The organism is Paenibacillus mesophilus (genome assembly GCF_005938385.1).
GTDB classification, from domain to species: domain Bacteria; phylum Bacillota; class Bacilli; order Paenibacillales; family NBRC-103111; genus Paenibacillus_AB; species Paenibacillus_AB mesophilus.
Genome location: NZ_VCRA01000014.1, coordinates 57,672 through 115,342 on the forward strand (window position 1 = coordinate 57,672; position 57,671 = coordinate 115,342).

The following is a 57,671-nucleotide window of genomic DNA, read 5'->3' on the forward strand; positions in this document are numbered from 1 at the left end:
CAAGCTCCTGCCTTCGAAGACCTGTCCGTTCAAGCGGAAGTTCTCGAAACCGGTATTAAAGTCGTTGACTTGCTTGCGCCTTATGCTAAGGGCGGTAAGATCGGTCTGTTCGGCGGCGCCGGCGTAGGCAAAACGGTATTGATTCAGGAATTGATCAACAACATCGCGCAGGAGCACGGCGGTATTTCCGTATTCGCCGGCGTCGGCGAAAGAACGCGCGAAGGAAATGACTTGTACCACGAGATGAAAGACTCGGGCGTTATTTCCAAAACGGCGATGGTATTCGGACAGATGAACGAACCGCCAGGGGCGCGCTTGCGCGTTGCTTTGACCGGTTTGACAATGGCTGAATATTTCCGCGATAACGAAGGCAAAGACGTTCTTCTGTTCGTCGACAACATTTTCCGCTTTACCCAAGCGGGTTCCGAAGTTTCCGCCCTTCTCGGCCGTATGCCTTCCGCGGTTGGTTACCAACCTACGCTGGCAACCGAAATGGGTCAATTGCAGGAACGGATTACGTCCACGAAAAAAGGTTCCGTTACATCGATCCAAGCGATTTACGTTCCGGCGGACGATTACACCGACCCGGCTCCGGCAACGACATTCGCGCATTTGGACGCTACGACGAACCTCGAGCGTAAAATTTCGGAGATGGGTATTTACCCGGCGGTTGACCCGCTTGCCTCCAGCTCGCGGATCCTGAATCCGGATATCGTAGGAGAAGAGCATTACAACGTCGCTCAAGGCGTGAAGAAAATTCTTCAGCGCTATAAAGAGCTTCAAGATATTATCGCGATTCTCGGGATGGACGAGTTGTCCGATGACGATAAAGTCATCGTATTGCGCGCGCGCAAAATCCAACGTTTCTTGTCCCAAGCGTTCCACGTCGCCGAGCAGTTCAATGGCTTCCCGGGCCAATATGTGCCGGTTAAAGAAACCGTCCGCAGCTTCAAAGAAATTTTGGAAGGCAAGCACGACGACCTTCCGGAAGCGGCGTTCCTGTTCGTAGGCACCATCGAGGAAGCTGTCGAAAAAGCGAAATCGATGCAATAAGCCGGTTGACCGTGTCATGCTGATGCCTGCTTTATCGTGGGCATCAGCATTGGCATACGATGAAGCTTTCGGGCTTGAAAGCTCTCAGGAGGTATTTGCGTGAGTACTTTTCTATTGGAAGTTGTTACGCCCGAGCGGAAAGTATACGCTCAGGAAGTAAATATGATCGTCGTAAAAGGCGTCTCCGGGGAACTCGGGATTTTACCGAATCACATTCCGATGGTGACACCGCTCAAAATCGCTCCTGTCACGATCAAGAAAGGCAAGGAGACGGAATACCTTGCGGTCAACGGCGGATTTATGGAAGTGCGCAAAGATAAGGTCGTTATTTTGGCCGAATCCGCCGAGCTTCCTGCCGACATCAATGTTGATCGTGCTCGCGCGGCCAAGGAACGGGCCGAAAGCCGTCTGAACGCGGCGAAAAAGGACGAGATCGATTTTCGTCGGGCCGAGCTTGCTCTGCAGCGCGCGATGAACCGTCTGGAAACCGCATTGAAAAAGTAATACTGATAAGCAGAGGAGCTGGTTCCTTTGCTTTTTTTGTTATCGGTTCAGAAGCTTTTCTTACCGGTAAGGTATGGAAATGAGTTGAATACAAATAATATATGATGGTTCGGGAACGGTGCCGGCTCACGTAATTGAGACGGATTAATGTCATAGACGCGAAACTTCGCTTTTGTTACCATGTACATTGGTCGAGCGTTTGGTACTACCGCTAACCCGTGGCATTGCATACTGGATAGACTGTGGTCGAGCATCTTGGATAGACTACAATTACCGTTTTTGTTAACGATAAGCAAAATAGAGGATCGAAACGGAACAGCTACGAAGGAAATGCATCAGGATTCGATCAGAGATTTTGCTTACCAACAAAAACTACCTCTATACGTGGCGCTGCATCTTGGATAGACTACAATTACCGTTTTTGTTATAATTGTGTGGGCAATATTAGAAAAAATGTGTGGTTTCATTAGAAAAACTCATAATTCCATGAAGAGGCGGGAGGCGATGGAATGGCAGTGTACAGCAACAATTATGTGCTCGTAGCCATCTTTATTGCGCTAGGCATTTTGTTGCCGATAGTCGCTTTGACGTTAGGAAGATTTTTGCGACCTAACAAACCGACGGAAGAGAAGCAAACGACTTATGAAAGCGGTAACGACCCTGTAGGCGAAAGCCACGTCCGGTTTAACATCCGTTATTATTTGTTTGCTTTGATGTTTGTCATTTTTGACGTGGAGACCGTCTTTCTTTATCCATGGGCCGTCGCTTATGATTTCTTGGGTCTGTTCGCTTTAATCGAAATGCTGATTTTCGTCGCCCTGCTCGTGGTGGGGTTACTTTACGCCTGGAAGAAGAAGGTGCTGCAATGGAGCTCAATCTAGAAGCGATCTCGCCGGAAGAGAGTCAGGAACTCGAACGGAACGTATTTACGACTTCTTTGGATCAAATCAAAGCGTGGGCGCGAAGCAGCTCGCTGTGGCCTTTAACGTTCGGGCTGGCCTGTTGCGGCATCGAGATGATGGCAACGGGCGGGGCGCACTATGATTTCGACCGTTTCGGCGTTATTTTCCGCACGTCACCGCGGCAGTCCGATGTCATGATCGTGGCCGGAACGGTAACGAAGAAGATGGCACCGCTGCTTCGCCGCCTGTACGAGCAAATGCCGGAGCCGAAATGGGTAGTAGCGATGGGCTCTTGCGCAACTGCCGGAGGGCCGTATATCAAATCATATGCTGTCGTCAAAGGCGTGGATCAAATCGTGCCCGTCGATATATACATTCCCGGATGCCCGCCGAACCCGGCCGCACTCATATACGGGATCAACAAGCTGCAGGAAAAAATTCGCTATGAGGCCAAGACCGGGAAGAGGGTGACAAACTCATGAGCGAAGAAAAAGACGATAAGTCGACTCAAGAAAGCGCAACCAATTCCACATCCGCAAAGCCCGAAAGAGTAGAGCGGCAAGATGCCGAAGCTGGGGAAGCCCTTTCCTCTGACAAAGCCGAAGCCAAAATTTCGGCATCCGGTTCATCGGATACGCCGGCAGCGGAAGCGAAAAGCGCCTCCGATGCCGAGAAGGAAGCGAAGATCAAAGCGGCTGCAGAAGCACGCGCGGCAAGAGCCGCAGCACGCGCCCAGAAGACGGAAGGGGAACAACCGGCCGCCGATATTTCGGCATCCTCTCCATCGGATACACCGGCAGCGGAAGCGAAAAGCGCCCCTGATGAAGAGAAGGAAGCGAAGGCCAAAGCGGCCGCGGAAGCACGCGCGGCAAGAGCCGCAGCACGCGCCCAGAAGACTGAAGGAGAACCGGCCGCTGACGCCGCTCCCAAGGAGCCGTCGCCGAATCAACCGCGGCTTGACCGCATCGTGCAATTGATCAAAGAACATGTAGCGGACAATGCCGTAGCGGAAGCAGTTATCAATGAAGGAGACCGTCACCTTCCTACGCTTACGATACAGAACGAACATTGGGCATCGGTCGCCAGTTTCGTCAAAAACAACGAAGAACTGCAGTTGAACTATTTGAGCAACTTGAGCGGAGTCGATTATGAGACCTACATGGAGACGGTATATTACGTCGGATCGCTCAAGACGAAGCATGATTATTGCTTTAAAGTAAAAACGAACCGGGAAGCGCCATCGATCCCTTCCGTGACGCCTGTATGGTCGACAGCCAACTGGAATGAGCGGGAATCGTTCGATTTGCTTGGCATTGATTATCCGGGCCACCCGGATTTGCGACGGATCATGATGCCGGACGACTGGGTCGGTCACCCGCTGCGCAAAGACTACGAACCGATTGATCCGGAGGTGTGACCTTTGATTCGGACCGAAGAACTACTGCTTAACGTCGGCCCTCAACATCCAAGTACGCATGGCGTATTCCGCGTCGTCCTCAAGCTCGACGGAGAAATCATTACGGAAGCCCAGCCCGTAATCGGATATTTGCACCGGGGGACGGAAAAGCTTGCGGAGGATTTAAGCTACACGCAAATCATTCCTTATACGGACCGGATGGACTATGTATCCGCCATGACGAATAACTATGTGCTGTGCCATGCCGTGGAGACTATGTTGAAGCTGGAAATTCCCGAGCGGGCACAGTATTTGCGCCTGATCGTGATGGAATTGCAGCGGGTTGCCAGCCATCTCTTGTGGTGGGGGACGTATTTGCTCGATATTGGCGCGATCAGCCCGTTCTTGTTCGCTTTTAAAGACAGGGAATTGATAATTAATCTGTTCAACGAATTATGCGGAGCGAGGCTTACTTACAATTATATGCGGGTCGGCGGAGTGAAGTGGGATGCGCCAGAGGGTTGGATCCAAAAGGTGAGTGACTTGGTTCCGTATATGCGTGAGCAGTTAAAAGTGTATGATGAACTAGTGAGCGGCAACGAAATATTCCTTGCCCGGATTAAAGGAGTCGGCAAATATACGGCTCAGGAAGCTATCGATTACGGATTGAGTGGAGCCAATCTGCGCTGCACCGGAGTCAAATGGGATTTGCGGAAAGATAAGCCGTACGGGATATACGACCGTTTCGAATTCGACGTGCCGGTCGGCCAAAACGGCGATTGCTATGACCGTTATCTGGTACGTCTCGATGAGATTCGCCAGTCGCTGCGCATTTTGGAGCAAGCGGTGGAGCAGTTCCCGGCCGAAGGCGAAATCATGGGGAAAGCCCCGAGAGTCGTCCGTCCACCAGAGGGTGAAGCTTATGTCCGGATCGAATCGCCGCGCGGAGAAATAGGCTGTCATATCGTGTCCAAAGGCAAAGACAAGCCTTACCGGCTAAAGTTCCGCCGCCCGTCGTTCGTCAATCTTCAAATATTGCCCAAGCTGCTGGTAGGTGAGCCGATGGCAAACATGATCATGATATTGGGAGGCGTCGATATCGTACTCGGGGAGGTGGACTGCTGATGCTCGAAATGCTGCATGAACGGCTGACATGGGCCAACTTTGGCATCATGTTCGCCATCGCGGTATTGTTTTTGCTGCTTATACTCGGCTATGTGACATACGCGATTTACTTCGAGCGGAAAGTGATCGGGTGGATGCAGTTCCGCCATGGGCCGACCCGGACGGGACCGTTCGGCTTGCTGCAGACGGTAGCCGACGTTCTGAAGCTGCTGCTCAAGGAGGATACGATTCCAAAGAAGGCCGATCGGGAGTTGTTTATTCTCGCGCCGGTACTTACCTTCGTACCGGCATTTGCCGTACTCGCCACCTTTCCATTTACGAAGACGTGGCAGTTTGCCGATTTGAACGTCGGACTGCTTTATTATGCGGCCTTGTCGGGCATATCCACAATCGGGATCGTGCTTGGCGGCTGGGCATCCAACAATAAATATTCATTGCTGGGCGGCATGCGCTCCGCCGCTCAAATGATCAGTTACGAAATTCCGCTTGTCATGTCGATGGTAGGCGTTATTTTAATGACCGGAAGCTTAAATTTGCGCAAGATTGTTGAGGCGCAGGGCAACTGGTTCTGGGAATGGAATTTCCTGCCGCAAATTATCGGTTTCGTCGTTTTCGTCATTGCAGCCATATCGGAACTGAACCGGACGCCGTTCGACTTGCCGGAAGCGGAATCGGAACTGGTCGCCGGGTACCACGTCGAATACAGCGGCTTCCGCTTCGCGTTCTTCATGCTGGCGGAATATGTATACACGTTCGCCATTGCCTCTTTGACTACTGTGTTGTTTCTGGGCGGCTGGCATGCGCCGGTTCCGTTCCTTGATTTTATTCCGGGCATCCTCTGGTTTTTGATCAAGATGTCGCTCTGTGTCTTCTTTATGTTCTGGCTGCGCGCCACGCTTCCGCGCGTACGCGTCGACCAACTGATGGGCATGGGCTGGAAAGTGCTGCTGCCGCTTGCTCTCGTAAACATTTTCCTGACGGCTATCGTAAAAGAAATATTGCGCTAATAACGAATATTCAGGACAGATCGGAGGGAATGCGAGATGAAAGGGATTGTCAAAGGACTCGGGCTGACGTTCAAAACGATGATGCAAAAAAAGGTCACTTATGCCTATCCGGACGTACCGCTGGAGCTGCCGGACCGCTTCCGCGGGATTCAGCATTTCGATCCGGAGAAGTGTATCGTATGCAATCAATGCGCCAGGATATGCCCAACCGACTGCATAACGTTGACAGGGAAAAAAAATCCTGATCCGGAAAGCAAAATGAAGCTGGTGATCGATACGTACGACATCAACTTCGAAATATGCATCCTGTGCGATCTCTGTACGGAGGTTTGCCCGACGGAAGCGATTGTCATGACGAACAATTTCGAGCTCAGCACTTACAGCCGGGACGATTTGTTCAAAAACATGGAATGGCTCCACGAAAACAACAAGAATATCCGCAAAGAAAACAATTCGGCGGCGCCCAAGGGAGGAGCCAAAAAAGATGCTGGCTAATATCGCGGACTTTTTCTCCAGCGGCGCCAATCTGATGTTCTTCCTGTTCGCCTTGCTCGCCATCGGCGGTGCGATCTTCATGATCAGCTTTACGAAGGTCGTCTCCATGGTCGTGTCGGTGGCCGTTACGTTTTTAAGCTTGGCGGGCCTCTATATCCTGCTGGAGGCGGAGTTTCTCGCTATGGCGCAAGTGCTCATCTACGCAGGCGGCATCTCCATTCTGATGATATTCGGGATTATGATGACCCGCCATCAGGGCGGGGAGGAGCAGGAAACGAAGCGCACGCTGCACAGTACGCTGCTTTGGATCGGAATACTGGGGTTGTTCGGCATATTGTTCTACGCGTTTCAAAAATCGACATTTCCCCAAGGGGAGTTCAACGCTCCCGAAGACAATACGCTCGAAATCGGCAAGCTGTTGTTTACCGAGCAGGTTATCCCGTTCGAGCTGATGTCGCTCCTGCTTACAGTGGCATTTATCGGAGCTATCGTGCTGGCGAAAAGGGAGGAAGAATAGGATGAGCAATACGATTCTGCCTTACTTGACGCTCGGAGCGATTTTGTTTTGTGTCGGCCTGTACGGTGCGCTTACTAAGAAGAATGCGGTCATCGTCCTGCTTTCCATTGAGCTGATGCTGAATGCCGCGAACTTGAATCTGGTCGCCTTCTCCAAGTTTGGAGTGACCCCGTCGTTGCAAGGCCAACTGTTCTCCTTGTTCAATATGGCGGTGGCCGCCGCGGAGGTGGCGATCGGAATCGCGATCCTTATCGCGCTGTATCGGAACAAAGGAACATCGAACGTAGATGACATGAACGAATTGAGGAAGTAACGGAGGGAAAAAGATGGAATCGTACGCACAAATCGCTTGGCTCGTTCCACTGTTTCCGCTGCTCGCCTTCCTCATTCTGCTCGCCGCAGGCCGCGGATGGAAGGGCGCCGGAGCATACGTGGGCATTCTCGCGACGCTCGCGTCCTTCATCGTGTCGGTGCTCGTATTCGTCGAGCGTCTCGGGAAAGGCGCGGAAGATTTCACGTGGAACAGTCTGGCATGGATCAAGCTTGGCGATTATTCGCTATCGATGGGATACGAAATCAACAATCTGAATGCGCTGATGCTCATCATCGTATCGTTGGTCAGCTTGCTGGTCAATCTGTATTCCAAAGGGTATATGCAGGGTGACGAAAGGATCTCGGTCTTTTACAGCTACGTCGCGCTGTTTACGTTCGCCATGCTCGGCGTAGTCATGTCCGAAAACATTTTGCAGCTGTACATATTCTGGGAATTGGTGGGGCTCGGATCGTTTCTGCTGATCGGCTTCTGGTATTTCAAGCCGGAGGCGAAGGCGGCCGCCAAAAAAGCTTTTATCATTACGCGGATCGGTGATGTCGGACTGTTTCTGGCTATTTTGCTGCTGTTCTGGCATATGCCGGGCCATTCGCTCGATTTCACAAGCATTCATAACGCCTTTGCGGAGGGCAAAATATCCGGAGGGACGGCGACGTTGATCGCCCTGCTTATTTTCGTGGGAGCGGTCGGGAAATCGGGTCAATTTCCTCTGCATACATGGCTGCCCGACGCGATGGAAGGCCCAACTCCGATCAGCGCCTTGATCCACGCCGCTACCATGGTTGCGGCCGGTGTGTATTTGGTGGCGCGGACGTTCGATATTTTCCAGGCTTCGCCGGTGGCTCTCGATACAGTTGCTTATGTAGGCGGGTTTACGGCCATATTCGCGGCGACAATCGGGACGGCCCAGAACGATATCAAACGGATTTTGGCTTACTCGACCGTCAGCCAGCTCGGGTATATGATGATGGCGCTCGGTGTCAGCGCAACCGTCTCGGCGGGCATGTTTCATCTGTTTACTCATGCCTTTTTCAAAGCGCTGTTGTTCCTCGCGGCCGGCAGTGTCATTCATGCCGTACATACGCAAAACATTCATGAAATGGGCGGTTTGTCCGCCAAAATGAAAATAACGACGTGGACATTCGGAATCGGAGCGCTCGCTTTATCCGGAGTTCCACCGTTCTCGGGCTTCTGGTCGAAGGACGCGATATTGGCGGAAGCCTACGCCGGCGGTCATTGGGTTTTGTTCGCGGTAGGCTTGGTAGCCGCTTTCTTCACGGCATTCTATATGTCCCGCTTGTTCTTCCTCGTCTTTACGGGCAAGCCCAGAGGAGAACACCACGCACATGCGCACGAGTCTCCGGCCGTAATGACGGTACCGCTCATCGTTTTGGCGGTATTGGCGGTAGTTTCCGGCTTTGTCATGACCCCGTTCAACGGCTGGTTCGGCGAATGGCTTACCGGTCATGCCGCTGAAGAGCATAATGCGGGATTAGTTATGGCGTTGTCTACAATAGTCGGTCTTCTCGGAATCGGGCTAGGGTATATGATGTATGTCAAAAACAGCGTGTCCCGGACGATCGTTACGGGCGGTGCGCCTTGGCTGTATCAGGTTGTGAACCGGAAATATTATATCGACGAGCTGTATGGACTTGTCATCGTTAAGCCTTTGAAGGCGCTGGGCTCCGTACTGATGCTGTTCGACCGATATGTCGTGGATGGCGCCGTTCGGCTGTGTGCGTCTGCGGTGACCGGACTGGGCAAAGTCGGCTCCCGCATGCAGAACGGGCAAGTTCAAACTTACGGTCTCGTTATGCTGCTTGGACTCGTGGCGCTTACTCTGGTGTTTGTCGGAAGGAGGTTATGGAATGTTTGGTAGTTGGCCTATTCTTTCGACAATCGCGTTCTCGCCGCTGCTCGGTATATTGGCGCTGCTGTTTATTCCGAAACATAACGGCCGCGCCCTGAAAACGACGGCTATTATCGCGACGTTGATTCCGCTCGTTCTCGCGGCGCTGCTGTACGCGAATTTTCAGCACGATACCGCGGACATGCAGTACAAGGAAGACGTCAACTGGATTAAGGTTCCGCTCAATAAAGAGATCAGCGATATCAAAGACGTGAAGGAATTTTATTATGAGTTCAACTATACGCTGGCGATAGACGGACTTTCCCTTCCGCTAGTCTTCCTGACCGCGCTCGTAACGGCAATGGCCGCACTTGCGTCCGTGCACGTGAAAAAAAGGTGGAAAGCGTTCTACATCTGGTTTCTGCTGCTTGAAGTCGGCATGTTCGGCGTATTTATGGCGCGGGATTTGTTCCTGTTCTTCCTGTTCTTCGAGCTGACGCTCATCCCGATGTTTTTCCTCATTGGAATTTGGGGGTATATCGAGAGGGAGAAGGCAGCCAACAAGTTCTTGATCTACAACGGGATCGGCTCGGCGATCATGCTGCTTGCTTTCTTCATCATTGTGAATACGGCGGGCTTTACGACGCAGACGATCGGAGACGCAACTTCCTTCTTCTATAGCGGAAGCTTGGAAGTCATTACGAAAAACTTGTTCCAGGATTCGGCGGCATTCGTTCACGCGGGTCCCGAGGTGTTTCCGGACAACCCGTTCTATATGAGCGAAGCGATGAAATGGACGCTGTTCATCATGCTGCTTGTAGCGTTCGGTATCAAGCTGCCGATATTCCCGTTCCATACGTGGATGCTTAAGGTGCATACGGAAGCGCATCCGTCGGTCGTCATGATTCACTCCGGCATACTGCTCAAAATGGGGGCATACGGACTTCTCAGCTTCGGCATCATGCTCTTCCCCGGACAGGCGAAGGCCGCTGCGCTTGCTTTGGCGGTATTGGGTGTCGTCAATATTTTGTACGGAGCGATACTCGCCTTCAGACAAACCGATTTCAAACTGATACTGGCCTATTCGAGTATAAGCCATATGGGAGTTGTACTGGTCGGACTGGCCGCGTTCAATGAAATCGGATTGAAGGGCGCGATCTTCCAGCTCGTTTCCCACGGTCTGATCTCGGCTCTAATGTTTCTGCTCGTCGGAAGCTTGTACGAGCGGACGGAAACGACCGAAGTCGGCAAGCTGGGCGGACTTGCTTCCTCGCTGCCGTTTCTGTGCGGCTTCCTGATGCTGGCGGGGATGGCTTCGTTAGGTATGCCGCTTCTCTCCGGATTTATAAGCGAGTTTCTGGCATTCCTCGGTCTGTTCGACAGTATGCCGATTGTAACCGTGATCGGAGCGCTGGGCATCATTTTCACGGCGGTCTATGTTTTGCGCGGGGTTCTGAAAGTAAGCTACGGTCCGATGTCGGGCTCGTTCAAGGATCTTCGCGACGCCAGATTGATCGAGGCCGTTCCGATGATTACGCTGGCGGCATTTATCGTGCTGATCGGAGTTTATCCTGCGGTGCTCAGCGAACCTATGCAGCAGACGGTCAGCGGCATCGACCAGTGGATTCATAACATCGGGAAGATGGGAGGGTAGGCCATGGATCAACTTCAACGTTTGACGGCGGGAGATATCGTCCATCTGGCGCCAGAGCTCTCCTTGGTCATCACCGCGGTCGTCTTGTCGCTTCTCGATCTGCTATTGGGGCGTTCGTTCAGCCGGACTGTGCTAGGTTGGTTGGCGCTTCTCGGAGTGGCTGTTTCTGCCGCATTCGTCATCGGGGATATTTCCACGCTAAACCCTGCGGGTGCAGCCACGCCGGTGCAGCCTATCACGCTGCTCGGGGGCAGCTGGCGAGTGGACGATTACGCCAATTTGTTCAAACTGCTGTTCCTTGCGGGCACGGCGTTAATCCTATTCATGAGCATCGGCAACGTGAAAGAGGACGAAATTCCCCACAAGGGCGAGTTTTTCTACTTATTGCTTCCGGCTACGATCGGCGCGATGGTAATGGCTTCGTCCGGGGATTTGATTACATTGTTCGTCGGGTTGGAGCTGCTCAGCATTACTTCGTATATACTGGTCGGTATGCGCAAGAAGCAGTATGCTTCCAATGAAGGAGCTTTCAAATATGTCGTAACGGGGGGAATTTCCTCCGCGATCATTTTGTACGGGATGTCGTTTCTGTACGGGATGTCCGGGTCGACGAATTTGGCCAAAATCAATCAGGCGTTAGGCGAGAATTATTCATCGTTCGAGCCTTTGATCTACGTAGCATTTTTCCTGTTGCTGGCGGGCTTCGGATTCAAAATCGCTGCGGCGCCGTTCCACATGTGGGCTCCCGACGTATACCAAGGCGCACCCGCCCCGGTTACCGCTTATTTGGCGGTCGTTTCCAAGGCGGCGGGGTTTGCCCTCACGTTTCGCGTCTTGTACAGCGTCTTTGGGCTGGGGCCGCTCGTGCAAACGAACCTCCACGCGGATTTCCTGACCGCTACAGCGGTACTGGCGGCTGTGGCAATGATCGTCGGCAATTTCGTCGCACTGCGTCAAAAAAATATGAAGCGGCTGCTCGCATACTCGGGGATTGCCAATGCCGGTTATTTGCTGGTGCCGATCAGCACACATTACGGCATGGTCCATTTCTCCAATTTCTCCGAGCTGTTCTTCTATTTGATTGCGTACGTGTTCATGAACATAGGCGCGATCGCGGTCTTTATGCTTGTAAGCGGTCCGTCGCAAAACGAAAATATTTCGGCTTTTGCCGGCTTGTACTACCGGGCTCCGGCTACGGCCGTCGCAATGGTGATCCTGCTGCTCTCTTTGGCGGGGCTGCCGGTTACCGGGGGATTTTTCGGAAAGCTGTACATTATGCTCGGCACCCTGCAAATGCATAAGTATTGGCTCGCCGCCGTCATCATCGGCACGAGTGTAGTCTCGTTCTATTATTACTTTGGCGTAATCCGTCAAATGTTCCTGCGCTCGGGCTCGGAGGAGACGGGGATCCAGTCATCCGTGACCGGTCAAATTACGATCTGGATATGCGCGGCGGTCACTTTGTTGACCGGGTTTTTCCCGCATGTGGTGCTCCGGTATATCGAAACGGTATTTAGCGTGCCGTTTGACTTTTTCATTCAATAGTGTACGATAATCTGCGAGAGCCTTTCCGACTATGGAAAGGCTTTTTTTTGTTGTGAAGGGGATATAAATTGTTCCAATATTCGTCGGTGGGCCGAAGGACCCGATTTTGATAAAATGGAAAGGAATGATGAAACGTGTGACGAAATCTATAAGTTCGGGTATAGAAAGGTATGACACAAAAAAAGAGGAATTTGCAATGCGAAACCAACGGAAGCGGTATGCGTGGATCCTGATCATCGCAATGATGTTGACCGCGCTCGACATAGAGTCATGGAATACAACGGCTGAAGCAAAAGGTGCGGCTGCGGATAAACTATCATATGGCGTGCCGGCTGCGGCGGACGCGACCTGGATCGTCAAGTGGAAGGGAACTCCCGATCCGGAATTTATCGTTACAAGCATCATTGAACGGGAGTACGACGCATCGAATACGGCAGTCGCTCGTCCGATGCCTGGTAGAAATTCCGCCGAATGGCTGGCTCAGTGGGAGAACTCTCCGCATGTGCAGTACATCGTTCCGAATAAAGAAGTAAGGATTTCCGCAGCGGCAAACGATCCGTTTCTTGATAAACAATCTTACTTGGCGCAAACCCATACGATCGAAGCGTGGAATCAAGTGAACAGGAATGAATCTATCGTGATCGCCGTTGTCGATACCGGGGTGGATCTGGATCACCCGGATTTGAAAGGAAACCTCGTTCCGGGAATCAATCTCATCCAGCCGAAACTGACGCCGAGAGACGACAACGGACATGGCACCAACGTAGCCGGAGTTATCGCCGCGATCGGCAACAACAACAAGGGAGTCGCCGGGATGCTCTGGAAAGCGGGGATCATGCCCATCAAGGCATTGGAGCCTAGCGGTCGGGGAGATGAAGACAAGCTCGGTGCGGGAATCCAATATGCCGTCGACAATGGAGCGAAAATCGTCGTACTGTCGGTTGGGTTGCTTCGTAACGATGCTTATTTGCAGGAAATTGTACAGTATGCGGAAGATCATAACGTACTTCTCATAGCCGCGACCGGAAACGACGAAGGACGCATTATCCGCTACCCCGCCGCTTATCCGAGCGTACTCGCCGTCGGAGGGATCAGGGAAGATAATACGGTCGAGGAGAGGGCCAATTACGGACCCGATCTCGATTTGGTCGCTCCTTGGTCGGTGTTTACGACAGCGGTCGGAGGGCAGTATGAGTACCGGGACGGAACGTCGATGGCCGCTCCCCAAGTGGCAGCCGCCGCAGCGATGGTTTGGGCCAAATACCCCGATATGAAAGTGCACGAGGTGCGAAATTTGCTGCGTCAGACGGCCGACGATATCGCGAAGCCGGGATGGGACGAGTATACGGGGTACGGGCTGCTGAGAGTCGATCGGGCTTTGAATGAGCCGTATAAAGCGGATATGTACGAGCCGAATGACAGTAGAGCCGACGCGAAGCCCTACTCGAACGGCCGGATGATTTCCGCGGAATTGACAGGCGGCGCTGATGTAGATTGGTTCCATGTCGATGTGCCCTATGACGGAATGATGACCCTGCAGCTGATGTCGGATTGGGCGGCGCCTTCCGCCGTGAAGCTAACGCACGCCGGCGGAGAGGGTGTTTTCGCCCATACGATTACGCCGGGTGTCCCGCTTGAAATCAGGGTGACCCAAGGAGTCAATCAAATCGCACTGCAGTTTGAAGACGGCAAGGAAGCTACGGCTTGGACGTACCGGCTGTCCAGCTCCTTCTCCATTTACCGCGATCCGTTCGAGGATAACGACCGGCAGTACAAAGCATACAAGCTGCCTCCCCGCAATCAAATCATTGTAGGAACTTTCGACCATGAAGGCGATGAAGACTGGTACTCGATGACATTCGAGCAGTCGGGAATCGTTTCAATCAAAGTAACTCCCGATACGAAGCGGATGGATCCCGTACTGACCGTTCAGAAGAAAGGCGAGCGAGCGATTACGGTAGATGACAATGACGACGGGGAGCCGGAACTGTATTCGCTCGAAGTGTTTCCGGGTACGTACTATTATAAAGTAGGAAAAATCATTTCCAATCCGGCAGTAGGGGAGTACGCTCTGGAAATCCGCTACGAGGCCAAGTATATCGATCCTAACGAACCGAATGACCGTTCTTATCAGGCAACCGTTATAAGTCCCGATACCGTTTACGAGGGCGTGTTCGACCGGTCGGCGGATGTGGACTACTACAAATTTACATTGACGGAACGCAGCCTGGTCTATATGTCACTCACGGATATACCCGGGAACCGGGCAATCAACCTCTCTCTGCAAAACAGTGCGCTCGGTCCGATAACCAAGCAGACGAACGCAGCGGGCAGCGAACGGATCGACCTGTCCGCTCCGCTGGATCCCGGCACGTATTATATTCGCTTGGGGACAGACGATGCCGTTCCGAACCATATGTATAAGCTGCTGATCCATACGGACGTTCTGATCGGTGAGTACGTGGATATAGCCGGACATTGGGCGCAAGCTGCGATAGTCGATCTGGCCGGGATGAAGATCGTGGAAGGCTATGGTACCTATTTATTTCACCCGGATCGTACCCTTTCACGTTCCGAAGCGGTTACGTTGATTGTGAAAGCGTTCGGCTACGTTAAAAAAAGGGATGTGGCGTTTCCCGATGTTCCCCCGACTCATTGGGCCTACGAACATGTAGCGAAAGCGATGCAAGCCGGTATCGTGCAAGGATATCCGGACGGCCGTTTCAATCCGGAAGGGTCCTTGAGCCGTGTCGAGATGGCGGTTCTATTCGCCAAGGCAATCGGGCTCGGCGGCAAATTACGCGGAGAAATCCCGTTCGCGGATATCGATTCCACCTACTGGGCGCTGCCCATATTGAAACAAATGAAAGCGGAAGGCTGGATTACCGGGTATGACGATGATACGTTTCGTCCCGATTTGCCTACGACGCGTGCGGAATTTGCCGCAATGCTAAGCCGTATCGTCCACCGGTAGCCGCCATTGCCAATATGAATAGGGTGAATTTACAAAAAGTTGGTCTATAAAATCACCCCAAGGAAAGGAAGACGGAAGATGGACGTCTCTGACGTACTGGACTATTCGATGGGCATGACGAGCCTCGTCTCGATCACGGTCGCGCTTGTATGCATCGGGTTTTCTTGGTGGGCTTTGCAGCAGTTCCGATTCGATTTGTTCCTGAAGCAGCCGAAGAGTGCGCCGGCCAAAATGCTGCAAGTGCTGTTGTCGATAGCGCTCGGCTACGAGATAGCCCGGTTCGTGCTCGATTATTTTAATTGGTCGCGTTTGTTGACAGGGATGTTTTAGGGTGAATTTACAGCGAAAAAGGTTGTAAAATCACCCCAAGGGTGAATTTACAGCGAGATAGGTTGTAAATTCACCCCTACGGTCAATTTAGTCGCCTTATGGAATAACATTGTCGGATGTTGTCAACAATGGTAATACACATGATTCATGCAGAAGAACTTTTGGAAACCGGATGTGCCACGGCTCCAAAATGGATCGTGGCTACGAAACCTTTAGCTGATGTGTATCGGCGACCACCATTTAACAGTTGTTAGGCCGATAGTCCGGATGCTAAACTGGACGTTGGGGCTTTCCCATGCTCCCAATGTCGGATACCGCTCAACAAACGCGGAGGGGGAACAAGATGAGCAAAATAATCGTCCGCGGTGGCAAACGATTGTCGGGAAGGGTCAAAATCAGCGGAGCCAAAAACGCAGTGCTGCCTATCATAGCAGCGTCGCTCTTGGCTGCGGAAGGGGAAAGCGTCATCCATGACGCGCCTCCTTTGGACGATGTGATGACCATCAGTCACGTATTGAAATCATTGGGCGTGCGCGTCCATTATCATAACGAGACGATTCGAGTCAATGCCGAACATATCTCGACCTGCGAAGCCCCGTATGAATGGGTGCGAAAAATGAGAGCTTCCTTTCTCGTCATGGGGCCTCTGCTCGCCCGCCAAGGTTATTCCCGTATCTCGCTGCCGGGAGGCTGCGCGATCGGTACTCGTCCGATCGACCAGCATTTGAAAGGATTCGAGGCGCTGGGAGCGGAAATCGACCTCGGACAAGGATATATCGAAGCCCGGGTCAAGGGAAGATTGCAGGGTGCCAAAATTTATTTGGACGTTGCGAGTGTCGGGGCTACCGAAAACATTATGATGGCCGCGACATTGGCAGACGGAACTACGATTATCGAGAATGCCGCGCGTGAGCCGGAAATCGTCGATTTGGCCAACTATTTGAATGCAATGGGAGCGCGAATCCGCGGTGCGGGAACGGGCGTCATCCGGATCGACGGGGTCGAGAGGCTGCGAGGTACAGTACATACGGTTATACCGGACCGGATCGAAGCGGGAACGTTCATGATCGCAGCGGCCATCTCCGGCAGTACGTTGTATATAGAAGGCGCGATTGCGGACCATCTGAGACCGGTCATATCCAAATTGCAAGAGATGGGCGTCTCGATCGGGGAAGATGAGAACGGACTGCTAGTCTCGATCGATAAGCCGCTGCGGGCGGTTGACGTGAAGACATTGCCTTACCCTGGATTTCCGACCGACATGCAGTCCCAAATGATGGCATTGCTAACGGTATCCGACGGGACCGGCATCGTAACGGAAACGGTATTTGAAAACCGCTTCATGCACGTGGAGCAGTTCGGCAATATGCAGGCGCAAATCAAGGTTGACGGGCGTACCGCTATCGTAAGCGGCAACTCCAAGCTGCGGGGCGCCAAAGTATGTGCAACCGATTTGCGTGCCGGTGCGGCGCTCATCTTGGCCGCGCTCGTCGCTGAAGGTGAGACGGAAATTACCGGCACCCATCATATTGACCGGGGCTATGTAAACATTGAACGGAAGCTTCGGGATTTGGGAGCCGACATTCGTCGTGTCGAACCGGCTGACGAAATCGAACCGGTAACGAGCCACGAAATGAAAATTTTTACCGTACAGCCTACATGGGCATAGACGATTGTTGTCGATGAGAAGAACCGGAATCACTCCAAGAGTGAAACCGGTTCTTTATTTGTTTATGGCCGCGGAGGGCTTCGGCAAAGTTCTATCCTCTCTAGTTCTCTCATAAGATTAAGGTAAGATTCGCTAGATACGCAGCAAACGACCCTTACTGAGATGGAGGAACCGATGAGAAACCGTATCTCCGCACAAGCCTGGATGCCCGCCGCCACCCTTATCGCCGCTTTGCTGATCGTTACACTGCTCATTCCCGGTATTCTAGTAAAGCGGATGTCCGGGAGCGACTCGGGCGGAAATGCCGTGCCGGCCGGGAGCGAGCTGCAGCAGCAACCCAAACAGCTGCTCGTTCCTATTTATTTGACCCGCGAGCAGAGAGTCGATCAAGTGCCGCTCGAAACGTACGTACGTAACGTGCTGGCCGCGGAAATGCCGGCGTTGTTCGAGCTCGAAGCGTTGAAAGCGCAAGCGATCGCCTCGCGGACTTATATCGTAAAGCGATGGCTGGACGGCGATTCGTCGCAGGTTCCGGTTCAAGGCGCCATAGTTACCGATACGGTGGCGCATCAAGCTTATCTCACGGAAGAGCAAATGAAGCGCAATTGGGAGGGGCCTGATTACGCGTCGCGTCTGGACAGGTTGAACCGGGCGGTCAATGAAACCAGAGGCATCGTCATTACGTACGGGCATAAACCGATTCAAGCCTCCTTCTTCTCGACAAGCAACGGATATACGGAAAATTCCGAGGAGTATTGGCGCGACCCTATCCCTTATTTGCGGAGTGTGCCTAGCCCGTGGGACAAGGCACTCTCTCCGAAATATACGGCGACGACGACGATTAGTTTGCAGGAATTCGCCAAACGTCTCGGCATCGACTCGGTACCCGCTATCGCGAGGAGCGGGAGTATCAAGGTGTTGTCGACTACGGCGGGCCATCGCATCAAGACGATAACGATAGGAGGAAAGACGTTTACCGGGCGCGAGGTAAGAGAGAAGCTGGAGCTCAATTCCTCGCAATTTACTTGGAAGATAACCGGATCGTCTATCGAAATTACGACATTCGGATACGGACACGGAGTAGGAATGAGCCAGTGGGGCGCGAACGGCATGGCGAAGGAAGGAAGAAGCGCGGAGGCGATTCTTAAATACTATTATCAAGGAGTGGAGCTGGAAAACGTATCGTCGTTAATCCAGCCGGGGGCTTGAATCTTTCCGAATGAATTAATTCTATCACCTCACGTATAAAACCTATTGAACTGGCAACAATGGTGACTGAGGTGATATAACATGAGTGATCAAAACAAAGAAAAAGAGTTGCAAACCGAAAGTGCTCCAAAATCGACCGATGGAGCCGCAAAATCTTCCGGATGGAAAAGACTGATGGCCAAAAAATGGGTATTCCCGGCGACTTACATGGCAGCAGCGGCAATTATCTTAACGTTAATGTGGGTCTACACGGATTCGGGCGTGAAGAACTTGTCCGAAAACGAGCTGGGCCTCGACGTTGCCAACACGCAATCCGTTACTGACGCCACGAACAAGCCGGGTGCGCTTGCGGTAGCAGCCAATGCCGAAACGATGCAATGGCCGGTGAAGGACCGTAACGAAGTCGAAGTGCTGATGCAGTTCTTTGACAGCAAGTCTTCCAATGAAGTTCGTCAAGCCGCTATGATCGAGTATGGCGACACGCTGACCCCGCACGTAGGAGTCGACTTCGCCCGTCAGGACGACAAACCGTTCGATGTGGTGGCGGCCATGAGCGGAAAAGTGACGAGAGTGGAGAAAGACCCGATTGTCGGTCAACTGGTGGAGATTACGCATAACGACGGAACCGTAACGATTTATCAAAGCTTGTCCGACGTGAAGGTAGCCAAAGACGTACAAGTCAAGAAGGGCGACGTCATCGCCGTCTCCGGGCGCAACGAGCTGGAAAAGGATATGGGCATGCACGTTCACTTCGAGGTTCGGCAAAATGGAGCCCCTGTCAATCCGGAGTCGCTTATCGGCGAGAAATAAGGTACATAACAGGACTGAAGCAGAAGGTGCGCCTTCTGCTTTTTTTGTCGTTTCCATGGATAAACGGGCGAATGGATCGCTTTACCGCAAAAATAATTGAACAGGCAAGCTTGTCAGGCTTGGAAACAAAGAATATATGGTCCTGCCCCTCATATAATGTACCAAACCAACTCGAGTAGGGAGGCGAGGGGCGTGCACGATTACATCAAAGAACGTACAATCAAAATCGGTCGCAGTCTTGTGGAGACCAGGCAAACGGTGCGCACGATTGCCAAGGAGTTCGGCGTTTCGAAAAGTACGGTCCATAAAGATTTGACGGAAAGGCTGCCCGAGATTAATCCGGAATTGGCGAATCAAGTGAAGCTGATTTTGGAATATCACAAGTCGATCCGGCATTTAAGAGGAGGAGAAGCTACGAAGGTGAAATACAAGCGTACCCGCCAAAAGCCGGCCGACCATCTGGTCACGGTCCGATAACCGGGCGCCCTGCAAGAAAGTAGTCCCGTCCCTCTCTGTGAGGTGTTGCCGCGTTGTTCAATTCGGATTAAACTTTGCGGGAAACAACGAATGGAAAAGAGGAGTTTTGAAAAAACTGTCGAATTAAGTATACTTATGTGTATGTAGGTATCGTACGGAATGCTCGCCAGCGGTGGAAATATCGCGTGGCCGCTATGGTTCCGTAATGTTCTCGGGAGGATGCAGGATGTTTAGCAAAGATATCGGAATCGATTTGGGTACGGCCAATGTGTTGATTCATGTCAAAGGGCGCGGCGTCGTATTGGATGAACCATCCGTCGTGGCGATCGAAAGCGAGACGAAACGGTTGCTCGCCGTCGGCGAGGAGGCCCATCGGATGGTCGGCCGTACGCCCGGCAATATTGTGGCGATTCGCCCCTTGAAGGACGGAGTCATTGCCGATTTTGAAATTACCGAACTCATGTTGAAGCATTTTATTTTGAAAATCGGCGGAAAGCGTTGGTTCAGTCATCCTAGAATTCTGATCTGTGCTCCAGCCAACATCACTTCCGTAGAGCAGAAGGCGATTCGCGAGGCTGCCGAACGCAGCGGAGCGAGGGAAGTATATTTGGAAGAGGAACCAAAGGCCGCCGCGATCGGGGCTGGAATGGACATATTCCAGCCCAGCGGCAATATGGTTGTCGATATTGGCGGAGGGACTACGGATGTCGCCGTGTTGTCCATGGGTGACATCGTAACCTCCTCTTCCATTAAAGTTGCGGGGGACAAGTTCGACGCGGCGATCATGAAATATATCAAGTCCAAGTACAAGTTGTTGATCGGGGAGCGTACTTCCGAGGATATCAAGCTCAAGATCGGGACCGTATATTCGGATTTGCGTAAAGAGGAAATGGACATTCGCGGCCGGGATATGGTTTCGGGCCTGCCGCTGACGGTGACCATTCGATCGGACGAAGTGAAGGAAGCGTTATTCGAAAGCGTATCTGCGATCGTTTCCGCCGCCAAAGTAGTGCTCGAGCGTACTCCTCCGGAATTGTCGGCCGATATTATCGATCGGGGCGTCATTTTGACCGGGGGCGGGGCGCTGCTGCACGGCATCGACCAGCTGCTGGCGGACGAGCTGAAGGTACCCGTTCTCATTGCCGACAATCCGATGAGCTGCGTCGTACGAGGGACGGGCATCATGCTGGATAACTTGGATAAAGTGTCTAAGAAAAAATTCGGGTAATTTTCCGATACATATAGTATGGAAAGCTCAGCTTATGCTTACGAAGTAACTTTCCTTGCGAAAAGTTTTCAGGAGGTCCCCCATGCTAAGAGGACTATATACCGCAACCGCCGGCATGCTGACACAGCAGCGCAAGCACGACACGATAACGAACAACATCGCCAACATCAACACGCCCGGCTTCAAGCAAAGCCGAGCGGTTTCCCGTTCATTCCCGGAAATGCTCATCGGGCTCATGGAAGGCAAGCCCGGGATGGAAGTGATGAACAAAGGCAGGCTGAATACGGGTGTTTTGGCGGAAGAGGCATTAACGGTCAACGTGCAGGGCGAACTCCGCGAAACTTCCAATCCGTTCGATTTCGCGATCGTATCCGACATCCAAGTGGACGGGCTTCGATTCGATGGCGGCAAGACGATTACGGAAGACGGACAGCGCATTTTTCAGCCGCAAGCTTTTTTCACGGTAGCCGCCGCAGACGGAGTGGAGCGGTATACGCGCAACGGCAAGTTCAGCGTTAATGAGCAAGGCGAGCTGAGGACAGCGGAAGGATTCCGCGTTCTCGGTGAGAACCGGCAGCCGATCATACTGCTGGATTCGGTTACGCAAATTCCGATTACGAATGTGACTGTAAATAAATACGGACAACTGCTTGATTCCATGAATGGACAAGCTCTGCTCGACGCACAAGGCAACCCGATCCGCATGCTTTTATCCCGGGTAGAGAATCCGATCCGCATGATTCCGGAAGGGTCCGGCCTGTTCCGCATGGAGCAGGGCGATGAAGGGACAGTAACGCAGGTGGCGGTTGCCGACAACGTCGAAGTGAAGCAAGGCTTCATGGAAGCATCCAACGTCGATCCGACTCAGGCGATGGTCGATATCATGATGGCTACCCGCATGTATGAGGCCAATCAGAAAGTAATACAAGCGTACGATAAAAGCATGGAAAAAGCGGTTAACGAAATTGGCAGAGTATAAGAGGAGTAGCGTATGAACCATTCGATGATCAATTCGCTCGTCTCCATGCAGGGGCTTCAACAGAAGCTGGACATCGTCGCGAACAATATGGCCAATATCAATACGACCGGCTTTAAACGGAAGGAAGCGACATTCCACGACGTATTGACTACAACGATGCGTCAGCCGGATACGTTTCAGCAAGTAGGACGGCTGTCCCCGCTCGGATTGACTCAAGGCTGGGGCGCCAAGCTTAGTCAGATTCAAACGCTGATGGCCCAAGGGTCGCTCCAGCAGACGGATATGCCTACCGATTTGGCAATCGAAGGAGATGCGTTATTCGAAGTAACCATACCTACCGTTGACGGGGACGGACAGCCGGGGCAGCGGACCGCATGGACACGCGACGGCGCCTTTTCCCTAAAGGCTCAGCCGGGTGACACGGAGAACGTCTATTTGACGACCCAAGAAGGACATCTCGTATTGGGGACGGACGATCAGCCGATTCGGGTACCGAATTATCACCGGATCAAGGTAGAGACTGACGGAACCATTATGGCCTATAACGATTTTCAGCCGGGAGAGCCGCCTGTACAGGCCGGAAGTCTGAAGCTGGTGCAAGTCGTACGTCCTCAGCTGTTGCAAAATATAGGCGACAATTTGTATACGATTCCCGATGCGATCGATCCCGCGCTCGGAGAAGTGTTACGGGTCGTAGCTTTCGACGGGGCAAACCCGGAAGCGGCAAAAGTAAAAGTGCAGCAAGGTTTTTTGGAGCAATCCAACGTCAATCTGACCGAAGAAATGACGGAGCTGATGCTGACGCAACGGGCGTTTCAATTAAACGCCAAGGCGCTTACTTCCGCCGACAACATGATGTCTTTGGCCAATTCACTTCGCGGCTAATTCGACGTTCGAGGAGGCCCGCAATGAATGATAAAGAAACGAATGTCCGTCCTAAACCGAAAGCGCAAGCAAGTGCCGCGCCAAAGCGGAAGCTGAGGCGTCGATGGGTCCGCATGCTGCTGTGGCTGCTCAAAGTGATGCTCGTTCCGGCTTTGTGCATCATAGCTCTGTGCGGCGGCCTGTGGCTCGGGTATGTGTATATTGGAGGTAAAGATGGGGCGGACGTTTGGCAATGGAGCACTTGGAAGCATTTGTTCGACCTTGTTTTTGCAAGTTAGGGTGAAATTACAGCTGTTTATTTGTAATTTCACCCTAGGATGATTTTCCGGGTATTTCGGAAATTCATCCCTAGGATGATTTTCTGGCTAACTCCGGAAATTCATCCCAGGTACCCCTACACGCTGCGGCTTCACACACTCCCCGGATCGGGGAGTTTTATTTTTGGGGTAACAACGGTATAATGGTTAGGTGTGGAAGTACGATCCGGGGGAGCGAAACGGGTGAACTTGCCAAATCTTTTGACGTTAAGTCGATTTGGGTTGATCCCGATATACGTCGTCTTTTTTACCGCAAACCAACTCAAGACGGCCTTTTTGATCGTCGTATTGGCGGGGGCGACCGATATATTGGACGGCTATTTGGCCAGGAAGCGGGGACAGATTACACAAGTAGGCGCCATGCTTGATCCGCTGGCCGACAAGTGTATGATGCTGACCGTAATCATCTCGCTGCTCGTATCCGGGATGATTCCGTGGATGGTGGCGGTTGCCATGTTTATTCGTGATGCGGGCATGATCGTCGGATCGGCGTTCTTTCATTTTCGCGGCAAACAGACGGTGCCGGCCAACAGCTTGGGTAAACTGACGACCGTATTGTATTATTTTGCTTTTTTATTTATTTTTTTCGATTTCTCGTTCGCGATCGCTTATCTCTGGTTCGTGGTCGGTGTATCGTTCGTAACGTCAATCATTTATATCATCTTGTTCCTGTCTTTAAACAGGGAAAACCATACGATGAATCAATAAGAAAACAGCTTTCGTAGTCAAACGTTAGTAAAAAGGAGCATATGTATAGGACTATATCGGAGTCCATATACTTATGCTCCCTTATATCAACCTTCACTACTGCAGATCGCGAAGGGACATTCACTAGTTTAAGTACATTCAGACTATTTTATGCAGGGGTCGAGGAAAGGGGCCGAGATGGATGATGGATAGCAGGCAAATTCAGGAGACGATACCGCACCGGTATCCGTTCTTGCTCGTGGATCGAATTTTGGAAGTGCAGGAAGGCGTACGTGCGGTCGGCTTGAAAAACGTAACGATTAACGAACCGTTTTTTGTCGGTCATTTTCCCGGATACCCGGTTATGCCCGGCGTACTGATTGCGGAAGCACTTGCTCAAGTGGCTGCCGTGGCGATGCTCAGCTCGGAGGCGAACCGGGGCAAAATCGGACTGCTTGCCGGCATTGACGAATTCCGATTCCGGGATCAAGTGAAGCCGGGGGACACACTCATTCTGGAAATGGAAATTACCCGGATGAAAGGAACGATCGGCAAAGGACGCGGCGTTGCCAAAGTAGGTGAGCGAATCGTGGCCGAAGGTGAGCTGATGTTCGCATTGGCTAATCCATGAGCGGCAAGCCCGAAAGATCGGCTATCATTTTGAGATTGGGAGAGATGAGTGTTGAGTCTTGATTATGCATGGGCACAATATGAGCTATGGCTGAACGATCCATTGATCGACGAAGAAACGAAGCGCGAGCTTGCATCGCTGCAAGGAAACGATAAAGAGTTGGAGGACCGGTTTTACCGCGATCTCGAATTCGGGACCGGGGGGCTGCGCGGAGTAATCGGCGCCGGAACGAATCGGATGAACCGGTACACGATTGCCAAAGCGACGCAAGGTCTCGCACAGTTCATTCTGCATCAGGCTCAAGGACGCTCTTCCTCTGTTGCCATTGCTTATGATTCCCGCAACCAGTCTCCGGAGTTCGCACTCGAAGCCGCTTTGGTTTTAGCTGGAAACGGAGTGAAGGCTTACGTGTTCGAGTCGCTCCGTCCAACACCCGAATTATCTTTTGCCGTACGTCATTTGGGCTGTTCGGGTGGCATCGTCATAACGGCCAGTCATAATCCGCCCGAATACAACGGATATAAGGTATATGGAAACGATGGCGGACAACTCGTACCTCACGATGCCGAACGCGTTTTGGCGGAAATTCATACGGTCGATGCGCTGTCCCGAATTAAGAGGATGGAACGCGATCAGGCAGAAGCGAAAGAACTTCTACAATGGATCGGCTCCGATGTGGACGAGGCATTCGTTCAATCGGTAGCGGGAGTAAGCTTGCATGTGGATACAGTAAAGAAGGTCAGTAGCCAATTCAACATTTTATATACGCCTCTGCATGGAGCCGGAAATTTATCCGTGCGAAACGTGCTCCAGCGGATCGGGTTTGACAACGTTCACGTCGTCCCCGAACAAGAGAAGCCCGACGCCAACTTCTCGACAGTGAAATCGCCGAATCCGGAAGAACGGGAAGCGTTCTCGATAGCGCTCGGAATGGCTAATGAAAAGAAAGCCGATATTATTATCGGAACGGACCCGGACTGCGACAGAATGGGTGCGGTCGTGCAAAACGATCAAGGCGAATTTATAGTGCTGAACGGCAATCAGTCCGGCGCAATCATGGCATACTACGTACTGGACAGCTTGAGGCAGCGAGGCGAGCTTCCGGATAACGGCGTTTTGATCAAGACGATTGTCACGAGCGAGATGGGTGCCGTCATCGCCGAAAGCTTCGGTGTCCATACGATCAACACGTTAACCGGCTTCAAATATATCGGCGAGAAAATGACGGAATACGAGAAAACGGGCCAATACCGGTTTTTATTCGGTTACGAGGAAAGCTACGGCTATTTGGCCGGCACGTATTGCCGCGACAAGGATGCGGTACTGGCTTCGATGCTCATCTGCGAAGCGGCCGCTTTCTATAAAAGCCAAGGCAAGACGCTGTACGACGTTCTGCAAGAGTTGTACGGCAAGTACGGATATTTTAAGGAGCAGCTGGAGTCCCGCACGATGAAGGGGAAAGACGGCTTGGAGAAAATAAGAGGCATTATGGAAGACTGGCGCAGCAATCCTCCTGCCGCCGTTGCTGGCGTATCGGTCGTCAGTGTCCAGGATTACTCGAAAGGGATCGATGGGCTACCCGCCGAAAATGTGCTCAAGTATACGCTTGCGGATGACTCGTGGTTCTGTCTGCGTCCTTCCGGCACAGAGCCGAAAATCAAAATGTATTTCGCCGTTCGCGGCACTTCCGGCGAGGTTGCGGGTGAGCGGCTCGAGCAGCTTCGCGTCGCGGTTATGTCCCGGGTAGATCAATTCCAATAGAAGAAAGATACCTCTTTGACGTGTGTCGTCCCGCACGAACTCGTGCCGCGCCGCGCATGTCAAAGAGGTTTTCCGGGTTTTCAACCAGGATTGCAAACATACGACACGTAACAAGGAGTGAATGGTTTGCTTCAGCGATATTTATCGGTGAATGAGCGAGGACGGAAGTGGCTGTGGTGGTTGGTCGTGCTCGGACTGATCGCAACGCTGCCGCTGGCGTTTAAACGGGTACAAACGGAACGATCCACGAAAAACGTAGAGATTGTGTTCGATTACCGCGACCTTCTGGAAGCGTCGGCTTATCGGCCGAATCCCGAATCTTATATTCAGGAAAAGCTGAAACTGATGAAAGAGGCCGGCATCGGCAGCATGGCCGTCTACGAAAGTTCTTTGGATGAATTGAAAAACAGCCGGCGCATTCAAGTCTATACGCCCCAAGAATATTCGTTGCTGACGGGAAAACCGTTAACTTCCGGCGAAAACAACACATATTTGTTGTTTACGAACACGGAGGCGCGGGACAAAATTCAGCCCATTATCGAGAAGACCTATAAGGAACGGTTAAAGGTGAACATCAGCTCTTGGTCTTACAACAATAGACCCGGGCTCATTATAAGCCTGCCTTATGAAGAGGCGAACACGAAGCCGCTCGAGCCGGATCCGATTACGATGGATATGCTGCAGAACCAAGGTTTTCGCCTTGTCGCCCGTATATCGAACCGGATGCAGCCGTTTACGGAGGAAGAGCTGGACGGCTTGTTTAGGAAGCTGAGTCAGCGCGATATCAAACGAATCGTATTCGACGGCAATGCCGTTACCGGCTATGACGAGGATCCGGAAGAAAGTCATGTCAAGCTTACGGCGGAATTAATGAAAAAATACGAGCTCGGCGGAGCGATTATCGACCGGCTGAAGGCGCCGCAGAAAGGGTTTAACGTTCCATTCGTGAAGGAGCTCGACTATAATGTAGTCCGCCTTTTCCCTTTGTATGAAACGGAGGCGAACCTGAAGCCAGAGGTTATAGCGGACAAGCTTGTGCTTGCCGTTAAAGACCGTAATTTGCGTATGCTGTTCTTAAATACGAGAGCCGCGAAAGATATGGATAAAGGGTATATCAACGATTATCTGGACAATATTATCGGCAGCTTGACCGGTCCTGAAGAAGCTCCTTCCGAAGGTGCGGTGGCCCGAATCCAGAAGCTGGGATACGATATCGACGAAGCGCATGCCTTCGTCATTCATGGGGATCCGTGGAAACCGTTAAAGCTGCTGCTGCTTGTTGCGGGAGCCGCCTTAATCGCGCTCACGATCGGATTGTACTTCCCTGTGCTTACATCGGCATCGTTCGTTGTAGGGGCAATAGGCGTGTTAGGACTCTATGTGCTGTCGAACTCTCTTGCGCTACAGGCTATGGCGTTCGGAGTCGGGGTATGCGCGCCTACCTTGTCAACGATTTTGGCGATTCGATATATACGTCAGAACAAAGGGAATAAAGGCGGGTCCGCTTGGGGCCGCGCGCTCGTCATATTCCTTGGAGCATCCTTGCTGACGATCGTGGGGGTATTATATGTCGTCGGTTTGTTGAGCGGTATCACTTACTATTTGGTGCTTGAACAATACCGTGGCGTCGCCTTGCTGCATCTGCTGCCGATTGCGCTTGTGGGCATATATGCTCTGCTGTTCGCCGATTCCATCAAGATAAGCGATTTGACAGCGCGTATAAAGTCGATATTGTTTGCCAAAATAACGGTATTATGGATTGTGCTCGCCGCGGTATTCGGCGGCGCCATCTACTATTACTTGACTCGAACCGGGAATGAAGGACAAGCCTCTCAGATGGAGAAGCTGTTCCGCACGTATTTGGAAAACGGCTTGGGCGTCCGCCCCCGGTTCAAAGAATTTGTGTTCGCGCATCCGTTGTTTATTTTCGCAGCTTATCTGTTCATGAAGCACCGGAACGCGATTTACTTGTTCGCCGGCGCGGTGATGGGACAGTTGTCGATTATCGACACATTTGCCCATCTGCATACGCCGTTGTACATTTCGTTTATTCGGATCGGACTAGGCATCGCATTCGGCATCGTCATTAGCTTGGCATACGTCGCGGTGTGGGAATTGCTCGCGAGAGGATGGCGCAGATGGGCACCCAGGTGAAGCGGATAGCTCTATCCGGTTATTACGGATTCGGCAATAGCGGGGACGAAGCGGTACTTCAATCGATCTTGTTCGCGCTCCAGGCTGAAGGGGAAAGGCAAGGAGTACGGATAGAGCCTGTCGTATTATCTATTCGGCCCGAGGAAACTTCCCGTATGTACGGAGTTTCCGCCGTTCATCGCATGCGTTTTTCCGATGTTATGAAGGCATTGCGCGAATGCGACGGGCTGATCAGCGGCGGAGGCAGCTTGCTGCAGGATGCGACCGGTTTGAAAACGATCCCGTACTATTTGGCCGTTTTGAAGCTGGCACAATTTTACCGGAAACCTACATTTATATACGCGCAAGGTATAGGGCCGGTCCACCGGCCGATGTTTTACCCATTTATTCGGAACGTTTTTAACAAATGCAGGTACATTTCCGTTCGGGATGAGGAATCTTCAACTTTGCTCGGAAAAATGGGAATCGACAGGAAACAAGTCGAAGTAGTACCCGATCCGGTTATGGGACTTCCCATGAAGGAAGGAGCGCTGCGTTCCCGGCATACAAAGCCGGTCGTCGGCATTTCGGTACGATTTTGGAATCGGGACCGTTCGGAACTGGACGGTCTTGCCAAATCGCTTCGTAAGATTGCTGAACGGCGGTCGGTCACGTTGCGATTTCTGCCTTTTCACTTGCCGGACGATACGGATGCTTCCCGATATGTGATGGAACGAATCGGCTCCATGTCCGAGGGATCGGATATGGACATCATCGAGAACGCGGTCCATCCGCAAGATATGCTAGCCGAAGTCAGTGCATGTGACCTGTTGATCGGTATGAGGCTTCATTCGTTGATTTATGCGGCCTCCCAGGAAGTTCCGCTGATCGGTATTTCCTACGATCCGAAGATCGACCAGTTTTTGAACCGGCTCGGAATGAAAGCTGCAACCGCTACGACCGGCTTCGATTCCTTGGCTGTAGCCGAGGAGGCTTTAAAGGGATTGGATCATCGCGAAGGCTGGATGGCTTCTACAAAGGATGCGATCGTCCGATTGAAACGACAGGCGCAGAAGCCCGCCGAGCAAATTGTCTCGTTTGTGAATTCCGCCAAGTAACAGCTTAAACAATTGCCCCGCAGAGAGAAGTCGAGCAACGGATTTCCGCTGCACGAGAATGTCCGAAAAGTTTGTAAATGGGATTGAAATTTGCCTAAAAACAACGCTTTTTGCTTTATTTCGCATTGGAGTTCCGTTTCGATTCGGGGTATAATAGGACCATTGGTCTTTGAGACAAAGATGTATGGGGGATTCGCAGACAGATAATGGGGGTGGGGACAGTCGGATGGAGTATTTATACTACGGCATCGGTTTTCTCGCAGCATGTGCATTAGCCGTCATCCTGACACCTGCAGTAAAGCGGTTTGCCTTCTTTGTGGGAGCGGTAGATAAGCCGAATCAACGCAAAGTACATACGCGCATTATGCCGCGTCTAGGCGGTTTGGCCGTATTTTTGGCATTCGTAGGGGCTTTTTTCGTCATCGCGCCGATGACGGACGATTTGAACTGGAGAGTCGCATCCGCCCTTCTGATCGGAGGTTCGCTGATCGTTTTGGTCGGAGCGTTGGACGATAGATTCGATTTGTCGCCGAAGACGAAGCTGCTTGTGGAATTGGTGGCTGCGATGGTTATCGTGTTCTACGGGGACATTCAGATCGATTTGGTCAATTTGCCGTTTGGCGATGTATTTGAACCGAAATGGTTGAGCGTTCCGCTCACGATTCTTTGGATCGTAGGCGTTACGAACGCGGTTAATTTGATCGACGGCCTGGATGGCTTGGCCGCTGGCGTATCCGGGATCGCCAATGCAACGATGCTCGTAATGGCCATCATGATGGGGAACGTTACGGTTATTCTCTTTAGTGCTCTACTGCTCGGAAGCATTATCGGCTTCCTATTTTACAACTTCCATCCTGCCAAAATTTTTATGGGCGATTCGGGCGCGCTGTTTCTCGGCTTTTGTCTGGCGACGTTGTCGGTGCTCGGGTTCAAGCAAATTACATTCGTATCGTTTATCGTTCCGATTCTGATTCTTGGCGTCCCGTTGTCGGACACGTTCTTTGCTATTGTGAGGCGGAAGCTTAACAAAATGCCGATATCGGTCGCGGACAAAAATCATTTGCACCATTGCTTGCTGCAGCTCGGGTTCGGCCACCGGAATACGGTGCTCGTCATTTACGGCGTTTCGCTCTTCTTCGGACTTTGCGCCATCCTGCTGTCGCAAACATCGCAATGGGTTGCGCTGGTACTCATTGCGGTTATCCTGTTCGTACTCCAAGTAGGGGCGGAAGCGATAGGGATCGTAAGCAAAAGCAAACGGCCCGTGTTGAACTTGTTTTTGCGAAGCAGGTCCAAGAACGTTTCCAAATAAACGCATATTAATGAAGAAATCCAACGAATCCCAGGCCGGAATGGCCGGGATTTTTTTTTGTCTTACTTTTTGCGCCGAAATCTATAAAATTTCGACTTGATTTGACCGATAACAAAACTACGAGAATCTTTTCATAGGGAGAAGTTTGCCCTGTTGGAATAAAGAGAGCAGCATGGAGAGGAAGGAGTAGAAAGGGGAATCGGAATTCATACCTTAATAGCTCAAGCGGCATGCAAAAAAATTCGTATAGTCAACACCCATTAAGGAGGAAACGGCTTTGAGAAAGACATATCGAAAATGGATGAGCCTAGTTCTCGTTCTGGCCATGCTGATGAGTCTGCTTCCGGCCATGAGCGCGTATGCGGCTACCGCGAGAATTACGATAAAAGGCGTATACGTCTCCGATACGCAGCCGACGGATGAATCGTTAATAACAAGATTGACGTCCAGTCCGGTCGACATATCGGCAACGATCGAGAACATCAGTGACTCGCAGCTGAGCGAGCTTTATTATGAAGTGACGAACATGACTACGACGAAAACGCCCGTTGTGGAAAAAACGAATAAGGCGCAAAAGTCCGACCAGTTCGATATCACTTTCAAAAATGTTACGTTTACGGAAGGTTTGAACAAAATCGTAATCAAGCTCGGTGAAACGAGCGTAATCTCTTCCGCTCCAGGGTGGGTTTATTTCACGCCTACAACTACGCTTACAACGATAAATATTAACGGACAAGCGTTTCAAGACGGCAAAATGTACCCGGAGAATCCGGCCCAATCTACCGTTCTGAATATTTCCGGAACCGCTCCGAATGCGACCGAGGTAAAGGCGTATACGGAAGGCAATCCGAATCCGATTAACGCGTATTTGAGCAACGGCGAATTTTTCTTTGTTGCCGACGATGTGAATAATTCGCAATCTACCGCCAACTTGCGTCTTCGTGCAGGGGATAACCCGATGACCATCATGGCCGTCAACAACACGAAGACGTATCAAATCAACAAAAATTTGATCTATAATAATGGCTTGCCCTTCGCGTTCAATGCCAAGATTAAAGAGCTTCCGACTCCGCCGGACCCAAGCATTGTCGCGAAGGACTTGATCAAAAATCCGACGGTTACGACTTCAAAGGTCAATATTTCGGCGCTTTTGAAAAACGATCTGACTACACTCGGAGATCTTCAATACAATTTCGTAGACGTGCTTGTCGGCGGTCAGAGATTCGGACCGTATAACTTGTCCGGTGCCGCAGCGGCTCCGAAAACGTCGGGCGTTGCTCCAAATATTGTGTATGAGGGACATAGCACGACGAGATTGTTTGTTTCCGGCGAAGCGTTGAGCAGCTCGATCAAATTGACGTTGACCGACAATGTCGGTGCCGTCGTTCTCCAAAACAAACCGCCCGAAGGCGTAAACTCGTCAAAAACGGCGGCCGTATATGACTTTCCAGCGGGGACGTTTCAAAAGGCTAAAAGCCCGTACAAGGTTGAGCTGCGTAACGGAGATGCTCCGGCGCCCGTATTGCATAAAGATCCATACTCCGTTACGGTTAACGCGCCCGCATCGCCATTGCCGCCGGTCGTAAGCACTACAGTACCGGAGATCGATGCAGTTTCCCCTGCCAGTCCGATATTTGCCAAAGCGGGACAAACTCCTATGCCGCAGCCGCAATTCGTTGTGGGCGGTGTATTAGATCCCGCGGACTTTGCGGTCAGCTATACCGATTTGACCGGCAAGCCGGTCGGTCAATCGGCGGTGGTAACGTCGAGTAATGACGGTACGAATACGACTCTTACTTTTGCGGGACCTACCGTTACGACGGAAGGATTATATAAGTACAAGCTGACTTACAAAAGCGTACCATTAACGGAAACAGCCTTCGAGATTGCGCGTAAAGATCCTGATTTGCCGACGGCACAAATTACCGGTTCGTTGAATATGACAAAGACGACTTCGCCAACGACGATTTATGTTGCGGGAACGAATTTGGGGACCATCGCCGGTGATATTGTTAATCCGCGGCTTGTCAATTTGAGCAATGCTGCCGATGTTATCCCTTTAAAGGTGTTCGAGGTTCGGGGGACAGCAATTTTGTTCCAGCCGATTGCCAACAATGCGGATCCATCGAATCCTGTTCTGGGGCAAACAAACTTGACATCAGGGGCCAACTATAAGATCACGTTCGAAAAACAGATGAGGTATCCGAACGGGGATCTGGTTACTGGTCTCATACCAACTGTTTCGACAGGAGATGTCGTAACAAACAGCGTTTACGTATCAACGGCAACGAGCCCGGCGAATGTCGACGCGGTTACGACTCCACAGGTACTGCTCTCCGAGGTAAATACGGCATCCTTTTCCGTTCAAGGAAACGGATTTACGGATTCCACGAGAGTGTCGGTCATCGTAGCGAATGAAGATGGAACGAACCAGCGCAGTGCCAGAATTGCTTCCGTATCACCTGACGGAAAAACGATTCTCGGCGATTTTACCAACATCTCGGGTATAAGCGCAGGTACTTATTTGTTAAGAGTTGCTTATAATAACGTCTTATTGGGTCAATATCCGTTCACGATCGCGGATCCGTCGCCGACCGGATTTACAACGTCGGGATCGACGATGAGCGTGACGGGCATCAATTTCGGAAGAGACATCTCCAAGCTGAAGCTCAGATTTGTATCCAACGATAATGCTTCCTATATATTGGAGGCTATGGCAACCGGGATCGTATCGGGCAGAACGGTTAACTTTACTAAACCGTCGGACCTGTCTAACGGGACTTATACAGTCAGCGTGCTCTACAATGACAACGTAGTAGGGAACCCGTTTGTATTTAGCGTCAGTGCGACAGCTTCGCAGCTGAATGAAGTTTCCGAATGGTCGCAGCCCGGAAAGTACAAGGTATTCAATTTCTCCGCCGATCTGGATATTCCGTCCGATCGGACGCAGTTGGTACAGTTTAAATTTTACAACACGATTACAGATGATATTCCGGTTACCGCGTATACGTTCAATTATGTAAATAATAGTTTGCCATACGTAGAGAGCGTGGATATGTTATCGGAGCGGGTAGTCAACAATATATCCGAGCTTCCGAAGACGTTCCGGGTGTTGGCCAATGCTCACACGCAAAAACTCAACTTGTACCTTGGGGAGTTCACGAACAATTCGAGCATTTATGCGACCGTTCCCTACGATACGGACAATCAACCGACAGATTCGACAACGGGAGTAAATTTACGCGTATTTACGTTTAGCCTTCCCGCTACAATCCCAAACGGACCGACGCAGCTAACGATCGTTCCAAGCTCGGATTCTACGTATGCGGATAAAACGAAGACGGCGGAAAATTTATCGGGCAAAAAGCAGTATGACTTGCTGATCTCGAATACGCCGTATTTGATCGTCAATAACATTTATAATGGCATGGTCGTGAAAACACCGGGTACGCAGATCACATGCGATCGCGGAGGATTGACCGGAAGCTGCGTATCGGGCCGCATCGTCAACATACCTAATGTAACGGCAGGCGGTGATAATCGAGTAGAAGTAACGCTGAACGGCATTGCCAATACCTCGATGCTGGTTGCTACGGACAATACGTTTACTTTATTGATTTCCGACCTGCGTGAAGGGAAGAACACGCTCGTCTTTAAAATTTATATCAACAAAGTTCTGGTTACGACTACTTCTTACGAGATATTTGTATTCAGCACCGACGCTCCGGAATTTATATCGGTGAATCCGGTCGAAACGACGGATGTGAAAAAATTTATAGCCGGAACAAATCCCGATACGTATGCGACGAGTGAAACAGCTGTTGCTTTCTCCGGTCAATTCGCTAATGCATCGGAAGTCAGGCTCACAGTCCGGACGAAGGATGCGAACGGGACGCCAGTCGTCAAATACGACCGACGCTATGGCAGCAATTACGGAAACATTGAACCACAAAGCAACAATCCAGGCTATTTCAACTCCATCGGATCGGGACAGTTCCGTACGAATTCGATACCGTTGTTGTCCAAAGGCGATACCATCTTCGAATTCTCAATTATGAATGCGTCGGGTATTACGGTGACGAAGGTTATTACTATTAACCGCGAGCCTCTACCTTATATCATCAAGTCCCCGAAACTAATCAAGAACGAGAAAAATGAGGATCAAGCCAATATCAACAGCAATTATGTCGAGGTGCAGATTGAAGCCGAGAACGCGACTTCCGTGTTATTCGGCAAAGAAGAAGCTGTTGTTCGCGAAGTGACGGAGAATGGCGTCAAGAAAAATCACTTTTTCTACGAAGTAACCGGATTGAAGGCCGGCAAAAATACAGTGAGGTTCACCGTAGTTCGCGGTACGGAGAAATCGAACGGCAGCTTCGTGCTGTATAATACGGATACGGCCGTTGAAGGAGCGCAATATAAAGCTCCGCTGCAATCGACCACGACCGTATTTGACGGCCAGCTTTCATTGAAATTTCCGAAAGGAACCAACTTCATTCGTAATGAGCCGGGAGCGATAAACCAATTCCTGACTTCGGACCGAAAAATTTTATACGGTATCGCCAGCAAAACGGACGGGCGCGTAGACAAAATCAAGCATCCTTCAGCTACGGACGGACAGATCGGCAATCCGAATCCCGTTATTGACGGCGTCGGCAAGCTGATGCTAACCGAAACGACAGGGCGCTTCCGCTCGGCCAGCAATTTGTTCTGGGTCGATGCCGGTACGATCAAGAAGAACGAAACGGATATGATCAAGGCATTAAACGGAAGCGGGCGGTTGCCTTACGACAAGGAAGAGTTTTATCTTAGAACGCAACAAGATATGGTTGTCCCGACCGAGCGCGGAACTCTTACCTTGAAGTATGACTCTTACATCCGGGATGATGCATGGAAGTACTTGAGCGTATATCATTTCGATATTTATGAGGACTACACGGGTATCGTTCAAGGTCGCTGGAAAAACCTCGGTGGCGTTGTCGATGCGGCTAAGAATACGATAACCGTACCGTTCGAGACATTCGGCTATTATCAAGTCGTGTATATGGACAAGAGCTTCGATGACGTGACTGGGCATCCTTGGGCTCGTAACGATCTGGATACACTTTACGCCAAAGGATATATGCAGAACAAGGAAAGCTCCAGCTTCGTACCAAACGATTCGATTACGAGAGGCGAATTCGCCACCATGCTCGTAAAAATATTTGACCTGCCTTTGCAATATACGGAAGTTCCGACTTTCTCAGACGTTCAAAGAGTAAATTTGCTAACCAAGCTGTACGACTATAAGTATATCGAGACGGCCGCGAAGGCCGGTATCGTGCGCGGAGCGGCCGGTGGCCGATTCATGCCGGATAACGCCGTTACCCGTCAGGATGCTGCGATCATGATTGCCAGAGCCGCCGATTTGAAGCTGCAATCGGAGTCCAACTTGGACAAAGTGTTGGCGAACTTGCGCAAATCATTTACCGACGGCGATAGCATCGATATTTACGCCAGAACGGCCGTAGAAGCCGTTACGAATGCAGGCTTGATCCAGGGTAAGGAAAACGTCTTGCTCCAGGGACAAACCAAAACGACCGTGCGGTTCGACCCGCTTGAAACGTTCACCCGGGCGGAAGCCGCTGCTGTTGCCATTCGCGTTCTGAAGAACCAGAAGAAAATACCGAAATAAAAGCGGGATAAGGCTGCCGGATCGGCTTCGATCCGGCAGTTTAATTTACGAAAAAATGGATGGAAACATGGAAAATACTTCGTAATGACGAATGTTGCAGATGCAGGTATACTTGGAATGTAGCAAACGATATACGAGCTGCTATACGCAAGGTTGGAAGCCCCAGAGGTTGAGCGCATCACATAGAAAAGTTTTTTCGAAAAGTCGCAACTTTTTTCGAAACGCTGCGTTTAATTAGGTGAACCGACAAACAACGCACAGCAAACACATAAGAAACCGGGCGCACAGTGGTACTTTTTCACAATTTATGCTTTACGGTATGAAAGCACCATTGTATAATGTTATAGTGGCGTCTATGTCTCTAGTTTTTCTACTTCGACAGTTTACTAGTTTCTGCGACAAAAGTTGCAGAGTCCAAATAGGAAGTAGCGCTCAAAACTCTGGGAAGGAGGTGAATTGGCCGATGAGTATGAAGAGCTTACAAATTAAATTAAACTCTCAAACATCGAATGATGATAATCGAGGAGGAGAAAAAAAGGTTATGAAGAAAAGCTTGTCTGTACTCGTAGCATCTGCTATGGTGTCGTCCATTTTCGCATCCGTTGCATTCGCAGCTGATTTGACGACCCAACAAAAATTGGATGAATTGATCAAACTGGGGATCTTCGACAAAGACGGAACAGGTAACGGTTCCGAACTGAACGCGAACATGTCCCGTGAGCAATTGGCAAAAATCCTTGCCAAACTGAAGGATCTGAAAGAAGTAACCGGAACTAGCTACACGGACGTTGCTGCAGACCGTTGGTCCGCTGGCTTCATCCAAGCTGTTTCCAAAGCAACTCCAATGTTAATGGATGGCAAAGCGACTGGTATTTTTGATCCAGCTGGCAACGTAACGCTTGAAGAACTGGCAGCTGTAGCTGTTCGTGCTTTGGGTCTGCAACAAAACACAACCGCTACCGTTAAAGGTAACGTATCCGATTGGGCTAAAGGTTATGTAGCAGCTGCAATCGCCAACGGTTTGTTGAGCGAAAAAACAGACTACACGAAACCGGCTATCCGCTCCGAGCTGGTTGAAGCTTCCTACAGCGCTCAACAAGCTATCGCAGCTTCGCAAAAACCGGCTAAAGCTTCGGTGAAATCCGCTAAAGCAACTGGCGTTTCGAAAATCGAAGTAGCTTTGGATCGCGACGTTGATGATAAAGTAGCAAAATTATCCGTGAAGAAAGGTTCGGTTGAAATTGCTATTGCTTCGACGACATGGTCTACAGACAAGAAAACGGCAACGTTGACGCTGAAAGATGCTAAAATCAGCGAAGGCGAGTACACCGTAACGCTTGGTGGTTTGGCTGCTGCCGATATTGGAACGGCATCCGCGACCTTCAAAGGTGAAAACGAAAAAGTAACGAAGCTTGAATTTGCTACGACGAGCGACACAATTGCACAAAGCACAAAAGCTCGCATACAATTCCGTGCCGTCAACCAATATAACGAAGCTAGCGCATTGAGCGCTGGTAACTTTACGGCTACGACTCCGGGCTTCAACAACAGCGGCATTACTAAAGATGACAAAAACAATTTCATTTTGACGATTGATACGATGTATCGTCCTGGGTCCACGACCGAAAAGCACAATCCAGGTACCGCTATTGTGCCGGTGTACATCTACGAGAACGATACGCGTTTTTCCGTACAACAGAACTTCAAGCTTGGTTCGGAGCCGTTCGTAACCAAAATGGAGCTGGGTGATGTTAAATATCCGTCTGGCAAAACATCCATTACGAGTTCTGGGGAATATGCTACGATTCCGGTAACGATTTATGATCAATTCGGCAACCCGATGGCCTATGACAGCCAAACAACGTGGACTTACAACAAATATACAATTCCATATTCGGATAAAGTAGATGTTAAATTCGAAGATTTCGACAACGATAACTTCGGTGAAGTGCGTGTGACATTGAGTGGTCGCGCAGAAAAAAGCGAAGATTATAACGTCACGTTGCAAATTGGCGGAGCAAACAATTCTAAAACAGTTAAAGTGGCTTCTGTGAAGTTGGCCACGAAAATTGTATTCGGCAATGAATCGGATTCGTTGAATGAAGGTGACGTTAGAGACGTATACATTCCGATTATTGCATATGATGAAGCTGGCAACGAATTGACAGCTGACGAAATTGTTGACGATGAGAACTACAATCGAATCAAGATTGATGCCAGCAATGTAAAAGGTACAGGTGCCGGTGAAAAAGTTGTTATCGAAAAATCGGGTCCTTACAAAGGTCAGCTCCACATTTCGTCCGTCGAAGCGAAAGCGGGATCGTACGCATTTATCAGCGCTTACTTGGATTCGAGAACAGGCAACAACAGCTACATTACAAAGAACATTCCGATCAGCAGAGCGCGTACCCCGGACAAGATTAGTGTTGTTACGGCTAACGCACCGAAATCCGCTGGTGGAGCATCAAACTTCAAATTGGTTGTACTTGACCAAAACGGCAAACAGCTTGACAATGTTGGTACCGTTTCTGAAAATGGTCAAAATGTAACATATTCTGTTTACGTTGATTACAAGTTTACTGACAAAAACGGCAATGTAATAACTGATACTAACGTAAACAACATCAGAGTGACTAGATTGGACCGTCTTGGCAAAGCATCCGATCAATTTGTAAATGCCGGTAATATTCCATCGGCTGATGCTAGAACGTACAAAGACAGCTTGGCTAACTTCAACACTACCTATCAGTTCCTCCGCAATAATACTACTAACGCGGCTCTTGCTAATGGCAGAGGCGAGAAGGTAGAGTATAAAGCCCAGTTGCGCAGATCGCTGGATGGCGGAGTAACGAATACGGTTATCTCGGAATCAATCAGAACGTTCACGTTGATTGACTATGATACAGCAGACTTGACTTATACGGTTACGAAACCTGCTACATTGTACGCTACGAAAGACAGCCCTGTGCTGGATTCGACACAAGCAACTACAACAGGTATTCAGGACAGACTTCCGAGCGTAACGGCTAAAGATAGCGCAGGCGATAACGTAATATTGCCGGCGAGCGGTATTTTCTCGGTAACGAGCAGCGTATACTCCGTAGCACAAGCAAGCACGGCTGGAGTACTCGGCTATACACCGGGCAAAACAATCTTGACTGTTGGTTATAAAACGCTGAAGAAGGAAGACAGAGTCGTTAACAATCTGGAAGTAGAAGTTAAGGGCGATGTTCCGTTTGTTAACGCTGTAACCTCGGATTCAACAGTGTCCATTTCCAAAGGCGAGAAGTACAATACTGGTGCTACGGGTGGTGGAACAGAATACACCAAAGCATGGCAGTTCATGAACCTGAAAGTTGCTGACCAGTATGGTATTTCTTATGCGGAAGACAATATCAGTGCATATGATAAGATCACTGGAGTAATTTACACGATTACGCCATCCGATCCTGCTAAAACTACAGGATTGAGCATATCTAACGTATCTAGCGATACTGTTAAAAAAGGCGATATTACCGGCCTAGGCGGTCTTTCCGTCGGAACGCACTACTTCACGATTACAGCTACATCTGGCGGCAAATCCGCATCGACGTATGTGAAGTATACTGTACCTGCTCCTGTTACACCGTAATTGATCATCTATTGATAAATAAAACAAAAGAAGGTCCCTCGGGGCCTTTTTTTGTTTTATTTACTTTAACAAATCTTCAGTTTTCCTGAAACAAAATGGAACTTCTTACGTCTATTACATATAGAAGTAATAGAGGAGGATGCACATGCGAAAGAAGTCGAAGTTCAAGCAGTTATCCGTCAAATCTTTGGTTCTGTTCTCTTTATTGGCGGCTACCGTGCCAGTCCATACATATGCCGATGGTACTCAAGTTACGGCTGAGCCTGTATTCGATGTTCCATCCGTAGGCTCAGTATGGGTCAATGACAAAAGTTATTTTGAGCTTAAAGACGCCAGATTATCCGTAGGCGCGGACAACAACATGGTTACTTTTACAGTGAAAATCGTTAATGGCGGGACAAGTGATATTCTGTTTATAGACTACTGGGTTCGCATGCAGTCAATCGCCGGAGCAAATTTTACGATCAATGTAATGCCTCAAGACAAAGATAAGAATGTTATTCCAGCCGGAGGGACGCAAGAAATCAAGTTTTACGCGAATGTTACTTCAGCGATTCAGTTGAAGGATCTCCAGTTTAAAATCATTAAATGGGATTTCTCTTCGGCTGAATATCAGAAAACGCTGGGAATACTACAAATTCCAGACAACTATACGACGGTGGCACCGGCAGGCTCCAAAGCGAATATCAAAATATCAAAAACGTCTTTGCAAGGATTTATTAAACGGGCAACGATCAGCAGCAATGAGGAAAACTTTTTGCCGTCGATCATACTGGAACTGCAAAATACGGATATCCGCAGTTTGAAGCTCCCTACAATGAACTACATGATTCGAACGTCGGACGGATTGTTGTATCCGCTGACAGCTTCCGGTGTAACTAACACTACGACGATCGACCCGCTGATGAAAAAAGAAATTACGTTAACCGGTAAGCTTCCACGTTCCATCTCCGATCAAAATTGGGAACTGGTTATTACGGAGAATACGACTACCGGAGAAACGACATCGGTTAATACCGCTTTCGCTGAATTTAAAATTCCGAATCCGACAGAAGATACTTCGGCAACGGAAAAAGAACAATCATTTTCAAATGAAAGCGGTACATATGTAGCCACCTTGGAATCGATACAAAGAGTTCCTTGGGAAGATGACGATTTGCTATCCGCCTCCATCTTATTGAAGTCTAAAGAATCGAAACCTTTGTCTATTCCGAATTTAACAGGATACATTGAATTGGATGATTCGGTAAAAGTGGAAGTCAAAGTGATTCGAACCGATAATGTAATCGGGCTTCAACCGGATAAAGAAGTCAGAATCCAACTGCTTGGTACGATACCATACACGTATGAGTACTCGAAAATGACCGTTCATTTGCAGGAGTCGGTAAAAAGCGGAAGTGGTACGAATAACACTACAGTAACGGATTTGGTTGCTTTTAAAGTTGATTCGGCAGTCGACAGCGTACCTGTTGTTAAGGCTGATGACCGCTATAAGCTTGGCGGGCTAGGGCGGTTGGCTGATTATTATATTCATGCCTTACATAATATAAGCGGCAAAAGCTCCGATTTGATTACAGCCCAAGTCGAGATTGAGAATTTGGAGAAAAGATCCAACGATTTATCCAAACTTGTCGCTCACTTTAAAGGAGCAGACGGGACTGTATATCCGGCGACAATCACAGAAATTAAAACAAAAATAAGTCCATCCGGAAAAGCGCTTGTTCATATATGGGCAAACGTCGCAAAGAGCAAGTCCCCGGAGATTACACAGTTGCTAATTGGAGAAGGAATTACTCAAGGAAAATATTCATTAGTATCGGAAAAGCCTGATTCTTATGTAAATGCAGTTGCATTTGATTTGCCGAAAGAAAAAGCTTTTACTCCGGATACCATTAAAGACATCGACATATTCCCTTACAAACTTAGTTTGAGCCGAGTGGGTACTTCTGTTAATAAAACAGAAATAAAAGTAGCATTCGATTACGAATTAGAGAAAAACAACCAATACGAAGTGAATACGGAAGAATATAAGTTGAATATCGAACTTGAGGATTTGGATGGGAAAGCAAGGATGGACTGGAATCTCGTTACGGAAAAAGAGGCGGATGGAAAAACAACGGGTGCTACCACATTGCAGATTGGCAAAAATAAAATGGAACTGACGAAAACCGATAACGATTTTATTTTTAAAACATCGTTTCTGAAGAAATACAAACTGAACTTATACGTCGTATTCCAAGGCCAAAAGCGCTTGGTTGCCAGCAAACAGCTCGACTGGTTTTATTTCTCAGACTAATCACCATTTTACACAAAGTCCTTTCGGTCCAATTTTCTTGGGTCGAAAGGATTCTCTTTTTACGGAGTCGAATGTAACAAGGTCAGGAGGCGAACAAATTGACGCAGAAACGGAAAGTGCTGCTCACCGGATTGATAGGGATAACGATGGCAGCGGGAATATTTGTTGGACAAGCGGTAATCGAATCCAAAGCGGACGGAGCCGTGCAACCGGGGTCGGCTGATGATCCCCTCGTAACCAAAAGTTATCTGGATGAGCAATTGAAGAAAGTAACCGGCGGACAATGGACCGGCTCGGGAAATACTGGAACCGGACAACCAAGCAGCACGGTGCAAGGTATATCCGAACAGCGAGTAAATGAGATCATTGCGGCTGAAATTGCAAAAGTGAAGCAAGAGCTGCAAGCCCAAATACCGCCCATTGGCGGAACTCAGACGCAGCCTCAACAACCGACGACTCCTACTACAGGAGCGGCATCGAATCTTGAAGTCATCAAACTGGAGGCCGGGCAAGTTTTATATGGAGGGATCGGTGCCGAGATCATCGTGCGATCCGGCAAGACTATCGCAGTAAGTAATAGCGACGGGATTCCGGATGTAACTGCAGGTAAGGATATCTCGGCCGGATCAGCAATCGAGAACAATCATTTGCTGATTATCCCGCGCGAGGGCCGAGGCATCAAGCCCGATCCTAAACAAAAGGGCGACATTTATGTGATGGTACGGGGAAGCTACATATTGCTAAAAGAGGATGGAACGAAAACGGCACCATAATTTTACCCCAATTTACAATAATCGATACGGGTGATCCGCGAACGCGGGGCCATACTACAGGTACACCAGATTCAAGGGAGGTGAACCAATATGGCCAGAAACAATCGTAAAATCGTACCGGAGTGCCATAAAGCAATTGATCAAATGAAGTATGAGATTGCTGCGGAGTTGGGTCTTCCGGTCGGCAGCGGAGTAGCGCAGTTCGGTAATGTGGAGTTTGCAACCGAATTGGGAAGTATGCCGTCTGCATCCATTAACGAAGGCTACTGGGGACATATCGCAAGCCGTGATACAGGAGCGGTAGGCGGCTCCATCACAAGACGGCTTGTTGAACAAGCGGAGAAGACGCTGTTTGGACTGTAATAATTTCAAGTCATTCATTTATTGACAGAGCTCGACAAATCCAGTAACATCAATATTTGAAGGTCGTACAATGCAACCTTTTCCTACAGGAAAAGGTTCGTTTTTTGCATGTCGATAATTAGAGATGCAGGCTGTTTCTCCGTGTAGAGTTCGTACTCATGATAAATAATAGTTGCAGGAGGTTGGATGGAATTATGGCATTGAAAAACGGTCGCCGTTTGTTTACATCGGAATCGGTAACGGAAGGACATCCGGACAAGATTTGCGATCAAATCTCCGATTCCGTGCTGGACGCATTTTTGCAAAATGACCCGAATGCCCGCGTAGCGTGCGAAGTATCGGTAGCGACGGGCTTGGTTCTCGTAATCGGCGAAATCAGCAGCTCGTCGGAATACGTGGACATCCCGTCCATCGTCCGGAATACGATCAAGGACATCGGCTATACTCGCGCCAAATACGGTTTTGACGCGTCGACTTGCGCCGTATTGACTTCTTTGAACGAACAGTCCGCAGACATTGCGCTTGGCGTAGACAAGGCTCTGGAAGCGAAAGAAGGCACGATGACGGACGAGCAGATCGAAGCGCTTGGTGCAGGGGACCAAGGTCTAATGTTCGGATTCGCTGTAAACGAAACGCCGGAATTGATGCCACTTCCAATCGCCTTATCGCATCGTTTGGCCCGCCGACTGTCGGAAGTACGCAAAAACGGCACGCTCGGATACTTACGCCCTGACGGCAAAACGCAAGTAACGGTGGAATACGAAGGAGACAAGCCGGTTCGTGTCGACACGATTGTCGTATCTACCCAGCATGCGGAAGAAATTACGCTCGAGCAGATCCAGAAAGACATTCGGGAGCATGTCATCAACCCGGTCGTTCCGGCCGAATGGCTCGATGCGGAAACCAAATACTTCATCAATCCGACCGGACGTTTCGTCATCGGCGGCCCTCAAGGGGATGCCGGCTTGACTGGACGCAAAATCATCGTCGATTCTTATGGCGGATATGCCCGTCACGGCGGCGGCGCATTCTCCGGTAAAGATCCGACGAAAGTCGACCGTTCGGCTGCTTATGCCGCGCGTTATGTGGCCAAAAATATCGTTGCAGCCGGGCTGGCGGAAAAAGTTGAAATTCAACTTGCTTACGCGATCGGCGTAGCGCGCCCGGTTTCGGTCAATGTAGATACGTTCGGAACAGGGAAAGTAAGCGAAGAGAAGCTCGAAGAAGTGATCCGCAATAACTTCGACCTTCGTCCGGCAGGCATCATTAAAGAGCTCGATCTTCGTCGCCCGATTTACCGCCAAACCGCCGCGTATGGTCACTTCGGACGGACCGACGTGGATCTGCCTTGGGAACGGACGGACAAAGCCGAGCAGCTCAAAAAAGAAGCGTTGGGTTAATCCCAGTCGAAACAAGCGAAACAGCACGCCACTCCTTAAGGGGTGGCTTTTTTGCTTTCGACGAAATTAGGTCGGATACCCCTTGAAAACAAAGGGAAGCATTCGAAAACTATAAGTATCGTCAAAAACCGACAAGAACTGGTTCCAAAGTGACAAACGTTACGGATTCCAGATAGGGAACGTAACTTTTTCGGGCAAAACAGAGTCTATACAGTTGAATAAAAATCATGGAGAGAGATAGAGAGATTTCGGAGAGGAGTTTCACCCTTGCTACAGCTTATAGGCAACAGAAACAAAAAAATGAAAGGGTTGGCGGCAGTCCTACTGGCCGTTTCGATCGCGGTTCAGCCGTGGTTGGCGCCAGATCCAGTCCAGGCCGCGGCAGCGGATGCACCCGTCACGATGACCGCACAGGAGCCGCTCACGTATGGAGCCATTCTCAAAAAATATGAGTGGAATTTCGAAAGAAATAAAAAAACGGTAACCGTAAAAGCGAACGTAGTGGAAGTAGATTTGAAAAATCCTTACGTGAAGCTGGACACGATCGCCGGTACGGGCGGGCAGCTCGCCAAAAAGCAAAGTGTGCGGAAAATGGCGAACGAAACGGGAGCCGTTGCGGCGATTAACGGTGATTTTTTCAACACGCAGGCGGAAGGGGTTCCTATGGGCCCGCAAGTTTCCGGCGGCAAGCTATTGGCCACCCCTCCGTATTTGGTCGGCTGGTATTCCTTCGCTTTGACGAAGGAAAATAAACCGATCATCGATATGTTTACGTTTCAAGGAAAAATCATAGCCAGAGACGGAGCGACTTATCCGCTCGGAGGAATCAACAAAACGTATTACTGGTACGAGAATGACGGCATTCATCCGGAAGGCCAACATAGCATGATCGATGGCCTATACATGTATACGAATACATGGGGACAAGTGAATCGATCCAATGACGGTGTCACCGTACCGACAGAAATATTGGTCCAAAACGGAGTCGTTCAAAAAATCCTGCGTCCCGGTGTACTGGAGACGGTAGCGCCAGCCGATGGCTATATATTGAGGGCGTCGGGCAAGGCCGATGAATTTGTTGCCCAGCATTTGAAAGTAGGGGACAGGATCACGGCCGATTATAAAGTGTTGGCGCAAAATCCGGCCATCCAGTATGATGCGGCCAACTTCAATACGATGATCGGCGGCCATACGATATTGGTCGACGAAGGCCAACCGGCCGAGTTTTCCCATGAAGTGAACGGGGTGAGCGGATATTCTCCCGTGGCCCGGACGGCAATCGGCTTTTCCAAAAATGAACAATACGCGTACCTGATTACGATAGATTCGGGCTTAACGCTGGCCGAGCTTCAGCAGTTTATGATCAAGGTCGGCGTATGGAAAGGAATCAATCTGGACGGCGGCGGTTCTACCCAAATGGCGACCAGACCGCTCGGCGAGTTCCAGACGGCGTTGGTCAGTGCGGATATCGGCTACGAACGCCCGGTTGTGAACGGAGTCGGCGTATATTCACTGTCACCGAAAGGACAGGTCCGAGATATCCAAATTCAAGGAGCCACGGCACTTTTTGTCGGACAGAAGGCTACCTATAGCTTGAAAGCATATGACGACTATTTCAACCCGGTGGCGGCCGATCAAATGCCGGCCAACTGGTCGACAACCCAGCCGATCGGTACATTCCAAGGCAATACGTTTACAGCAACGGCGGCGGGAAAAACACAGCTGACAGTCGTTTCAGGTAAGGCGACCAAAAGTATAGACGTGGAAGTAATAGGCGGTAAAGACGTCGCCAGTCTGAAGCTGAACGCTTCATCCACCTCTTTGTTGGCTAATTCGGTCTACACGTTGTCGGCAAGCGTAACTTCCAAATCGGGTGCTAAAGGAACCATCCCGGCCGAAGCGCTGCAGTTGGAATTCATCGGATTCAAGGGTCGGATGGAAGGCGGCAGACTGACGATCGACAGCATCGATAAGGATGCGACGGAAGGCCGGATTATCGCCCGCTACGACGGATTCTCGACGATGTTGACCATGCCTATAGTCGATAACCGGATAGTGGAATCGTTTGAAACCTCGAGTGCGGTTTCGTTTACTTCCACCGCAGGAGTGACAGGCAATGTTTATAGGGTATCCGGAATAGAAGGAATCGCCGCAGGCAGCAGAGCTTTAGGGTTGCAGTACGATTTCTCGCAAGGGACAGGAACTACGGCGGCGTACGCTTTGTTTACGGATGGATTGAAAATCGAGGGACAGCCGGAATCGCTCAGTGTCAAGGTGAAAGGCGACAACAGCCGCAACTGGGTCCGTGCGGAAATCAAGGACAGCGCCGGGAAAGTTCAACTGATCAGCTTGACCGAATTGGCAAATTGGTCCGACTGGAAAACATTGAGCGCGGATCTGAAAAAGTACAGCTTCACGTATCCGATTTCGCTTACGAAGCTATACGTGGCCAATCCGGAGAACGGACATGACGAACGCGAGCTGAAGGGGCAGATTTGGTTCGACGATATCGCATTCCAGTACCAGAAGGCGGCCGTCCAAACGAAAAATGTCGTTAAGCTGACCATCGATCAAAAATCGTTAACGGTTAACGGGAAGCAGCTCGTACTCGATCAGGCTCCGGTCATATACAAAGATAATACGCTTGTCCCGGTCCGTTTCATCGTGGAGGCCATGGGAGGACAATTGACGTGGGTCGACGGAGAGCGTAAAGTAATGATTATGAAAGACAATCACCTGATTGAGCTTTGGCTGGACAAGACGGAGCTTATCGCCGATGGAGAGGCCGTAACGGCCGAGGTTCCGCCGCTTCTCATGACCGAGCGGACGATGGTTCCGCTTCGCGTCATTTCCGAGAAGATGGGCTGGAAAGTAACATGGGACGAAAAGACCCGCACGGTGACGCTGGAATAAATTAGGTCCTATTAGCCCGATCCAAACCTGTCGAAATATGATAGTATAAGAAATAGTATGCCAGTTACGGGTAAAGGAGTAAGGGATAGCTTGCAATACGACGCGATCGACAAAGTGATTAAAAATGCGATTGGAGTCATGGAGTCCAGTAAATATCAGATGTTCGAAATATGTGAAAGCGCCCGTAGCGAGTGGGAGGCGCTAGGCAAAGAACTGCAGCAGGTGATGGATGAAGTCTCCAGGACGATCGACCAGGTTGACAAGCTCGAAGTCGAATACAAACGTTCCAGAATCCGGCTTACGGAAGTAAGCCGGGATTTTCACCGGTTCAAGGAAGAGGATATTCGGGTCGCCTATGAAGCGGCCACCCAGATGCAGCTCCAGCTCATTATGGCGAGGGAAAAGGAGCATCATCTGAGAGCAAGGCGTGACGAGCTGCAGAAGCGCATACGAAATGTGGACAAGACAATAGAGCGTGCCGAAGCGCTCGTCGGCCAAATGAACGTCGTGCTCAATTATTTGTCCGGCGATTTGAATCAGGTGACCCGTATTCTCGAATCGGCCAAAAATCGTCAGCTGATCGGCCTGAAAATCATACTGGCCCAGGAAGAGGAGCGCAAGCGGATCGCCCGCGAAATTCATGACGGTCCCGCGCAAGCGATGGCCAATATGGTGCTCCGCTCCGAAATTGCCGAACGTATGATTGACAGGCAGGAATATGCAACGGTCAAAGAAGAGCTTTCCGATCTGAAAGGAGCGGTTCGATTCGGTCTGGAGGAAGTCCGGAAAATCATCTTCAATCTGCGTCCGATGGCGCTTGATGACCTCGGACTAATGCCGACGCTGCGCAAATATGTGCAGGACTTCGAGGATCGAACGAGAATTCATACCCGATTCGAAGTGCACGGTGTGGAAGCGCGATTGCCTTCCGCGATGGAGGTGGCCGTATTCCGTCTCGTTCAGGAGGGGCTTGCCAACGTATTGAAGCATTCCAAAGCAAGCCACGCGGGCATCGAGATCACGTACCAGAAACAAATGGTGAAAGTTGTCGTAAAAGATAACGGCGTCGGGTTCTCCGTGGAAAAGCTGGAAGCCATGATCGCCAGAGGCAACTCGCATTTCGGCATCATGGGGATGCGCGAGCGGGTGGAGCTGTTAGGGGGGCGAATGGATATCGAGTCCGAGCCTAAGGCAGGCGCGAAGCTCACGATGATCATTCCGATCAGTCTGGAACAAAGAGAGGAGTAATGTAATGGAACAAAAGCGCAATGTGAAAATCGTGATCGCCGACGATCACCAGCTGCTGCGGGAAGGCGTCAAGCGCATACTGAATATGGAAAAAGATTTTGAGGTGGTAGGCGAATGCGGCGACGGCATCCAAGTGGTCGAGCTTTGCAATTCGCTTCGTCCCGACGTCGTATTGATGGATATCAACATGCCGATCGAGAACGGCGTCGTCGCGACGGAACGGCTGAAAGACTTTTTCCCGGAAATCAAAGTCATCATCTTGTCCATTCATGACGACGAGAGCTATGTATTCGAGACGCTGCGCAAAGGAGCCTCCGGATATTTGCTCAAGGATATGGAAGCGGAATCGTTAATTAACGCTATCCGGTCCGTCGTGGCGGGACATGCGTATATCCACCCGAAAGTAACCGGCAAGTTGATCAACCAGCTGCGGAGAATGACGTATCTCGATCCGAACGGAATCGCCGGAGGAGATCAAAGCCCGAGAGAAGCCGGGGTCAAATACATACACCAGCCGAACAGCCCGCTGACCCGCCGGGAAGCGGAAGTGCTTCGTCTTTTGGCGGAAGGCAAAAGCAATAAATCGATCGGCGAAATGCTGTTCATCAGCGAGAAGACGGTCAAAAACCACGTCAGCAGCATTTTGCAGAAGATGGAAGTGGAGGACCGGACTCAAGCGGTCATAATCGCGATAAAAAACGGCTGGGTTACGCTGTAAACGAACGAATAGCGCAGGAACCTTGGACATCATGGCGGCATATAATAGCGGTAAGGGAGGGAGCCGCTATGATAGTCGGGTTGCTGTCGATATTCGGAGCGTACGGATTTGCGATCGCAATAGTCCATTTGGTGCGGTCCCGGTTCCGGTGGAACCGGCAGAAACCGATCCATTACGTCCTCATTACAAGAAACAATGCGCTGCAGATCGAATGGTATTTACGCACGCTGCTGTTCGTTTCGCGGATGAAAGCGAGAATGATCCATATTGTCGTCATGGATGAACGGTCCGAGGACGACACGATGGCAATAGCGGAACGATTGGCAGCGGCAAGGCCCTATCAAATCGAGATAACCGAATGGGACGAATCGGCGCAATTGGACCAAATGATTACACGATACGAGAACGAGGAGGTCGTCCTCGTTCGGTTAAGCAACAAGCAGGAGATGCAGAACATTCCGCTATTTCAATAATTAACCGCTTACAAAACGGTGATGGGGGGACTCGGGTGAAAGTCCGTTTGTACGCCGCAGCCGTCCCCGGACGGTTAAAATGGCGTTTTACGCTAAATATCGATATCGATTTCGCATACTGGTTCGAACAGACCGGCGGGAAAGCATCCCTTCATCTGTTGGAACCAGTTTTGTCTTTGTCGGAGGCATGCGAGCTGTTGGCCGCGTTAGAGCGCGGTTCGAATCCGAATTTGAATCAGGTTTTGAGGGAATGGTCCGCCGTTTGCTCGGAAGCAGGTCTTCTGCTGGGTACGCCGGAAGTACGGACCGTAACGTATGCCGATTATGTGGCCCGGCGAAGAGCAGAGCCGATTGATGTGCAGGAGCTGCTGAAGATGGAACGGCTGCTGGCCGGTCGCTGCTTCTCCAAAGAAGAGCTGCTTCGGTTCCTGGAGCATCACGGGCTTGAAAGAGCAAGGAAGGCGTGGACAGGCTATTTGCAAGCGGCCTTATTGAGGGGACAGGTGGAACTGCACAATGGGGTAGAGAGCTTGCGTAAGCGTCGCTATTTCTGGTCCAAGCCGGAGAGGCGCTATAGATGCAGACGCTGCGGTACAGGGTCCGAGCGGATGTATCGCACAGATTGTCTGTATTGTACCGGAGAATGCTTGTATTGCGAGGAATGCATTACTATGGGGAGGATACAGTCGTGCTCTCTGCTAATATACGGTACTGCTCAGACTGGAAACGGCTATGTTTCCGCAAGGACAGCTTCGGAAACAGCCGCCATCATCGGCAAATGGGGCCTCAGTCCGGCTCAAACGGAAGCGGCGAGAAGCGGGCTGTCCTATTTATCGCAAGAAAGAGCCGGCGAACCCGGACGACTTCTGATATGGGCGGTTACCGGCGCCGGGAAAACGGAGATGATCTTTCCGTTCATCGACCGTGAACTGCTGCTGGGACGGAGAGTACTGATAGCTACCCCTCGTCGAGATGTCGTGCTAGAGCTCCAGCCAAGGCTGAAGCGCGCTTTCCCCGGAAGGACAATTGTCACGCTCTATGGGGGGAGTGAAGAGCGATGGGAGCATGGAGATATTACATTGTCCACCACGCACCAGCTCTTGCGTTTCCACCGCTGCTTCGATCTCGTTATTATCGATGAAATCGATGCATACCCTTATCATAACAATCCGATGCTGCAATACGCGGCCGAACGCGTCTGCAAAAGAACCGGGGCGTACATGCTGCTATCGGCGACTCCTCCGGCCCATCTCGTTCGGTTGGCGGCACGCAACCGGCTGGCCCACGTGAAGGTGCCGGTTCGCTTTCACCGTCATCCGCTTCCTATTCCGCAAACGCTGCAGATGAAGGAACTGATGAAGTGGAAAGGCAGCTTGCCGGGGAATGTAAAAGCGGCGATGCAGCGCTCAATCGACAGAGGGGCGCAGCTGTTCGTGTTCGTACCGAAAATTCGGGAAGTCGAGAAGGTGGTTGAAGCGATAAGGAGCCATTTCACCGAGTATGCCGTTGAGGGTACTTCCTCTCAGGACTCGCAGAGAGCCGATAGGGTGGTTCGCTTTAGGCAAGGGGACATCCGGATCCTTGTAACGACGACCATCCTGGAACGAGGAGTAACGGTTCCGAGAACAGATGTTTTTATTTTGCAAGCCGATTCGGCCACATTCGATTCCGCCGCCTTGATTCAGATGGCGGGACGAGCCGGCCGGTCCAAGGACGACCCGAACGGGAAGGTATTTTTTGCCGCTGCCGGTCGCACGGACTCCCAAGCCCGGGCAATCCGGCAAATTCGCCAAATGAACCGGCTGGCGAAGCGAAAAGGATATTTATTGAATCGGAACAACGAGGAGGAGGAACCAACTACTGCAAGTAACGACTCGACAACAAAAGGAGGGATATGATGATCAATCGTTTGTGGGAAAGACTGGTTGGCGCCGGAGAGTCACTCCTTGGAGCGCCGACAATGCTGTGCATGTATTGCCGGGCCTCGGTCAAGCGCTATGCGCTTCCGACGCTGTCTCTTTGCGCCCGCTGCGTGAATGTGATTCCGTGGATCGAGGTGCTGCAATGCGAGCATTGCGGCCGGTCGGAGCAATGTACAGACTGTACGAGAAGAGGCGCTTCCCGCCTGTGTTTGAATCGGAGTGCGGTCAAATATGAGCAGGGGATGAAAGAGTGGCTTGCCGCATACAAGTATCGCAGAAACGAGCGGCTGAACGGTTTGTTTGCCTCGATGCTGCATACGGCGTACAAGCGGAATGAACATGATTATAACCGGTCGGGGGCCATTCATTGGGTCACGCACGTTCCGGTCAGCAAGGAGCGAATGGAAGAGCGCGGATTCAACCAAGCGGAGCAGCTCGCGAAGGGCTTTGGAGTGCTGGCGGCCATTCCGACCGTACCGCTGCTGGCACGCCGGCGGGATACGGCCAAACAGAGCTACAAGTCTCGAGCGGAGCGACTGGACGATTTAAAGGATGCTTTTGCCATAGATGAAGCTGGAATAAAGATGATATTAAAAAAAACGGTCATGCGGCCGATAAACATAGTAATAATCGATGATGTGTATACGACAGGCAGCACCTTGCATCATTGTGCAAAGACGATAAGCGATCATGCGGAAGCGAACGTGTATGGGTTGACCTGGGCGAGATGATGTGGAACCGCTTCGGAAGAGAGGTGCGGGTCCAATTTCGAATATGGGTAAGGGGTGCATAGGCATGAATTTGTCCAACTGTCCGCAATGCGGAAAAGTATACGTCAAGAACAGCTACAACATGTGCCCGAACTGCTTGCGGGAGATCGAAGATCAGTATCGGAAATGCGTGGACCACTTGCGCAAAAACCGGAGCTGTACGCTCCATGAATTAAGCGAGGAGACCGGAGTACCGGTACGGATGATCATCCGATTCATTCGCGAAGGCCGAATCGCGGCGAAAGACGCCCCCAATGTACTGACCCCCTGCGAATCTTGTGGGGAGCCGATCAAGGAAGGCACGTTGTGTGCAAATTGCCGAAGCCAGTTGGCGAAAGACTTCAGCCATGCGCAAGAGGACGCCAAGCGGAGAGAGGAAAGGCAGAACGCTCTTGAATTCGGCAGTACTTACATGAAAGACCGCGACAAATTCGATAAACGGTAAATTGAACTAAACAATCGGATGAAGCCGTCCGATATATGCTATAACAGGAAATCGGAAAGCGAGAGCAAGCGAAAGTGCAGGTGAGTGATATGAAGATCAACGGTATTAACCGGGTCGGCGGAACGAATCCGTATTCGAGACAGGATGCGAAGTCGGCAGAGCTAAAAGGCAAGCAGGGGAAACGCAAGGATGAAGTGCAGATTTCCGCTGAAGCCCAGGAGCTGCTGGAGGCGCGGAAAGCGGCTTACGCCGAGCTGCGCAGCCAGAAGGTGCAGGAGTTGAAGCACTCGGTCTCTACGGGTACTTACCGGGTGGAGTCCGGGCAAATCGCTGAGAAGCTGTTACCGTATGTAAAATAATTGGGTAGAGGGAGCGGGTGAACGATAAGGATGGAAGCGATCATGAGAACGTTGGATCAACAAATCGAAGTTCACCGTATCCTGCTCGATTTAAGCGAACATAAGCGGAAAGCGATTATCGGCAATGAAGTGGAACGACTGATGCAGCTGACCCAGAAAGAAGTGAAGCTGATCCGGCTGGTCGACCAATTCGAAGCGGAACGCGGGGAAGCGGTGCAAGCGTATATGCGTTCCAGAAATATGTATGTTACGGGAGCCATTACGATCAACACGCTGAGCAAAATCGCCGTTCGGCTGGAAGAGAAGCAAGCGCTGTCGGAGAGGCGAAGCGAGCTTTTGCGCTTAATAGGAGAAATGAAGCAGGCGAATGATTTGAATCGACAGTTGATCCAGCAGTCGCTCGCATTCATCGATTTCTCGCTCGATGTGATTGCCGGGCCGTCCGATCAGGACGCGGTATACCATCACCCGCAGCACGATCAGCAGTCATACCAGCGCAGTTACTTTGACCGGAAAGCTTAAATGAGAAGGCTAGGAACGATATCGGAAAGAAGGGTGCGCGCATGAGATCGACATTCGGCGGCCTCGAGATAGCGAAGCGGAGTTTATTTACCCACCAAGCGGCGCTTACGACAACGGGCCATAACATATCCAACACGAATACGGCAGGGTATACGAGACAGACAGTGAAATTCGTTGCTGCGCGGCCTATGGAAGCCGTCGGGATGCAGCGGTCCAATATTCCGGGACAGTCCGGGCAGGGCGTCGAATTTTCGGGAATCCATCGGATTCGCGAGCAGTTTCTGGACGATCAGTTCATCAACGAGCAGAAGTCGCTCGGCGAATGGACGATCCGCAGCGATACGCTGGAGAAGCTGGAGAAAGTGATCAATGAGCCTTCCGATACGGGGATTCGTCAGACGATCGAAGGGTTCTGGAGCTCATGGCAAGAGCTGACCAAAAATCCGGACAGCATGACGAACCGCGTGCTTGTGAAGGAACGTACGATCGCGATGACCGATGCGCTTAATGATACGGCAACGAAATTGAACGACCTGTCGAAAGACTTGACGGAGAACATCGGTGTAAAGGCTCAGCAAATCGACACCATTCTCGGTCAGGTCGCCCGGCTGAACAACGAAATTTTTCGGGTTGAAGGGCTTGGCAACGATGCGAACGATTTGAGGGACCAACGGGACCTGCTCGTGGACGACCTCTCCAAAATGATAAACATTTCCGTGACGGAGCAAACTTCGGGATATAACATTACGATGGGGAACGCTTCGCTTGTCGAAGGAAATACGAAGCAGGTAGAAGTAACGCCGGCATATTTGGAGACTGCTTACGGCAACAACTTGCAAACCGGCGAAGTGTTCGGGATGATTTTGTCCAGAGATACGATCGTCAGATCGTATATAAATGAATTGAACACGATGGTCAAATCGATGGTGAGCAGTCCGGTGCAGGTTACGCTTCCCGCCAATACGATGCTGCCTGCCGGGGTAACGCTGACCGCAGTGGACGGTTCGACCGTGACCGGAACATTGACCGAAGAGAAGACGGTGACTGTTAACGGCTTGAACGGATTGCATCAACTCGGATACGATATGAAGGGCAACCAAGGCGCTCCTTTCTTCCAGATGACGACCGGTAACGAGGCTGCGACGATCAAGCTGAATCAGTCGATTCTTGATGATGTATTCACGATGGCTGCAGCGAATCGTACTTATGTGGATGCGGACGGTAATAAGAAGGTCGTACAAGGAAGCAACGAATTCGCACTGCTCATCGCGGGCTTGAAAAACAAAAAATTTGAATATACGGTGGGGCAGACCGGCACGGTGGACGATTTCTTCCGTTCCATCATCACGAAGCTCGGAATCGAGGGTCAGGAAGCTCACCGCCAAATGGCTAACCAACAAGTTCTTGTCGAGCATGTAGAGTCCAGAAGACAATCGGTCAGCGGCGTATCGCTGGATGAAGAGATGGCCAATATGATCAAGTATCAGCACGCGTATAATGCGGCTGCCCGTGCTATGACGACATACGACGAAATGCTGGACAAAGTCATTAATGGAATGGGTGTAGTCGGCAGATAAGTAGAATCCGGCGTACATCTTACGGAGGGTGAAGCGTTTTGAATCGTGTTACGCAAGGCATGATGAATTCCCAACTGCTGCTCAATTTGAACAACAATTTAACGCGCATGAACAACCTGCAAAACCAGTTGGCCACGGGGAAGCGGATCAATATGCCTTCCGACGATCCGGTCGGCATCAGCTTCGCGATGCGTTACCGCAGCGAGCTCGGGGCTACCGACCAGTTCCAGAGCAATGTGGATGCAGGGCTGTCCTGGCTCGACTTTACGGATACGATGATGAACCAATTGGGCGATGTGATGCAGCGCGTGCGCGAGCTTGCGGTCCAAGGAGCCAATGGCACCAACGACGACAATGCGATGATGGCGCTCAGCCAAGAAGTATCTCAATTGAAAAATCAGGTGCTCGATATCGCGAACAGCGAGTTTAACGGAAAGTTCGTCTTCAACGGGCAAAAGACCGATGTGCGGCCCTATCCCGATGCGCAGAACCTGTTTGTCGACACGGATTCCGGAATTATTAATTACGAAATCGGAGCCGGGGTCAAGCTTGGGATTAACGTAACCGGAACGCAGGTATTCGGAGAGCCGGGTGAAGCGGATAATTTGTTCAAGCTATTTGACGAATTCGCAGGCTATTTGTCGGAGAGCAAATATGCCGACATTTCTACGATGATCGGTAAATTGGAGACGCGGCTGGATAAAGTGCTGCAGATCCGTTCGAATATCGGCGCCAAAACGAACCGTATCGAGTTGGCCAAAGGCCGTCTAGACGACATGAGCATCAACTTGCAGACGCTCCAGTCGAAGACGGAAGATGCCGATATTGCGGAAGTCATCACGAACCTGAAGACGGACGAGAACGTTTACCAGGCGTCGCTTGCGGCCGGATCCAAGTTGATTCGCCCGAGCTTGATAGACTTCCTGAAGTAGGAAGGGGCCGATTTAGATGGATTTGCCTAGAATTCATTACAGGCTTCAACACGCCAAGCTGCACATCGATGCGGATTTGGGGAAATACGATATCCAGCAGCCTAGGCCGACGTTCGAGATGAAACGGATCGATCCGAAGCTCGATATCCGGCAGCCTCGCGGAGATTTACAGGTCGATGCCAGCAAAGCGTGGGATGCTCTTGCGCATGGTGGCAACTTGGAAATGATGCATCGCATATACTCGTCGGCCCGCAACGTGGCGATGGACGGAATCGCCCGAATTGTCGAGAACGGCAATAAACTGGCGGCGATCCATCTCGGCGGCGAACCGATCGCGGATAATGCGCAGGAGGGACTTGCCGGATTTCCCGAAATGGATTATGCCGGACCGGCTTCTTATGATAATGTCGATATTACATATACCGCGCGCAAAGCCGAAATTGAGGTTACTCCCGGTAGGATCGAATTCAACACGAAGGTTAACAATCCGATCGTCGAGTACAACAGAGGCAAGATGGAGATTTACATGAAGCAGTATCCGAATGTAGAGATGATACCGCCCCAAATCGATATGAAGGTGTAGATAGCTGTAGATTCATCGGACTTTTGCGATGCAAGGTTGCAAAAGGCTCTTGTGTCTATAGCTATTTGTGTTTTTGCGGCATTTTCGGTATTGTTCGAGTCAGAACGATTTTATGGAAACGGAGTGGGTGGATATGATTCTGAAGACAAGAGACTTCGGCGAAATCGAAGCGCA

General features: G+C 50.7%; 48 protein-coding genes (2 of these 48 cut by a window edge). All 48 read left to right on the plus strand.

The window, feature by feature from the left end:
* Nucleotides 1–1,053, plus strand: the 3' portion of a protein-coding gene (gene atpD / locus FE783_RS23080; RefSeq protein WP_138881757.1) for a F0F1 ATP synthase subunit beta. 357 nt of this gene lie to the left of the window's left edge; 1,053 of the gene's 1,410 nt are visible here — the last part of the coding sequence; its start codon lies off the left edge, out of view; it ends in the stop codon at nt 1,051–1,053.
* A 99-nt stretch (nt 1,054–1,152) separates the two neighbouring features.
* Nucleotides 1,153–1,557 carry a F0F1 ATP synthase subunit epsilon gene (locus FE783_RS23085; RefSeq protein WP_138881758.1) on the plus strand — a complete coding sequence of 135 codons (405 nt, stop codon included), beginning with the start codon at nt 1,153–1,155 and terminating at the stop codon, nt 1,555–1,557.
* Nucleotides 1,558–2,066: 509 nt separating this feature from the next.
* Entirely contained in the window at nt 2,067–2,438 is a 372-nt protein-coding gene (locus tag FE783_RS23090) for an NADH-quinone oxidoreductase subunit A (protein ID WP_202916244.1), read from the plus strand.
* Complete coding sequence (locus FE783_RS23095; RefSeq protein WP_138881759.1) at nt 2,423–2,941, plus strand: NuoB/complex I 20 kDa subunit family protein; 519 nt, start codon at nt 2,423–2,425, stop codon at nt 2,939–2,941. The genes FE783_RS23090 and FE783_RS23095 overlap by 16 nt, the downstream gene beginning before the upstream one ends.
* A complete protein-coding gene (locus FE783_RS23100) occupies nt 2,938–3,876 on the plus strand; it encodes an NADH-quinone oxidoreductase subunit C (RefSeq protein WP_138881760.1) in 939 nt (312 codons plus the stop codon). Before FE783_RS23095 ends, FE783_RS23100 begins: the two co-directional genes overlap by 4 nt.
* A gap of 3 nt (nt 3,877–3,879) precedes the next feature.
* Nucleotides 3,880–4,980, plus strand: coding sequence for an NADH-quinone oxidoreductase subunit D (locus FE783_RS23105; protein ID WP_138881761.1), 1,101 nt, complete (start codon nt 3,880–3,882; stop codon nt 4,978–4,980).
* Nucleotides 4,980–5,987, plus strand: coding sequence for an NADH-quinone oxidoreductase subunit NuoH (gene nuoH, locus FE783_RS23110; RefSeq protein ID WP_138881762.1), 1,008 nt, complete (start codon nt 4,980–4,982; stop codon nt 5,985–5,987). The genes FE783_RS23105 and nuoH overlap by 1 nt, the downstream gene beginning before the upstream one ends.
* A 36-nt stretch (nt 5,988–6,023) precedes the next feature.
* Nucleotides 6,024–6,482, plus strand: a complete 459-nt coding sequence (gene nuoI, locus FE783_RS23115) for an NADH-quinone oxidoreductase subunit NuoI (protein ID WP_138881763.1) — start codon at nt 6,024–6,026, stop codon at nt 6,480–6,482.
* Nucleotides 6,472–6,999, plus strand: coding sequence for an NADH-quinone oxidoreductase subunit J (locus tag FE783_RS23120; protein WP_138881764.1), 528 nt, complete (start codon nt 6,472–6,474; stop codon nt 6,997–6,999). The genes nuoI and FE783_RS23120 overlap by 11 nt, the downstream gene beginning before the upstream one ends.
* Nucleotide 7,000: 1 nt before the next feature.
* The gene (gene nuoK / locus FE783_RS23125) at nt 7,001–7,312 is read left to right on the plus strand and encodes an NADH-quinone oxidoreductase subunit NuoK (RefSeq protein WP_138881765.1); all 312 of its coding nucleotides are present in this window, start codon (nt 7,001–7,003) and stop codon (nt 7,310–7,312) included.
* Nucleotides 7,313–7,325: 13 nt separating this feature from the next.
* Complete coding sequence (gene nuoL, locus FE783_RS23130; RefSeq protein ID WP_138881766.1) at nt 7,326–9,209, plus strand: NADH-quinone oxidoreductase subunit L; 1,884 nt, start codon at nt 7,326–7,328, stop codon at nt 9,207–9,209.
* Complete coding sequence (locus tag FE783_RS23135; protein ID WP_138881767.1) at nt 9,199–10,833, plus strand: complex I subunit 4 family protein; 1,635 nt, start codon at nt 9,199–9,201, stop codon at nt 10,831–10,833. Before nuoL ends, FE783_RS23135 begins: the two co-directional genes overlap by 11 nt.
* Before the next feature lie 3 nt (nt 10,834–10,836).
* Nucleotides 10,837–12,378, plus strand: a complete 1,542-nt coding sequence (locus FE783_RS23140) for an NADH-quinone oxidoreductase subunit N (RefSeq protein WP_138881768.1) — start codon at nt 10,837–10,839, stop codon at nt 12,376–12,378.
* Between the two features lie 196 nt (nt 12,379–12,574).
* The gene (locus tag FE783_RS23145) at nt 12,575–15,352 is read left to right on the plus strand and encodes a S8 family serine peptidase (protein WP_238403214.1); all 2,778 of its coding nucleotides are present in this window, start codon (nt 12,575–12,577) and stop codon (nt 15,350–15,352) included.
* Nucleotides 15,353–15,430: 78 nt separating this feature from the next.
* Nucleotides 15,431–15,682 carry a DUF1146 family protein gene (locus tag FE783_RS23150; protein ID WP_138881769.1) on the plus strand — a complete coding sequence of 84 codons (252 nt, stop codon included), beginning with the start codon at nt 15,431–15,433 and terminating at the stop codon, nt 15,680–15,682.
* A 343-nt stretch (nt 15,683–16,025) separates the two neighbouring features.
* On the plus strand, nt 16,026–17,351 hold the full coding sequence (gene murA / locus FE783_RS23155) for a UDP-N-acetylglucosamine 1-carboxyvinyltransferase (protein ID WP_138881770.1): 1,326 nt from the start codon (nt 16,026–16,028) through the stop codon (nt 17,349–17,351).
* A 174-nt stretch (nt 17,352–17,525) separates the two neighbouring features.
* Nucleotides 17,526–18,560: a stage II sporulation protein D gene (gene spoIID / locus FE783_RS23160; RefSeq protein ID WP_138881771.1), complete on the plus strand. Its 1,035-nt coding sequence runs from the start codon at nt 17,526–17,528 to the stop codon at nt 18,558–18,560.
* 81 nt (nt 18,561–18,641) lie between these two features.
* Nucleotides 18,642–19,370 carry a M23 family metallopeptidase gene (locus FE783_RS23165; RefSeq protein ID WP_138881772.1) on the plus strand — a complete coding sequence of 243 codons (729 nt, stop codon included), beginning with the start codon at nt 18,642–18,644 and terminating at the stop codon, nt 19,368–19,370.
* 192 nt (nt 19,371–19,562) lie between these two features.
* Complete coding sequence (spoIIID, locus tag FE783_RS23170; protein WP_138881773.1) at nt 19,563–19,847, plus strand: sporulation transcriptional regulator SpoIIID; 285 nt, start codon at nt 19,563–19,565, stop codon at nt 19,845–19,847.
* A 226-nt stretch (nt 19,848–20,073) separates the two neighbouring features.
* Entirely contained in the window at nt 20,074–21,075 is a 1,002-nt protein-coding gene (gene mreB, locus FE783_RS23175) for a rod shape-determining protein (RefSeq protein WP_138881774.1), read from the plus strand.
* An 82-nt stretch (nt 21,076–21,157) separates the two neighbouring features.
* The gene (locus FE783_RS23180; protein WP_138881775.1) at nt 21,158–22,054 is read left to right on the plus strand and encodes a flagellar hook-basal body protein; all 897 of its coding nucleotides are present in this window, start codon (nt 21,158–21,160) and stop codon (nt 22,052–22,054) included.
* A 12-nt stretch (nt 22,055–22,066) separates the two neighbouring features.
* Nucleotides 22,067–22,939 (plus strand): flagellar hook-basal body protein, encoded by an 873-nt coding sequence (locus tag FE783_RS23185; RefSeq protein ID WP_138881776.1) that lies wholly within the window; start codon nt 22,067–22,069, stop codon nt 22,937–22,939.
* A gap of 23 nt (nt 22,940–22,962) precedes the next feature.
* Nucleotides 22,963–23,217, plus strand: coding sequence for a DNA-directed RNA polymerase subunit beta (locus FE783_RS23190; protein ID WP_138881777.1), 255 nt, complete (start codon nt 22,963–22,965; stop codon nt 23,215–23,217).
* Between the two features lie 222 nt (nt 23,218–23,439).
* Nucleotides 23,440–23,964: a CDP-alcohol phosphatidyltransferase family protein gene (locus FE783_RS23195; RefSeq protein ID WP_138881778.1), complete on the plus strand. Its 525-nt coding sequence runs from the start codon at nt 23,440–23,442 to the stop codon at nt 23,962–23,964.
* A 181-nt stretch (nt 23,965–24,145) separates the two neighbouring features.
* A complete protein-coding gene (fabZ, locus tag FE783_RS23200; RefSeq protein WP_138881779.1) occupies nt 24,146–24,574 on the plus strand; it encodes a 3-hydroxyacyl-ACP dehydratase FabZ in 429 nt (142 codons plus the stop codon).
* Nucleotides 24,575–24,625: 51 nt separating this feature from the next.
* A complete protein-coding gene (locus FE783_RS23205) occupies nt 24,626–26,335 on the plus strand; it encodes a phospho-sugar mutase (RefSeq protein ID WP_238403215.1) in 1,710 nt (569 codons plus the stop codon).
* A 126-nt stretch (nt 26,336–26,461) separates the two neighbouring features.
* Nucleotides 26,462–28,489: a DUF5693 family protein gene (locus tag FE783_RS23210; protein WP_138881781.1), complete on the plus strand. Its 2,028-nt coding sequence runs from the start codon at nt 26,462–26,464 to the stop codon at nt 28,487–28,489.
* Nucleotides 28,474–29,586: a polysaccharide pyruvyl transferase CsaB gene (gene csaB, locus FE783_RS23215; RefSeq protein ID WP_138881782.1), complete on the plus strand. Its 1,113-nt coding sequence runs from the start codon at nt 28,474–28,476 to the stop codon at nt 29,584–29,586. The genes FE783_RS23210 and csaB overlap by 16 nt, the downstream gene beginning before the upstream one ends.
* A 226-nt stretch (nt 29,587–29,812) precedes the next feature.
* Nucleotides 29,813–30,898 (plus strand): MraY family glycosyltransferase, encoded by a 1,086-nt coding sequence (locus tag FE783_RS23220; RefSeq protein ID WP_138881783.1) that lies wholly within the window; start codon nt 29,813–29,815, stop codon nt 30,896–30,898.
* Between the two features lie 277 nt (nt 30,899–31,175).
* A complete protein-coding gene (locus FE783_RS23225) occupies nt 31,176–36,572 on the plus strand; it encodes an S-layer homology domain-containing protein (protein ID WP_138881784.1) in 5,397 nt (1,798 codons plus the stop codon).
* Nucleotides 36,573–37,035: 463 nt separating this feature from the next.
* Nucleotides 37,036–40,203, plus strand: a complete 3,168-nt coding sequence (locus tag FE783_RS23230) for an S-layer homology domain-containing protein (RefSeq protein ID WP_138881785.1) — start codon at nt 37,036–37,038, stop codon at nt 40,201–40,203.
* A 145-nt stretch (nt 40,204–40,348) separates the two neighbouring features.
* Nucleotides 40,349–42,499 carry a hypothetical protein gene (locus FE783_RS23235; protein WP_138881786.1) on the plus strand — a complete coding sequence of 717 codons (2,151 nt, stop codon included), beginning with the start codon at nt 40,349–40,351 and terminating at the stop codon, nt 42,497–42,499.
* 98 nt (nt 42,500–42,597) lie between these two features.
* A complete protein-coding gene (locus tag FE783_RS23240) occupies nt 42,598–43,272 on the plus strand; it encodes a hypothetical protein (protein ID WP_238403216.1) in 675 nt (224 codons plus the stop codon).
* A 90-nt stretch (nt 43,273–43,362) separates the two neighbouring features.
* On the plus strand, nt 43,363–43,635 hold the full coding sequence (locus FE783_RS23245; RefSeq protein WP_138881787.1) for an alpha/beta-type small acid-soluble spore protein: 273 nt from the start codon (nt 43,363–43,365) through the stop codon (nt 43,633–43,635).
* Between the two features lie 194 nt (nt 43,636–43,829).
* Nucleotides 43,830–45,035 (plus strand): methionine adenosyltransferase, encoded by a 1,206-nt coding sequence (gene metK, locus FE783_RS23250; RefSeq protein ID WP_138881788.1) that lies wholly within the window; start codon nt 43,830–43,832, stop codon nt 45,033–45,035.
* A 267-nt stretch (nt 45,036–45,302) separates the two neighbouring features.
* Nucleotides 45,303–47,948, plus strand: a complete 2,646-nt coding sequence (locus FE783_RS23255) for a stalk domain-containing protein (RefSeq protein ID WP_238403217.1) — start codon at nt 45,303–45,305, stop codon at nt 47,946–47,948.
* Between the two features lie 57 nt (nt 47,949–48,005).
* A complete protein-coding gene (locus FE783_RS23260; protein ID WP_138881789.1) occupies nt 48,006–49,196 on the plus strand; it encodes a sensor histidine kinase in 1,191 nt (396 codons plus the stop codon).
* A gap of 4 nt (nt 49,197–49,200) precedes the next feature.
* Nucleotides 49,201–49,914, plus strand: coding sequence for a response regulator (locus FE783_RS23265; RefSeq protein ID WP_138881790.1), 714 nt, complete (start codon nt 49,201–49,203; stop codon nt 49,912–49,914).
* Between the two features lie 68 nt (nt 49,915–49,982).
* Nucleotides 49,983–50,387, plus strand: coding sequence for a glycosyltransferase family 2 protein (locus FE783_RS23270; RefSeq protein WP_138881791.1), 405 nt, complete (start codon nt 49,983–49,985; stop codon nt 50,385–50,387).
* Nucleotides 50,388–50,422: 35 nt separating this feature from the next.
* Complete coding sequence (locus tag FE783_RS23275) at nt 50,423–52,285, plus strand: ATP-dependent helicase ComFA (protein WP_238403218.1); 1,863 nt, start codon at nt 50,423–50,425, stop codon at nt 52,283–52,285.
* A complete protein-coding gene (locus tag FE783_RS23280; RefSeq protein ID WP_138881793.1) occupies nt 52,285–53,040 on the plus strand; it encodes a ComF family protein in 756 nt (251 codons plus the stop codon). Before FE783_RS23275 ends, FE783_RS23280 begins: the two co-directional genes overlap by 1 nt.
* Nucleotides 53,041–53,104: 64 nt before the next feature.
* Nucleotides 53,105–53,524: a TIGR03826 family flagellar region protein gene (locus tag FE783_RS23285; RefSeq protein ID WP_138881794.1), complete on the plus strand. Its 420-nt coding sequence runs from the start codon at nt 53,105–53,107 to the stop codon at nt 53,522–53,524.
* Between the two features lie 89 nt (nt 53,525–53,613).
* Entirely contained in the window at nt 53,614–53,883 is a 270-nt protein-coding gene (gene flgM / locus FE783_RS23290) for a flagellar biosynthesis anti-sigma factor FlgM (protein ID WP_138881795.1), read from the plus strand.
* A 42-nt stretch (nt 53,884–53,925) separates the two neighbouring features.
* On the plus strand, nt 53,926–54,405 hold the full coding sequence (locus FE783_RS23295; protein WP_158301988.1) for a flagellar protein FlgN: 480 nt from the start codon (nt 53,926–53,928) through the stop codon (nt 54,403–54,405).
* Nucleotides 54,406–54,446: 41 nt separating this feature from the next.
* On the plus strand, nt 54,447–55,982 hold the full coding sequence (gene flgK, locus FE783_RS23300; RefSeq protein ID WP_138881797.1) for a flagellar hook-associated protein FlgK: 1,536 nt from the start codon (nt 54,447–54,449) through the stop codon (nt 55,980–55,982).
* Between the two features lie 38 nt (nt 55,983–56,020).
* Nucleotides 56,021–56,914: a flagellar hook-associated protein FlgL gene (flgL, locus tag FE783_RS23305; RefSeq protein ID WP_238403219.1), complete on the plus strand. Its 894-nt coding sequence runs from the start codon at nt 56,021–56,023 to the stop codon at nt 56,912–56,914.
* A gap of 16 nt (nt 56,915–56,930) precedes the next feature.
* On the plus strand, nt 56,931–57,497 hold the full coding sequence (locus FE783_RS23310; RefSeq protein ID WP_138881798.1) for a DUF6470 family protein: 567 nt from the start codon (nt 56,931–56,933) through the stop codon (nt 57,495–57,497).
* Nucleotides 57,498–57,630: 133 nt separating this feature from the next.
* Nucleotides 57,631–57,671, plus strand: partial view of a flagellar assembly protein FliW gene (fliW, locus tag FE783_RS23315; protein WP_158301989.1) — the 5' portion only. It continues 430 nt past the right edge of the window; only the first 41 of its 471 coding nucleotides appear in the window; the start codon lies at nt 57,631–57,633; its stop codon lies off the right edge, out of view.

Bases quoted from the DNA above. Each gene is read 5' to 3' on its own strand.
- FE783_RS23150 (WP_138881769.1), top strand. From the start codon at position 15,431: ATGGACGTCTCTGACGTACTGGACTATTCGATGGGCATGACGAGCCTC.
- flgK (WP_138881797.1), top strand. From the start codon at position 54,447: ATGAGATCGACATTCGGCGGCCTCGAGATAGCGAAGCGGAGTTTATTT.
- FE783_RS23270 (WP_138881791.1), top strand. From the start codon at position 49,983: ATGATAGTCGGGTTGCTGTCGATATTCGGAGCGTACGGATTTGCGATC.
- fabZ (WP_138881779.1), top strand. From the start codon at position 24,146: ATGATGGATAGCAGGCAAATTCAGGAGACGATACCGCACCGGTATCCG.
- FE783_RS23220 (WP_138881783.1), top strand. From the start codon at position 29,813: ATGGAGTATTTATACTACGGCATCGGTTTTCTCGCAGCATGTGCATTA.
- FE783_RS23190 (WP_138881777.1), top strand. From the start codon at position 22,963: ATGAATGATAAAGAAACGAATGTCCGTCCTAAACCGAAAGCGCAAGCA.
- FE783_RS23185 (WP_138881776.1), top strand. From the start codon at position 22,067: ATGAACCATTCGATGATCAATTCGCTCGTCTCCATGCAGGGGCTTCAA.
- FE783_RS23310 (WP_138881798.1), top strand. From the start codon at position 56,931: ATGGATTTGCCTAGAATTCATTACAGGCTTCAACACGCCAAGCTGCAC.
- FE783_RS23295 (WP_158301988.1), top strand. From the start codon at position 53,926: ATGAGAACGTTGGATCAACAAATCGAAGTTCACCGTATCCTGCTCGAT.
- FE783_RS23090 (WP_202916244.1), top strand. From the start codon at position 2,067: ATGGCAGTGTACAGCAACAATTATGTGCTCGTAGCCATCTTTATTGCG.
- FE783_RS23140 (WP_138881768.1), top strand. From the start codon at position 10,837: ATGGATCAACTTCAACGTTTGACGGCGGGAGATATCGTCCATCTGGCG.
- mreB (WP_138881774.1), top strand. From the start codon at position 20,074: ATGTTTAGCAAAGATATCGGAATCGATTTGGGTACGGCCAATGTGTTG.
- FE783_RS23165 (WP_138881772.1), top strand. From the start codon at position 18,642: ATGAGTGATCAAAACAAAGAAAAAGAGTTGCAAACCGAAAGTGCTCCA.
- FE783_RS23265 (WP_138881790.1), top strand. From the start codon at position 49,201: ATGGAACAAAAGCGCAATGTGAAAATCGTGATCGCCGACGATCACCAG.
- FE783_RS23235 (WP_138881786.1), top strand. From the start codon at position 40,349: ATGCGAAAGAAGTCGAAGTTCAAGCAGTTATCCGTCAAATCTTTGGTT.
- nuoL (WP_138881766.1), top strand. From the start codon at position 7,326: ATGGAATCGTACGCACAAATCGCTTGGCTCGTTCCACTGTTTCCGCTG.
- metK (WP_138881788.1), top strand. From the start codon at position 43,830: ATGGCATTGAAAAACGGTCGCCGTTTGTTTACATCGGAATCGGTAACG.
- flgM (WP_138881795.1), top strand. From the start codon at position 53,614: ATGAAGATCAACGGTATTAACCGGGTCGGCGGAACGAATCCGTATTCG.
- nuoI (WP_138881763.1), top strand. From the start codon at position 6,024: ATGAAAGGGATTGTCAAAGGACTCGGGCTGACGTTCAAAACGATGATG.
- FE783_RS23100 (WP_138881760.1), top strand. From the start codon at position 2,938: ATGAGCGAAGAAAAAGACGATAAGTCGACTCAAGAAAGCGCAACCAAT.
- nuoH (WP_138881762.1), top strand. From the start codon at position 4,980: ATGCTCGAAATGCTGCATGAACGGCTGACATGGGCCAACTTTGGCATC.
- murA (WP_138881770.1), top strand. From the start codon at position 16,026: ATGAGCAAAATAATCGTCCGCGGTGGCAAACGATTGTCGGGAAGGGTC.
- FE783_RS23120 (WP_138881764.1), top strand. From the start codon at position 6,472: ATGCTGGCTAATATCGCGGACTTTTTCTCCAGCGGCGCCAATCTGATG.
- FE783_RS23260 (WP_138881789.1), top strand. From the start codon at position 48,006: ATGCCAGTTACGGGTAAAGGAGTAAGGGATAGCTTGCAATACGACGCG.
- FE783_RS23135 (WP_138881767.1), top strand. From the start codon at position 9,199: ATGTTTGGTAGTTGGCCTATTCTTTCGACAATCGCGTTCTCGCCGCTG.
- FE783_RS23230 (WP_138881785.1), top strand. From the start codon at position 37,036: ATGAGTATGAAGAGCTTACAAATTAAATTAAACTCTCAAACATCGAAT.
- FE783_RS23145 (WP_238403214.1), top strand. From the start codon at position 12,575: ATGCGAAACCAACGGAAGCGGTATGCGTGGATCCTGATCATCGCAATG.
- FE783_RS23280 (WP_138881793.1), top strand. From the start codon at position 52,285: ATGATCAATCGTTTGTGGGAAAGACTGGTTGGCGCCGGAGAGTCACTC.
- FE783_RS23245 (WP_138881787.1), top strand. From the start codon at position 43,363: ATGGCCAGAAACAATCGTAAAATCGTACCGGAGTGCCATAAAGCAATT.
- nuoK (WP_138881765.1), top strand. From the start codon at position 7,001: ATGAGCAATACGATTCTGCCTTACTTGACGCTCGGAGCGATTTTGTTT.
- FE783_RS23095 (WP_138881759.1), top strand. From the start codon at position 2,423: ATGGAGCTCAATCTAGAAGCGATCTCGCCGGAAGAGAGTCAGGAACTC.
- csaB (WP_138881782.1), top strand. From the start codon at position 28,474: ATGGGCACCCAGGTGAAGCGGATAGCTCTATCCGGTTATTACGGATTC.
- FE783_RS23180 (WP_138881775.1), top strand. From the start codon at position 21,158: ATGCTAAGAGGACTATATACCGCAACCGCCGGCATGCTGACACAGCAG.
- FE783_RS23285 (WP_138881794.1), top strand. From the start codon at position 53,105: ATGAATTTGTCCAACTGTCCGCAATGCGGAAAAGTATACGTCAAGAAC.
- spoIID (WP_138881771.1), top strand. From the start codon at position 17,526: ATGAGAAACCGTATCTCCGCACAAGCCTGGATGCCCGCCGCCACCCTT.